This window comes from Bacillus sp. EU63 (assembly GCF_038592915.1).
GTDB classification, from domain to species: Bacteria; Bacillota; Bacilli; order Bacillales; family Bacillaceae; genus Bacillus; species Bacillus velezensis.
In genome coordinates, this window is the sequence record NZ_CP151944.1 from 2,181,539 (window position 1) to 2,238,349 (window position 56,811).

Annotated in this window: 62 protein-coding genes, 1 other RNA gene, 1 pseudogene and 1 riboswitch (2 of these 65 only partly in view); of the genes and pseudogenes, 7 read left to right on the forward strand and 57 right to left on the reverse strand. The window is 46.8% G+C overall.

Translation table 11 applies throughout. The annotated features are described in order from the left end of the window. The 5 genes from pbuX to NYE38_RS10760 form a co-directional block, all read right to left on the reverse strand. On the reverse strand, positions 1–538 hold the 5' portion of the coding sequence (gene pbuX / locus NYE38_RS10740) for a xanthine permease PbuX (RefSeq protein WP_340802583.1). Its footprint begins 767 nt before the window's first position; the window shows 538 of its 1,305 coding nt (coding positions 1–538); its start codon is at positions 536–538; the stop codon falls past the left edge of the window. Next, complete coding sequence (gene xpt, locus NYE38_RS10745) at positions 535–1,119, reverse strand: xanthine phosphoribosyltransferase (RefSeq protein WP_014418223.1); 585 nt, start codon at positions 1,117–1,119, stop codon at positions 535–537. The genes pbuX and xpt overlap by 4 nt, the downstream gene beginning before the upstream one ends. Before the next feature lie 99 nt (positions 1,120–1,218). After that, a riboswitch (purine riboswitch) is annotated at positions 1,219–1,318 on the reverse strand. A gap of 133 nt (positions 1,319–1,451) precedes the next feature. Next, a complete protein-coding gene (locus NYE38_RS10750; RefSeq protein WP_017418012.1) occupies positions 1,452–2,954 on the reverse strand; it encodes a carboxypeptidase M32 in 1,503 nt (500 codons plus the stop codon). A gap of 111 nt (positions 2,955–3,065) precedes the next feature. Then, entirely contained in the window at positions 3,066–4,985 is a 1,920-nt protein-coding gene (locus tag NYE38_RS10755; protein ID WP_017418013.1) for an ATP-dependent DNA helicase, read from the reverse strand. Between the two features lie 103 nt (positions 4,986–5,088). Beyond that, complete coding sequence (locus NYE38_RS10760) at positions 5,089–5,280, reverse strand: hypothetical protein (protein ID WP_003153550.1); 192 nt, start codon at positions 5,278–5,280, stop codon at positions 5,089–5,091. A gap of 166 nt (positions 5,281–5,446) precedes the next feature. Between NYE38_RS10760 and NYE38_RS10765 the strand changes: the two genes are divergently transcribed. Continuing rightward, positions 5,447–5,599: a YpzG family protein gene (locus NYE38_RS10765; protein ID WP_003153548.1), complete on the forward strand. Its 153-nt coding sequence runs from the start codon at positions 5,447–5,449 to the stop codon at positions 5,597–5,599. 40 nt (positions 5,600–5,639) lie between these two features. Here NYE38_RS10765 and NYE38_RS10770 read toward each other — a convergent pair whose 3' ends face one another. The 9 genes and pseudogenes from NYE38_RS10770 to NYE38_RS10810 form a co-directional block, all read right to left on the reverse strand. Beyond that, positions 5,640–6,806: a class I SAM-dependent RNA methyltransferase gene (locus tag NYE38_RS10770; protein WP_022553050.1), complete on the reverse strand. Its 1,167-nt coding sequence runs from the start codon at positions 6,804–6,806 to the stop codon at positions 5,640–5,642. Positions 6,807–6,902: 96 nt separating this feature from the next. Next, positions 6,903–7,284, reverse strand: an RNA gene (gene rnpB / locus NYE38_RS10775) — RNase P RNA component class B. Positions 7,285–7,339: 55 nt separating this feature from the next. Next, positions 7,340–7,639: a cell division regulator GpsB gene (gpsB, locus tag NYE38_RS10780; protein ID WP_003153541.1), complete on the reverse strand. Its 300-nt coding sequence runs from the start codon at positions 7,637–7,639 to the stop codon at positions 7,340–7,342. A gap of 79 nt (positions 7,640–7,718) precedes the next feature. After that, positions 7,719–8,267, reverse strand: a complete 549-nt coding sequence (locus NYE38_RS10785; protein WP_007409499.1) for a DUF1273 domain-containing protein — start codon at positions 8,265–8,267, stop codon at positions 7,719–7,721. An 88-nt stretch (positions 8,268–8,355) separates the two neighbouring features. Next, positions 8,356–8,592 (reverse strand): spore coat protein CotD, encoded by a 237-nt coding sequence (cotD, locus tag NYE38_RS10790; protein WP_003153539.1) that lies wholly within the window; start codon positions 8,590–8,592, stop codon positions 8,356–8,358. A gap of 83 nt (positions 8,593–8,675) precedes the next feature. Then, a pseudogene (locus NYE38_RS10795) lies at positions 8,676–8,783 on the reverse strand (hypothetical protein); the annotation flags it as partial. A gap of 121 nt (positions 8,784–8,904) precedes the next feature. Further along, positions 8,905–10,143 (reverse strand): ribonuclease H-like domain-containing protein, encoded by a 1,239-nt coding sequence (locus NYE38_RS10800; RefSeq protein WP_025649787.1) that lies wholly within the window; start codon positions 10,141–10,143, stop codon positions 8,905–8,907. A 19-nt stretch (positions 10,144–10,162) separates the two neighbouring features. Further along, the gene (locus NYE38_RS10805; protein WP_025649788.1) at positions 10,163–12,409 is read right to left on the reverse strand and encodes a DEAD/DEAH box helicase; all 2,247 of its coding nucleotides are present in this window, start codon (positions 12,407–12,409) and stop codon (positions 10,163–10,165) included. Positions 12,410–12,507: 98 nt separating this feature from the next. Further along, positions 12,508–13,014, reverse strand: a complete 507-nt coding sequence (locus NYE38_RS10810; protein ID WP_012117833.1) for a PTS glucose transporter subunit IIA — start codon at positions 13,012–13,014, stop codon at positions 12,508–12,510. Positions 13,015–13,152: 138 nt separating this feature from the next. On the opposite strand from NYE38_RS10810, the gene NYE38_RS10815 reads away from it, so the two are divergent. Beyond that, positions 13,153–13,566, forward strand: a complete 414-nt coding sequence (locus NYE38_RS10815) for a hypothetical protein (RefSeq protein WP_017418017.1) — start codon at positions 13,153–13,155, stop codon at positions 13,564–13,566. Positions 13,567–13,595: 29 nt separating this feature from the next. Here NYE38_RS10815 and NYE38_RS10820 read toward each other — a convergent pair whose 3' ends face one another. Beyond that, on the reverse strand, positions 13,596–14,063 hold the full coding sequence (locus NYE38_RS10820) for a YppG family protein (RefSeq protein ID WP_017418018.1): 468 nt from the start codon (positions 14,061–14,063) through the stop codon (positions 13,596–13,598). 186 nt (positions 14,064–14,249) lie between these two features. Here NYE38_RS10820 and NYE38_RS10825 point away from each other — a divergent pair, with 186 nt between their 5' ends. Further along, positions 14,250–14,432, forward strand: coding sequence for a YppF family protein (locus NYE38_RS10825; RefSeq protein WP_003153532.1), 183 nt, complete (start codon positions 14,250–14,252; stop codon positions 14,430–14,432). 38 nt (positions 14,433–14,470) lie between these two features. Here NYE38_RS10825 and NYE38_RS10830 read toward each other — a convergent pair whose 3' ends face one another. Continuing rightward, positions 14,471–14,839, reverse strand: coding sequence for a YppE family protein (locus NYE38_RS10830; RefSeq protein ID WP_017418019.1), 369 nt, complete (start codon positions 14,837–14,839; stop codon positions 14,471–14,473). A gap of 45 nt (positions 14,840–14,884) precedes the next feature. Then, positions 14,885–15,130: a DUF5446 family protein gene (locus NYE38_RS10835; protein ID WP_014418233.1), complete on the reverse strand. Its 246-nt coding sequence runs from the start codon at positions 15,128–15,130 to the stop codon at positions 14,885–14,887. Positions 15,131–15,335: 205 nt separating this feature from the next. Between NYE38_RS10835 and sspM the strand changes: the two genes are divergently transcribed. After that, entirely contained in the window at positions 15,336–15,440 is a 105-nt protein-coding gene (sspM, locus tag NYE38_RS10840) for an acid-soluble spore protein SspM (RefSeq protein ID WP_003153525.1), read from the forward strand. 43 nt (positions 15,441–15,483) lie between these two features. Here the strand turns inward: sspM and NYE38_RS10845 are convergent, their stop codons facing one another. Further along, positions 15,484–16,446 carry a DUF2515 domain-containing protein gene (locus NYE38_RS10845; RefSeq protein WP_032864187.1) on the reverse strand — a complete coding sequence of 321 codons (963 nt, stop codon included), beginning with the start codon at positions 16,444–16,446 and terminating at the stop codon, positions 15,484–15,486. A 41-nt stretch (positions 16,447–16,487) separates the two neighbouring features. On the opposite strand from NYE38_RS10845, the gene recU reads away from it, so the two are divergent. Then, entirely contained in the window at positions 16,488–17,096 is a 609-nt protein-coding gene (gene recU / locus NYE38_RS10850) for a Holliday junction resolvase RecU (protein ID WP_003153521.1), read from the forward strand. A 38-nt stretch (positions 17,097–17,134) separates the two neighbouring features. Beyond that, complete coding sequence (locus NYE38_RS10855; protein WP_017418022.1) at positions 17,135–19,912, forward strand: PBP1A family penicillin-binding protein; 2,778 nt, start codon at positions 17,135–17,137, stop codon at positions 19,910–19,912. A gap of 78 nt (positions 19,913–19,990) precedes the next feature. Here NYE38_RS10855 and NYE38_RS10860 read toward each other — a convergent pair whose 3' ends face one another. The 18 genes from NYE38_RS10860 to NYE38_RS10945 all read right to left on the reverse strand — a co-directional run bounded on the left by NYE38_RS10860 (position 19,991) and on the right by NYE38_RS10945 (position 36,206). Continuing rightward, a complete protein-coding gene (locus NYE38_RS10860) occupies positions 19,991–20,482 on the reverse strand; it encodes a YpoC family protein (protein WP_012117839.1) in 492 nt (163 codons plus the stop codon). Then, entirely contained in the window at positions 20,479–21,138 is a 660-nt protein-coding gene (gene nth, locus NYE38_RS10865; protein WP_007612187.1) for an endonuclease III, read from the reverse strand. The genes NYE38_RS10860 and nth overlap by 4 nt, the downstream gene beginning before the upstream one ends. An 18-nt stretch (positions 21,139–21,156) precedes the next feature. Continuing rightward, positions 21,157–21,855, reverse strand: a complete 699-nt coding sequence (gene dnaD / locus NYE38_RS10870) for a DNA replication protein DnaD (RefSeq protein WP_017418023.1) — start codon at positions 21,853–21,855, stop codon at positions 21,157–21,159. A 94-nt stretch (positions 21,856–21,949) separates the two neighbouring features. After that, complete coding sequence (gene asnS, locus NYE38_RS10875) at positions 21,950–23,242, reverse strand: asparagine--tRNA ligase (protein ID WP_003153515.1); 1,293 nt, start codon at positions 23,240–23,242, stop codon at positions 21,950–21,952. Positions 23,243–23,376: 134 nt separating this feature from the next. After that, positions 23,377–24,558 (reverse strand): pyridoxal phosphate-dependent aminotransferase, encoded by a 1,182-nt coding sequence (locus NYE38_RS10880; RefSeq protein ID WP_007612190.1) that lies wholly within the window; start codon positions 24,556–24,558, stop codon positions 23,377–23,379. A gap of 22 nt (positions 24,559–24,580) precedes the next feature. Further along, a complete protein-coding gene (gene tseB / locus NYE38_RS10885) occupies positions 24,581–25,066 on the reverse strand; it encodes a cell wall elongation/penicillin-binding protein regulator TseB (protein ID WP_276788514.1) in 486 nt (161 codons plus the stop codon). Positions 25,067–25,075: 9 nt separating this feature from the next. Then, positions 25,076–25,246, reverse strand: coding sequence for a YpmA family protein (locus tag NYE38_RS10890; RefSeq protein ID WP_003153512.1), 171 nt, complete (start codon positions 25,244–25,246; stop codon positions 25,076–25,078). A gap of 147 nt (positions 25,247–25,393) precedes the next feature. Continuing rightward, complete coding sequence (gene dinG, locus NYE38_RS10895; RefSeq protein WP_017418024.1) at positions 25,394–28,180, reverse strand: ATP-dependent DNA helicase DinG; 2,787 nt, start codon at positions 28,178–28,180, stop codon at positions 25,394–25,396. A 121-nt stretch (positions 28,181–28,301) separates the two neighbouring features. Then, positions 28,302–28,685 carry an aspartate 1-decarboxylase gene (panD, locus tag NYE38_RS10900; protein ID WP_003153510.1) on the reverse strand — a complete coding sequence of 128 codons (384 nt, stop codon included), beginning with the start codon at positions 28,683–28,685 and terminating at the stop codon, positions 28,302–28,304. A gap of 1 nt (position 28,686) precedes the next feature. Further along, positions 28,687–29,547, reverse strand: a complete 861-nt coding sequence (gene panC, locus NYE38_RS10905; RefSeq protein ID WP_058906142.1) for a pantoate--beta-alanine ligase — start codon at positions 29,545–29,547, stop codon at positions 28,687–28,689. Between the two features lie 3 nt (positions 29,548–29,550). After that, entirely contained in the window at positions 29,551–30,384 is an 834-nt protein-coding gene (gene panB, locus NYE38_RS10910) for a 3-methyl-2-oxobutanoate hydroxymethyltransferase (RefSeq protein WP_070082024.1), read from the reverse strand. Positions 30,385–30,628: 244 nt separating this feature from the next. Continuing rightward, positions 30,629–31,606 (reverse strand): biotin--[acetyl-CoA-carboxylase] ligase, encoded by a 978-nt coding sequence (locus NYE38_RS10915; RefSeq protein WP_070082025.1) that lies wholly within the window; start codon positions 31,604–31,606, stop codon positions 30,629–30,631. After that, positions 31,591–32,781 (reverse strand): CCA tRNA nucleotidyltransferase, encoded by a 1,191-nt coding sequence (locus NYE38_RS10920; RefSeq protein ID WP_094247831.1) that lies wholly within the window; start codon positions 32,779–32,781, stop codon positions 31,591–31,593. The genes NYE38_RS10915 and NYE38_RS10920 overlap by 16 nt, the downstream gene beginning before the upstream one ends. A gap of 4 nt (positions 32,782–32,785) precedes the next feature. Continuing rightward, positions 32,786–33,919, reverse strand: coding sequence for an N-acetyl-alpha-D-glucosaminyl L-malate synthase BshA (gene bshA, locus NYE38_RS10925; protein ID WP_020955989.1), 1,134 nt, complete (start codon positions 33,917–33,919; stop codon positions 32,786–32,788). Then, positions 33,916–34,629 (reverse strand): bacillithiol biosynthesis deacetylase BshB1, encoded by a 714-nt coding sequence (bshB1, locus tag NYE38_RS10930; RefSeq protein WP_014418244.1) that lies wholly within the window; start codon positions 34,627–34,629, stop codon positions 33,916–33,918. The genes bshA and bshB1 overlap by 4 nt, the downstream gene beginning before the upstream one ends. After that, entirely contained in the window at positions 34,622–35,035 is a 414-nt protein-coding gene (mgsA, locus tag NYE38_RS10935; protein WP_003153499.1) for a methylglyoxal synthase, read from the reverse strand. The genes bshB1 and mgsA overlap by 8 nt, the downstream gene beginning before the upstream one ends. A 23-nt stretch (positions 35,036–35,058) precedes the next feature. Beyond that, complete coding sequence (gene dapB / locus NYE38_RS10940) at positions 35,059–35,862, reverse strand: 4-hydroxy-tetrahydrodipicolinate reductase (protein WP_257988686.1); 804 nt, start codon at positions 35,860–35,862, stop codon at positions 35,059–35,061. 8 nt (positions 35,863–35,870) lie between these two features. After that, the gene (locus NYE38_RS10945; protein WP_003153495.1) at positions 35,871–36,206 is read right to left on the reverse strand and encodes a nucleotide pyrophosphohydrolase; all 336 of its coding nucleotides are present in this window, start codon (positions 36,204–36,206) and stop codon (positions 35,871–35,873) included. Between the two features lie 142 nt (positions 36,207–36,348). Between NYE38_RS10945 and NYE38_RS10950 the strand changes: the two genes are divergently transcribed. Beyond that, positions 36,349–37,221, forward strand: a complete 873-nt coding sequence (locus NYE38_RS10950; protein WP_003153493.1) for a YitT family protein — start codon at positions 36,349–36,351, stop codon at positions 37,219–37,221. Positions 37,222–37,244: 23 nt separating this feature from the next. Here NYE38_RS10950 and NYE38_RS10955 read toward each other — a convergent pair whose 3' ends face one another. From NYE38_RS10955 to aroC, 21 genes are all read right to left on the reverse strand, one after another. Next, complete coding sequence (locus NYE38_RS10955) at positions 37,245–38,420, reverse strand: oxalate decarboxylase family bicupin (protein ID WP_101562226.1); 1,176 nt, start codon at positions 38,418–38,420, stop codon at positions 37,245–37,247. Between the two features lie 29 nt (positions 38,421–38,449). Continuing rightward, on the reverse strand, positions 38,450–39,232 hold the full coding sequence (gene ypjB, locus NYE38_RS10960; RefSeq protein WP_017418030.1) for a sporulation protein YpjB: 783 nt from the start codon (positions 39,230–39,232) through the stop codon (positions 38,450–38,452). A gap of 67 nt (positions 39,233–39,299) precedes the next feature. Then, positions 39,300–39,893, reverse strand: coding sequence for a DUF1405 domain-containing protein (locus NYE38_RS10965; protein ID WP_017418031.1), 594 nt, complete (start codon positions 39,891–39,893; stop codon positions 39,300–39,302). Positions 39,894–40,000: 107 nt separating this feature from the next. Continuing rightward, positions 40,001–40,768, reverse strand: a complete 768-nt coding sequence (locus NYE38_RS10970; protein ID WP_003153486.1) for a menaquinol-cytochrome c reductase cytochrome b/c subunit — start codon at positions 40,766–40,768, stop codon at positions 40,001–40,003. 31 nt (positions 40,769–40,799) lie between these two features. Further along, on the reverse strand, positions 40,800–41,474 hold the full coding sequence (locus tag NYE38_RS10975; protein WP_003153485.1) for a cytochrome b6: 675 nt from the start codon (positions 41,472–41,474) through the stop codon (positions 40,800–40,802). A 1-nt stretch (position 41,475) separates the two neighbouring features. Next, positions 41,476–41,979, reverse strand: coding sequence for a ubiquinol-cytochrome c reductase iron-sulfur subunit (locus NYE38_RS10980; RefSeq protein WP_003153484.1), 504 nt, complete (start codon positions 41,977–41,979; stop codon positions 41,476–41,478). Positions 41,980–42,116: 137 nt separating this feature from the next. After that, entirely contained in the window at positions 42,117–42,563 is a 447-nt protein-coding gene (locus tag NYE38_RS10985; RefSeq protein WP_003153483.1) for a YpiF family protein, read from the reverse strand. Positions 42,564–42,617: 54 nt separating this feature from the next. Further along, positions 42,618–43,157, reverse strand: a complete 540-nt coding sequence (locus NYE38_RS10990; RefSeq protein WP_003153482.1) for a ReoY family proteolytic degradation factor — start codon at positions 43,155–43,157, stop codon at positions 42,618–42,620. Positions 43,158–43,230: 73 nt separating this feature from the next. Continuing rightward, positions 43,231–44,502, reverse strand: coding sequence for a tetratricopeptide repeat protein (locus NYE38_RS10995; protein WP_025649792.1), 1,272 nt, complete (start codon positions 44,500–44,502; stop codon positions 43,231–43,233). Between the two features lie 317 nt (positions 44,503–44,819). Further along, the gene (gene aroA, locus NYE38_RS11000; RefSeq protein ID WP_065180552.1) at positions 44,820–46,106 is read right to left on the reverse strand and encodes a 3-phosphoshikimate 1-carboxyvinyltransferase; all 1,287 of its coding nucleotides are present in this window, start codon (positions 46,104–46,106) and stop codon (positions 44,820–44,822) included. 11 nt (positions 46,107–46,117) lie between these two features. After that, positions 46,118–47,233 (reverse strand): prephenate dehydrogenase, encoded by a 1,116-nt coding sequence (locus tag NYE38_RS11005; RefSeq protein WP_252052891.1) that lies wholly within the window; start codon positions 47,231–47,233, stop codon positions 46,118–46,120. A 51-nt stretch (positions 47,234–47,284) separates the two neighbouring features. Beyond that, positions 47,285–48,367, reverse strand: a complete 1,083-nt coding sequence (gene hisC, locus NYE38_RS11010) for a histidinol-phosphate transaminase (protein ID WP_077722520.1) — start codon at positions 48,365–48,367, stop codon at positions 47,285–47,287. A gap of 11 nt (positions 48,368–48,378) precedes the next feature. Further along, positions 48,379–49,176 carry a tryptophan synthase subunit alpha gene (gene trpA, locus NYE38_RS11015; protein ID WP_070082032.1) on the reverse strand — a complete coding sequence of 266 codons (798 nt, stop codon included), beginning with the start codon at positions 49,174–49,176 and terminating at the stop codon, positions 48,379–48,381. Further along, the gene (gene trpB / locus NYE38_RS11020; protein ID WP_014418255.1) at positions 49,169–50,371 is read right to left on the reverse strand and encodes a tryptophan synthase subunit beta; all 1,203 of its coding nucleotides are present in this window, start codon (positions 50,369–50,371) and stop codon (positions 49,169–49,171) included. Before trpB ends, trpA begins: the two co-directional genes overlap by 8 nt. Further along, the gene (locus NYE38_RS11025; protein WP_021494238.1) at positions 50,352–51,005 is read right to left on the reverse strand and encodes a phosphoribosylanthranilate isomerase; all 654 of its coding nucleotides are present in this window, start codon (positions 51,003–51,005) and stop codon (positions 50,352–50,354) included. Before NYE38_RS11025 ends, trpB begins: the two co-directional genes overlap by 20 nt. Before the next feature lie 4 nt (positions 51,006–51,009). Next, complete coding sequence (gene trpC / locus NYE38_RS11030; RefSeq protein ID WP_326116926.1) at positions 51,010–51,762, reverse strand: indole-3-glycerol phosphate synthase TrpC; 753 nt, start codon at positions 51,760–51,762, stop codon at positions 51,010–51,012. Further along, positions 51,755–52,771, reverse strand: a complete 1,017-nt coding sequence (gene trpD / locus NYE38_RS11035; protein WP_017418038.1) for an anthranilate phosphoribosyltransferase — start codon at positions 52,769–52,771, stop codon at positions 51,755–51,757. The genes trpC and trpD overlap by 8 nt, the downstream gene beginning before the upstream one ends. After that, positions 52,743–54,290, reverse strand: a complete 1,548-nt coding sequence (gene trpE / locus NYE38_RS11040; protein ID WP_017418039.1) for an anthranilate synthase component I — start codon at positions 54,288–54,290, stop codon at positions 52,743–52,745. Before trpE ends, trpD begins: the two co-directional genes overlap by 29 nt. A gap of 223 nt (positions 54,291–54,513) precedes the next feature. Further along, a complete protein-coding gene (gene aroH, locus NYE38_RS11045) occupies positions 54,514–54,897 on the reverse strand; it encodes a chorismate mutase (protein WP_003153463.1) in 384 nt (127 codons plus the stop codon). Continuing rightward, on the reverse strand, positions 54,894–55,982 hold the full coding sequence (aroB, locus tag NYE38_RS11050) for a 3-dehydroquinate synthase (RefSeq protein WP_017418040.1): 1,089 nt from the start codon (positions 55,980–55,982) through the stop codon (positions 54,894–54,896). The genes aroH and aroB overlap by 4 nt, the downstream gene beginning before the upstream one ends. Then, positions 55,982–56,811, reverse strand: the 3' portion of a protein-coding gene (gene aroC / locus NYE38_RS11055) for a chorismate synthase (RefSeq protein ID WP_029973644.1). The gene runs 343 nt beyond the window's last position; the window shows 830 of its 1,173 coding nt (coding positions 344–1,173); its start codon lies beyond the right edge, outside the window; its stop codon occupies positions 55,982–55,984. Before aroC ends, aroB begins: the two co-directional genes overlap by 1 nt.

The window sequence follows — 56,811 nt, forward strand, 5'->3', positions numbered from 1 at the left end:
ATCCTTTTGTAAACCGATAAAGCAGCACGATGATGACGAGCACCGTAAATCCGAGGGCAAGGTTAGACGGATCACCGAAATCCTCGCTGCCTTCCCCGCCGGCAATATGATTCATCGCGACCGGCATTAAGGTCATCCCGATAATCGTCACGACAGATCCGGTTACGACAGGCGGGAAAAACGATACGAGCTTACCGAAGAAAAACGACAGCAGAATGACAAGCAGACCCGATGCCAAAATGCTTCCGTAAATGGCTGAAATCCCGTACTCCTTACCGATGGAAATAATCGGCGCTACCGCGGTGAACGTACAGCCGAGCACAACGGGCAAGCCGATGCCGAAACATTTATTCCTCCATACTTGAAGCAGCGTAGCCGCCCCGCACATAAAAATATCAATTGATACGAGATATGTCAGCTGTTCTGCGTTCAGTCCCAATGCCGCTCCTACAATTAAAGGAACGACGACGGCGCCGGCATACATGGCAAGCACGTGCTGGATACCGAGGGAAAGTGTTTTGGCATAGCCGTTTTTCATGAGCGGACCTCCTGTACAAATGTCACTTTTCCGTCTTCAAGCGATTGAATTCTCGCCAGCGATTCGACCCGGCATCCTTTTTTCACCAGCTCATCTCTTCCCGGCTGAAATGACTTTTCAATGACGATTCCGATCCCGCAAACCTCTGCGCCTGCTTGTTTTACGATGGATAAAAGCCCTTCTGCCGCCTGTCCGTTCGCTAAAAAGTCGTCAATGATTAACACGCGGTCTTCTTTCGACAGATGATTTCCGGAGATTGCAATCTGACTTTCTGTTTTTTTCGTGAAAGAATAGACGGATGCCGTCAGCAGATCTTCCGTTAATGTGAGAGACTTCCTTTTTCTCGCAAAGATGACGGGAACGCCGAGTTCAAGGCCGGCCATCACCGCAGGGGCAATGCCCGAAGATTCAATTGTGACGATTTTGGTTATCTCGTCTTTTTCAAAACGGCGCGCAAATTCCCGGCCGATCTGCTGCATGAGAACCGGATCAATTTGATGGTTTAAAAAAGAATCCACTTTCAGCACTTGATCAGAAAGAACAATTCCGTCTTCTGCTATTTTTCGTTTTAATGCTTCCACAATGATTACCCCCGCTTATAAAAAATAAAAAAAGCATTGCCCGCTCTCAATAAAAAGAGCAAGCAATGCCGAATGATCTACACGCAACGGCCGAATAAAGCCGTTCCATTGCTCACTCATAGTCGGACATTTACGGTGACCGGTAGAAACTTGCGTGCCATATCCACGCGATTATATGAGTGTTCGTATGATATTAATCAAATTATAACAAGATACACTTCTTTTGCATAGTGAAATTTGAATATTTCCGAACTTTTACAAAGAATTGGTTTTCGATTATTCGTCTTTTTAGAATTTTTAGAAAAACACCCGGTGTATACCAGGTGTTTCGTTTATAAATATAAATTTGAATATTTACCGACGAGATACTCAATGAGATATTGAACGTTCAGCTCTTCTCCCGTTGCATCTTTTATGATGTCAAGCGGCATTTTGCGTCTTCCGTGCTGATGAACCTTTTCTGTCAGCCATTGTTTGATCGGCTCAAAATCGCCCCGTTCTATTAATTGGTCAAATTCAGGCAGATCGTCAAGCATGGTATGCTTCAGCTGTGCCGCATACATATATCCGAGCGCATAGGAAGGGAAATAGCCGAAATCGCCGCCCGCCCAATGTACGTCCTGCAAAATGCCTTTTGCGTCAGATGGCGGTGTAATGCCTAAATAATCATGATATTTTTGATTCCACAATGCAGGCAGTTCTTCCACTGTCACTTCATTACTGAAGATCGCTTTTTCAATTTCATAACGGATAATAATATGAAGCGGATATGTCAGCTCATCGGCTTCAATTCGGATAAAGGTCGGTTTCGCCTCGTTGACAGCGCGTACAAAATCTTCTCTTTTCACATCTTGAAATTGATCAGGCGAAGCCTCAACCATTTTTTCATAATAGGCGGTCCAGAAATGTTGATTTCTGGCGATAAAGTTTTCATAAAATAACGATTGGGATTCATGAATTCCCATGGATGCACCGTCAGATAAGTTCGTTCCGCTCAGCGCTTCGTCAATATTCTGCTCGTAGATCGCATGCCCGCATTCATGAATCGTTCCGAAAATTGCCGTGCGGAAATCGTTTTCGTCATATCTGGTCGTCACCCGCACATCGCCCCGGTTGATTGTCGTCGCAAACGGATGCACCGTCTCGTCCAGGCGGCCGCCGTCAAAATCATACCCGAACTCTTTTAAGAAATACAAGGAGAGGTCTCTTTGTTGTTCTTTCGGAAACGTTTTCGTTATAAAGGAAGTGTCCGGTTTATTGCCGGATTCCGTCACTTTTTTGATAAGCGGAATGATCGCTTCCTTCAATTCAGAAAACAGCTGATCCAGCACCTTTACCGTAACACCCGGTTCGAAAATATCGAGCAATGCGTTGTACGGATGATCTTCATAGCCCCAATACGAAATAAACCGCTTATTAAAATCAATCAGCTTCTCAAGGTACGGAGCAAACATAGAGAAATCAGAGGCAGCCTTTGCATCCTCCCAAGCCGTTTCAGCTTTTGATGTTAAAATGACATATTCTTTATACTCATCTTCAGGAATTTTTTTATTATGATCATAATCTTTTTTCGCAAGTTCCGCCGCTTTCACTGTATCTTCAGAGAGCTCTTCTGCATGCGCGAGAAGGATGTCGATCAGCTCTTTCATCCGGTCGGATGTCTGGATTTGAAAAACGTCAGCCGAAAGCTGTCCGATGCTTTCCGCCCGATCATCAGAGCCTTTTTTCGGGGCTCCCGTTCTTAAGTCCCAATGCATAAGCGCAATGGCTTCGACATAGTGGGATACTCTTTTTAACAGATCAAAAAACTCTTTTTCATATGTATGTAAATCCATATCCGTTCCCCTCCCTTTTCACTATCAATTACAGGCTAATGGAATGCCGTGATAAAGTCAACTTCCCGGATTTAAAAAAGCCGCAGGATAAGAATCCTGCAGCTTTTGTTTTTATACGATTTTCGGTGTAACAGGCAAAACCTTTTTGACTTCGGCCAGGACCCGTTCACTTTCTCCGCCCGCATAAATGGATATGGTTCCGCTGTCCTGATTAGAACGGATAAGGCGGCCGATTCCCTGCCTGACTCTCAAGAGCATGTATGGCAGATCAACTTCCTCAAACGGATCTTTTTTCGCTCCGTTCCGCTTTGCGGTAAACACCGGATCATGAGGCGGATACGGCAATGCCCAAATGGTCACATTCCGGAGCGAGTCACCGGGAATGTCAAGACCTTCCCATAAGTGGACGGAACAAAGCACGGATTCTTCATCCCGCTGGAACTTTTCGACCAGACTGCTGATCTCTTCGTCACCTTCGTAGTATATCGGATACGGCAGCTCCCACGCGGCAGCCTGTTCTTTAAATTCTTTCATGTCTTCAAAGGAAGGGAAAAGAACGAGGGTGCGTCCTTCATTCTCCTTAATGGTTTCAATCGTTTCGGCTGTTTTCTGCTCAGACGTCATGTCACCGTGAAGCGCAACAGACATTTGCTCCTCGTAATCGTACGGAGATTCAACGGTGAATGATAAAGGATCACGGATTCCGAGGCTGTCAGCGATATAATCAAATGAACCGCCCTCAGAAAGAGTGGCCGATGAGAAGATATAAGGAATCTTTTTAGAAAAGACCTTTTCTCCCAGCACTTCGGCTACAGTTCTCGGCATAACGACAAACGTTGAGTCTGTATCCCGCGTTTCAAGCCAGCTGATGGCATCCTTCTGATACAGCGACAGCGAATATGCCATTTGTTCGACGTATTCTTCTACAACTGACAGCTCGTACTTATCGATCGTATACATTTCCGATTCAAATACGAGCGCCTCGCCGATTTTATCGAGCAGACGGCACAGTTCGTCAGCCGCACGCTTAACGCGCTGGTCGTTTTGGATGTCCAATCGGTGAGAGCCGGCGATTTCCTTCGATTCCTCTGACAGCACATAGAAAAACTCATCGTTTGCGGCAAGGGCATCTTCAATCAGTTCGGCGAATTCCTCTCTGATGTCATTTTGAAGCAGACGCTCTAAAAACAGCTCGAGCGTCGACTGCTTCACGCGATAGGTTAACGCTTTTTGCGCGGCGAATTCCAGCAGATGTCCTTCATCAAACACGACGGCGCTGTGATCCGGCAAAAGCGGCAGCTGCCCTTCCCTTTTACGTGATTCTTCCGTCCATACATGCTCCATGTAGAAATCATGGGAGCAAACAATCAGATCCGTTGATTTTCTGTAATGATCTCTTGAAAGTGTTAAACCGCATCTATGTCTCATATCACAAGTTAAACAATCTTGGAAGGAATCATAGCTGACGCCTGCCCACTCTTCATTCGTCAAATCAGCGTACTGTTTGCGGTCGCCGTACGGATAAAAGCGCTGCATCGCTTGTGATTCGTGTACGAATGAAGGCAGCGACTCATAAAGATCCAGCCACTTTTCATCATCAGAACGCTGCATTGTTTTCTCAAGCTTTTTCAGACACAGATACTGCTCATGGGATTTGGACAGCCGTGTATCAATCTGCAGATCCAAATGTTCTGTCAGCTTGGAAATGTCGCCTTCTTTTTTGACAAGCTGTTCAATTAACGTTTCATCGGCGCATGCGATAATGGCCGGTTTACCCGTATATCTGGCATAGCTGATGGCAAACAGCAGATACACCAGCGTTTTCCCCGTACCGACTCCTGCCTCAGCGAACATGACCTTTTTCTCTTTAAATGCCCGTTCAAGCTGAAACGCCATAAATACCTGCTCATCCCGAAGGTCAAAGCCTTTCTCGGGAAGGATATCGTAAAACACGTCACCAATCCAATTGTTCAATTCTTCGTAAAAATTCTTTTCTTTTGTTAAAGCAAAAGGCAAACGTGATGTTGTCACCCAACTCCAACCCCTAACTATTCGGCATTCAGACCATCTATAATATCATTTAACCCTTTTCAATACAACAAAAAAACTTGGCCTCGCCAAGTTTTTGTCATGATCATTTCCGGTTAATGATATGTGTACATAGGAACGGATGGTCTGTTGAATGTGTATGTTTTACCGCATTTTCAAGTTCTTCCTGTGCGTGTGTCATGGCGGAAGGACCGAACTCCGCTCCAGCTTCCTCCAGCCGGAAAGCAGTTGCGTCTAACGCCTTTTGTATTTTACTGAAGTGCTCGCTGTTCAGCATAAAATAAGATCACCTCTCAAATAGAAATAATCATCATTCTATGCCGATGTTTCACTTTCTATACATGCCATTCTGAATGATCCTCACCTGACCTGCACAAACTACAACAGATATTCGATCGAATATCCATCTTCACAAATTTATTCTACCCGGGAGTGATGGTTACATGAGTTATAAAGATCGATTAGATCAGCATTCTGAATTGTTTCATCACAATTGGACGCGGCCGAAACGCTCTAAATCGCAAGTGAACGGCCACACCGAAATGTCCCAGACCAACATTATTTTACGGAGCAACGCAAAAGCGCACCGCTGGTAATGGCAGAATAAAACGTAAAGATGCCGGAGAAGACGCTGTTTCAGGCGTCTTCTCTTTGTTGCGGCTTTTTCCGCTGCGGCCGCACTTTAGCCCAGTACTGATAATAATCCGTTTTGATAAAACCGTTAAAGAGCTTCCGTTTTTTGGTTGCTTTTCTTCCGTAGGCCTCTTCAAATTGTTCATTTGACGTTAACATGTAGACAGACCATGTATCAAGAGATTCAAATGCCCGGCCCATTTCTTTATACATCTGCTCGACTTCTCTTTTTTCGCCGAGACGTTCGCCGTACGGAGGGTTTCCGACGATTACTCCGAATTCGAGTTTTGTCGTAAAATCCTGCACCCGCATTTGCTTGCATTCGATCAGGTCACCAAGTCCCGCTTCTTCTGCGTTTTCTTTGGCGATGTTTACCATCCGGTGATCCACGTCACTGGCAAAAATCTGCAGCGGCTGATCATAGTTCGCCTTTTCCTCCACTTCAAGACGCGCCTTGTCCCACAGTTCTTTTCCGATCCATTCCCAGTCTTCTGAAACAAAATCACGGTTAAAACCGGGAGCAATGTTTTGCCCGATTAAAGCGGCTTCGATGGCAATCGTGCCGGAACCGCAGAACGGATCAACGAACGGACGGTCAGGCGTCCAGTTGGTTAACTGAATTAACGCGGCAGCGAGCGTCTCTTTAATCGGAGCTCCTCCCTGATCAACCCTGTATCCTCTTTTGTGAAGGCCTGTTCCTGATGAATCCAGTGTAAGTACGGCTTTATCTTTTAAAAGGGAAATCTCCACCTTATACTCAGGGCCCGTTTCTTCAATCCATTCATTTTGTTTTCCTGATTGAAGTTTCAGCTTTTCCGCTATCGCCTTTTTGACGATCCGCTGGCAGTCAGGCACACTGGCAAGCACTGATTTCACGGACTTTCCGATAACGGGGAACTTTGCGTTTTCCGGAATGTACGCGCGCCAGTCAATCGCTTTTGTTTTTTCAAACAGCTCATCAAACGTTTTCGCCTGAAACTCGGCGACCTGTACCTTGATGCGGTCAGCCGTCCGCAGCCATAAGTTAGCGCGGCAGATCGCAAGCGCATCTCCTTCAAAGATGACTTTTCCGTTGTCTACTTTGCATTCATAACCTAAATCACGCACTTCTTTGGCGACGATCGCTTCGATTCCCATCGGCGCCGTCGCTATTAGTGTGTACTTCTTCATCGTATCACCCTGTCTCTTTTAAGCTTTCGTTTCATTCAAGATAAAAGCTCCCCTTTAAAGGAGAGCTCTAATTTGTCATATCAATAATGTTTAACGTTCTGTAAGCCATGTTTTGTTCCGTCGTACTGCAATCGGCTCATCACCTCGTACTCAGGCGGCAATCATCTATCTACAGAAAGTATTCTGTCCTTCTATCTGTTCAGTTCCTTCAAGAAGGTTCCCCTACCAAAATTTGGGTTTCTCGCTCGAGGGGTTTACCGCGTTCCACTCTCACCATTTCTGATGAGACTTCGTCACTGTGGCACTTTCAAGGATACTCAGCCATATCCGGAGACGTAGGCTTTTTTCCTGCCGTCAGCCTATCAAGGCTGCCCTAGCTTATTTCTTCGCTAGGCACGAACACTACGGGCATCTCAGCACCGTGCGAGCATGGACTTTCCTCTACAGATTCAAAGATCTGCAGCGATTACCCGAACGTTAAGAACACTTGTTCATTATAAAGCAACTTGTCTCATTTGACAAGTGCATCTGCCTTATTCGTCATAAAGTTTGCTGCCGAATACATGTTTCTCAAGGTTGGACAGCCTTTTCAGAATGTCAAAGTTGGTCGTATTGGACTGCACCGGCTGTTTTTTACTTGCTTCTTCAAGCTGTTTTTTCAGCTGCAGATTTTCCTGCTGCAGTTCTTCAATTTCTTGATGAAAGGTTTCATAATCCTTAATAATCATATCTAAAAATTTGTCAACGTCTTCTTGTCTGTAACCTCTAACGCCTGTTTTAAATTCTTTTTCCAAAATGTCTTTCGCAGAAAGCTTTACTTTATCAGCAAGCATCTTTTTCACCTCATATCGTGAATCATCATGTTATATTTTATTCAGAAACACGTCCCGTTGTCAAATATTCTCTGACGTGTTATGTAAAGAAATCTTCTTCTTCAACGGCGGCACGGAGATCATCCATTGTAATCGAATAAATCGGATATCCGTCTGTTTCACGGCGTTTTTCTGCCTGCTGCAGCATATATTTCGGCGATCCTTCCATTTCAGGATCATATAAAAGCAAAAGCGCATCTGACTTTTCAATAAAGAACGCGTTTTTCTGCCGGAATTGGAGCGGACTTTCGTACGGCCGATGCGTCAGGCTCTCCTCATAATCTGCCTGAGCAAGCACCGCTTCATACATTTCTTTATTCGGCTCCTTCCACTTTTCCTCCTGGCCGTAGAAAGGCGTGATAACGGCAACCTTTAATTCCGGATACTCTTCTCTGAGATCGTACGCCGTTTCTGCCGCCCAAAGCTCAGTCCCCAGCTGTCCGGATATGAGAATCCATTCCAAGCCTTCGTCAATAAAGCTTCTGAGTCTGGTTTCTATCGCCTTTTTTATATAAACAAGCGCCCGGTCATCCTGTTTAAAAATCCCGAGTTCAAACGGCTTGTATCCTGTTACGGCTAATACTTTCAATTGATCACCTGCTTAAAAAATGGGGCTCCCCATCGGGCCCCATTTTGATTTGCTGATATCCTAACCGATCTTGCTTAAGCGTTCAATACTAATGATCGCAGCAAGGGCTTCCGCACTGAAAATGCTGGTGAGTTGTCGGGTCAACATTTGAAAAAGTGTGCGGATAGTAATGAACGTGCTCAAAGTTGTGGTGATTTACGTTAGTTGTATGTTGCGGATGAATATGCGGCACAACTGTGTTAGAAAAACAATGGTGTTCACAGCAATGAGTCGGATGGACAATCGGCGGCATCACGTTTGGTCTGCAACAATGATGATGAAACATGCTAAATCCCCTCTCCATTAACTTTTATTACACTGTTAGGTTATGAAGAAAAGAGGGTGCATGTTCTAATTCAATCACCCAATTTAAAAGTGCGTCAGCAAGCTGTCTTTAAAATTCGAAAATACAAACGCAATCAAAAAAACCACGACAAAGAACAAGTAAAAAACACCTTTATACATACCAACTCTCCCCTATAAATAACTAACGCTATTTTACAAGATGCGGCACCATTCTACAACAAAATCGATGCGGATTCAGAAAAAAATATTTTTGGCGAAACAGCTCGGCTTTTGCGCTTTCCCGGGCAATATTTCAAGAGGAATATTTCCTCTTGAGCCGGGCAATTCTCACATGGAGCTTCTCGGCTTCTTTTTCCGATATTTCCCCGTCTTCTTCCGCCTGCTGCGCGGCCTGCAGAGCTTTTTTGTAATCTTTTGCGTGATGCTCAAAATAGATCGCCAGCTCTACCGCTGATTGGTGTCTGCATATGTGAAGTTCAGAGCCCGTCAGTTTCTCCCAAAGGGGCACGGCGTCTTGCCTGCGGTTTTGTTTTTTATAAAGCATTGCTAAGTCAAAAAGGGCCCGATCTGAATCTTCAAAGGCTTTGCCTTGCAGCGCTTCCAGCTGTGAAACAGCCCGATCGGTTTCTTTATGAGCGATAAACCATTTCGCCATGGCGTATGCTTCCTGACGTTCTGACGTCTGATCAGAAGATGCAAAAATCTTTTTTGACATATGGATGTAAAGAGCGATGAGGGAAAGCACATCTTGTTCATTATGCGAGAGCACTCCCTTTAAAAGAGCCGGGTCCTCCGCCTTTAAAAATTGAAAATACAGCATCGGCGCCAAATAACCAGGGGTGTCTTCGTCCCTTTTAAAAGCAAGCTCTTCATTTTCAACCGCCGAAAGCGATACACGCTCTAATTTATGTTTCCAAAGCCGTCTCGCTCCGTGCAGAAGATCAAAGTGTCCGAAGTCAGGAAGTTTCGGAAGCCTGTCCCGCAGCAATGTATGCCTAGTTTTTACCTGCGGCCAGTCAAAGGCTTTTCCGTTATACGTAACAAGAGACGTAATGTCAACCTCACTTAAAAAGCTTTTGTAAAGAGCCGTCTCGTTTCCCGGTTTAGGAAGCAGATGCTGTTTAACCGCGACACGGTCTTCATACACTCTTGCATGACCGAGCAAAAAGATCATATTGCCGGCCCCGCCGCCGAGGCCGGTCGTTTCAGTATCAAAGAAGAACAGCTGGCTTTTTTCGTATCCTTCTGCTGATAAAGTATGTGTCAAACCGCCTTTATTCCATAATGCCATGACGTCATCAAGTTCACTGAAGCTGTACCGTCCGTGACGGTGCGAAAGCGGATAGACGGTTTCGCGGATAAGACAGTATTCATCCTCAAAAAAGAAAGGCTTCACTCCGAATGCCTCCCATTCTTCTCTAAATGGGACTTGAATATCCGGGACCGAAAGTTGTGAAGCTGCCGGCTTTTTTTCAGCTTCCGGCACATTCAGGTGGTTTTTCATCCGCTTTAATTTATTTTTCAAGGACATCTTTCGTCCCCCTTTTCTTTTACACGTAATTCAAGAGCCGGAGTATCGCTTTCTTTGCATCTATTCCTTCTATTTCGGAGCCGATGCAGGAAGGACATCCGTCTTGACATGGACATTGTCTGATCAGGCGCTCAGCCCCTTCATTGATTTCATCAAATCGCTTATATACTTCATCAGCAAGTCCGATTCCGCCCGGATAATGATCATACAGAAAGATTGTCGGAAGTCCGGTATGTGCGGCTTTGATTTGCGGCACGACATGCACGTCATTTCGGTCGCACATGACGTATACAGGCACGATATGCTGCAGGACGTGGGCAATGCCTAAAAGCAGCTGTTCAAGCGTTTTTTCGCCGATCTCCGAATCCGTCTCTTTCAATTCAAGCCAGGCAGCACTGGTATGCAGTTCTTCTTCTGGAAGATGAATCGGCCCTGATCCTATATTTTCAAATGTCGTCATTTTAATTTTTTTAAATATTGTCGGAAGTGCGTTCACGGTTACATCGCCGAAATGTAAGGCCGTTTTCTTTCTGCTGTCCGTTCTGTCAATGTCCAGCACTTTCAGCTGCACCGCTAAATTGGCATCTGTATAATATTCGACATCGACCTTTCGTACGTACGCTTTTTTATGGTCCCAATCAAGCTTTTCAACCTGGTACTGCACCCCTTCATGAAGATAAATCGCTTCATCATGAAGAAGCGTCATCGCGCTGAAACGGTCCATTTCTCCGATGATTTTTACATCAGCCGTCTCTGACCGGTCAACGATGACCACGTTTTCCTGTGACGCCGAACGGAGACTGATGTTGGAGGCGGGAAAAGATTCGCTCGCCCAGTGATAGCGTTCGCGGTTTTCGTGAAGCACCCCTTCTTCCTCTAAATACTCGAGAATGTCTCTTGCATCATTTTCTCCGAATGTTTCATCGGCTCTGAAAGGCAGCTCATACGCGGCGCATTTCAGGTGATCGACCAGTATAATGAGATTATCGGGATTAATCCTTGCAGATTCAGGCGAGCGTTTAAAGAAATAATCAGGATGGCGCACAATATATTGGTCAATCGGATCAGAGTTCGCCACCATCACGATAAGCGCCTCTCCCTGCCGCCGTCCGGCCCGGCCCGCCTGCTGCCATGCGCTCGCGACACTGCCCGGGTACCCCGTCATCACGCAGACCTGAAGCTGGCCGATATCAACGCCAAGCTCCAGCGCGTTTGTGCTGACAACCCCGAGAATGCTGCCGTCTCTTAACCCCCGCTCTATTTCTCTTCTTTCTTTCGGAAGATATCCGCCGCGATAACCTCTGACAGACTTCGCGCCGATTTCCTTTTTTACGATCTCCTGAATGTGGCTTAAAATAATTTCAACCCGGACACGGCTTCTTGCAAAAACAATCGTCTGGATCTTATTTTTAAAAAAAGTTTTGGCAAGTTCGTTCACTTCCACGGTGGCGCTTTTTCGAATATGCAGCGGTTTATTTATAATCGGAGGGTTGTAAAAAGCAAAGTGCTTTCTTCCGGCCGGGGCACCGTTGTCGTCAATCAGGCGCACTGATTTTCCCGTCAGCTGCTCCGCCAACTCCCTCGGATTGGCGATTGTGGCGGATGTACAGATAAATGACGGCTTGCTTCCGTAAAAAGCGCAGATTCTCATTAAACGGCGGATGACGTTCGCCACATGGCTGCCGAATACGCCGCGGTACGTATGTAATTCATCAATGACGATATATTTCAGGTTTTCAAACAGACTCACCCATTTTGTATGATGGGGAAGAATGGCTGAATGAAGCATATCGGGATTTGTGATCACAATATGCCCGGCTTTTCTGACTTTCTGCCTGATGGCCGGAGACGTATCTCCGTCATAGGTGAAGCTTTTAATGTCCATGCCCATCTCGTCTATGATTTCGTTCAGCTCGCTTTTTTGATCCTGCGCGAGCGCCTTTGTCGGAAATAAATAAAGCGCGCGGCTTGAAGCATCTTCCGCGATAGACTGAAGAACCGGAAGATTATAGCACAGTGTTTTTCCGGAGGCCGTCGGTGTGACAGCCACAATGCTTTCTCCGTTTTGAACCGTCTGAAAAGCGGAGTATTGATGTGTAAAGAGCCGCTCGATCCCCCTCTTTTCGAGAGCCGCCCGAATGTTCGGATCTACTTGCTCCGGCATCGGCATGGTTTTCGCCTCCCGCGGTTCCTCTTCATGCCAATGCACAATATTTTCATGATTTTTTAATTCCTGTATCAGTTCGCTCAGTGATTTTTTCTTCATCGTTCACACCTCTTTATGAGGTACAGTTTACCGAATATTTGTTTGCCTGGCTAGATGAAAATCCTGCACAAGAAAAAAAGCAGGGAATCAGCCCCTGCCTACTTCATTTTTATCGTAAAAAGCTCTGTTTGTCCTTTTTTCGCTTCATTTGCGCCTGCAAATTGCAAAGGTTCTGCGGCATCGCCATTCATAATCACCATAGGGATGACGGTGCTGCTTGCTTTTTCTTTTATTAAATCCAGCCGGCACGTTAAAAGCAGATCGCCTGTTTTCACTTTGTCGCCTTCTTTTACATGCGCTTCAAAGCCTTCACCGTTCATATTGACGGTGTCCAAACCGACATGTATCAAAAGTTCCGCTCCGGAAAGGGTGCGGATGCCGACAGCATGTTTTGTATGGAACAGCTGAATCACTTCTCCCTCAACCGGTGAAACAATGTCTCCGTTTGCAGGCTCGACGGCGATCCCATCCCCCATCATTTTTTGTGAAAATACGGGATCCGGCACTGAAGCCAAATCCATCACCGCTCCGTCAGCCGGAGAAAAAATCACTTCTTCGGCCGGCTTTTTCCGGCTGTCTCCCAATCCAAATAATTTTTTCAGCAATGTGTTGTGCTCCCCTTCCTAAATGTGAATCCGTTACCAGTTTATTCTCCACTATTTAACCATACTTTCTTTTTTCCTTCAATTCTTAACCATACGGCATAACATCGCATAGTCTGTTTGTAAAAAGGCGGTGGTCATATGGATCAATCACAAAACGATAAACTTGATCCGCAAAGAAATGAGGACATCATCAGCCATGCGATGGACCAATTTTTTCACTCAGGTCCCTTCGCAGAATTGATGCAGGGTTTTCAGCACCTTGTCAATTCGGCTTTTACTGAAGCGCAAGTGACGATTGACGTCAGAGAAGAGCCGACGGGCCTCGCGGTTGATATCAGCGTTCCCGAGACATTCCGTGACGGGGATATGCTGGTGGAAACGAAAGGGTGCTACCTTCACGTTACAATCCGCTACGATCATAAACAGGCTCATTCATCCCACGTGTCTTCAAGCATGACAAGAACCGTTGTCCTCCCGTATAAGGTGAGTGAAGAAGATATGGAAACATCCTGGAATGAACAGACGCTTACCCTCTTTTTCCCTAAAAAATAAGCATGAATGATGGATATCATTCATGCTTTTTATTTGAAGATATTGGTGAGGCCTTTCACCAGCGATCCGACCTGATTTACGGCGCTTACCATCTGCCCCGTTGTATCTATCATTTTATTAAAGTCAAACTGTCCGTTCGTTTTTTTAAACTGGGAGAGTATGCCTGAGAATTGGGAAGACTGCTGCTGATTCGGTCTGGGAACGGGGTAAGGATTCACAAACCCCGGCTGCCCCCCGGGCATGGCTGCCTGAGGAGGAGGGGGAGCAAACGGCTGCTGCACATGACCGTATTCCTGATTCGGATAAAATTGCTGCGGGTACTGCCCTTGCTGATGATATGGCGGCGGCTGCAATGGCTGTATCTGCTGCGGACTCGGCTGTTGTAATGGCTGTATCTGCTGGGGACTCGGCTGCTGCAGCGGCTGTATCTGCTGCGGGTAGAAATATCCCGCCGGCTGCTGGTACATATTTTGATAGGGCTGCGCTCTCCATTGCATATGACATTCCCCCTTGTCTCTCACTAAGTTTCTGCTATATATGTATGAATTCCGCCTTGGTTATGTGCTTTCGGAGATTCTGATCTTTGTCAAATGCTGTCGAAAGTCTTAATTTTTTAAAAACAGAAAAAAGTCGAATCGTTATGTTACCATAATCTCAACATACATGAGAGGGGATGCACCATTATGAACGTATCATACTTAAGAAAGCGTTTTGCTGAAGTGAAAAAATATGAAACAGATTGTGCAGATAAACTGATGGACTTTGCAAAATTCCTCTATATTCAAGGCCATCTCACCGCAACCGAATTTCGAAACAGTATGAAGGTTCTCGAAGCAAGTGGAGCAGAAAACCCGGCGTATGAATAACATACCCGACCCCTTTATATAAAAGAAGGCAGCCGTTTTCAGCTGCCTTCTTTTTCAATTTCATCCCTTAATATACGAAGCGTATATAAAACAGATTCAGTTAAATCTCTGTATCTTTTTTTATGAATATGATGAACATATGATTGGAGCATCAGCTCTCCGAAATTTTCTGTAACGGCCTGAATCTGTGCGTGATGAACGTATTTCGGACGGTTTTCCTGAATAAACGCAAGCGCTGCTTTAGTCCAAAGCGCGCAAAGCCGGTCTCTTTTTTCAACATCGGGTTTAATAGTCTCAAAAAAATCATATGAACGGCCTGACTCTTTTCCATCCTGATACCTTTTTTCGGCTTCAAGAACCGCCTTTATCATTTGTTCTGTCAGCTCCAATAACGACTGTGTCTGCAAACGGACTCACCTCAGTACATATGGTACCAAAGTTTTTGCATAAAATCAGCTGATCCGGCAGGCTCTCGGCAAATCCTTTTTACGCCGGTCAGCCAAAAACAGGTCATCAATACAAACATGAAGCTCCCGCGCCTCTTCCTCAAGGCGGGAAAGTTTCTCCTGTCTGATTTCTTCAGCTTCCGCCTGACAGGATCTGACTGCCTGGGTAAGCGTTTTTTCAGCAGCAGAAATCCGGATTTCAATATCAGAAAGCAGACGGAGAATATCAGCCTTGCTCGTGTAAACAGACATTCATGTTCCTCCCTTTTATCACTTGCGTCTCTTTAGAATATAATTCTCGTTTTCATACCGCTCTCCTCTGCACATGACAAAACTAGAAGCAGTTCGGCAAACAAACAGAGATTATCCTAAAAGGCATGCCTTTCGACAAAAAAGTGCCGCAAACTTTGTATGAACCGGCACGTTAATGCAAACGATACAGTTGAGGAGGTGCCGTATGAAAACGAGACCGAAAAATGCAGGTAAACAGCAAAAAACCGAAGCAAAAACGACTGATACGCTTGATAAAAAATTAGGCGGCCCAAACCGCCCTTCCACGTAACACATCAGCAGCCCGAAACCCCAGCGAACGGTTTCGGGCTTTTTCATTTCTTCAGCCACTCTTTAACCGCGAAGAGCGCATGGAGCTCCCGTCTTTTTTGGAAGTACCAGTCCGTCAGTTCAAGCTGTTTCGGCATTTTCTCCTGTAAGAAAGCCCCTTTTCTTAACCTTTTTTGAAACCAATCCGCCCTTTCGCCGTCTAATGGGTGGGCAACAATGGGATAGGTTGTCCTCAGCATCGGTGATGTTCTTTTTTTGATGCCGATCATTTTCTCCATATCAAAGCGTGAACCGGTATGAGGAACGGTATCAAGAAAACGGTAAAAAGAAGCGTGAAGACCAGGGCTGAACAGAAGGCGGGCCAGCTGTTTTCCGAGCGTAATTCTCTCTTCGGTTTTTGAAAACCGTTTGACGGAAATTCCGTATAAATGTCCGTCAAATGAAGGGAATATCACCGTATTAAAGTGAAACCAATCACTTAAATAAAAAGGAATCGTGCCAAAAACATTCTTTTTAAACGAAGGATTTTGTATAATAGGTGCTTGGATAGTGTTTTGTTCATTTATAATAAGAGCATACATGAGCCGTTCCGTATCTCCGTCACGCCAAAAGCGGAACCATTCTTCCTGCATAAAAGCCGAGACGCGGAAATGAGGAAGATGACGGAAAAGAGGTTCGCCGATTTGTTTTGACCACTGGTAGACCAGAAGCTGAGGATAGGCATCAGAAAAAATCAGCCAATTCGCCCTTTCATACGAAAGGAAAAACCAGTTTTTCTGACTGCTGTCAAGGCCCTCCTGATAAAGGACGCCTCTTAAATCAGTCATCGACCAGCCCGCATTGCGGGACACAAAGGATGCCAAAAGCGGCCACTTGATCTCAGGATGGCGGTCATAATATGCTTTATAGGCATTCGTCCGGGAAATATTATCGGCATTTTTTATTTTCGTCTCTTTTTCGATCAGGCGAAGAATGGCGGTTACGGTCTGTCGTTTATGCACGTTCATTCACTTCCGTCACTATTAGTTTGATAAGGAGGATGGAAAAAGTGATTCGGTACCCGAATGGAAAAACTTTTCAGCCGAACAAAACGGTTTCATCCCAAAACAGCCAGAAACGGTCTCATTCATACAGTAATCGCGGCATGACCCTCGAAGACGACCTGAATGAAACGAATAAGTATTATCTGGCTAACCAAATTGCTGTCATTCACAAAAAGCCGACACCCGTCCAGATTGTAAACGTCCACTATCCGAAAAGAAGCGCCGCAGTCATTAAGGAAGCTTATTTTAAACAGTCTTCAACAACTGACTACAACGGCATTTATAAAGGACGCTACATTGATTTCGAGGCAAAAGAAACAAAAAACAAAACGGCATTTCCCCTGCAGAATTTTCATGATCATCAGATTGAGCATATGAAGCAGGTGGTCAGGCAAGACGGCATTTGTTTTGTTATTATATCCGCTTTCGGAAAGGTTTATTTCCTCGAAGCCGACAAGCTGTTTGTCTTTTGGGAGAGAAAGGAGAAGAACGGCAGAAAATCAATTCGCAAAGACGAATTAGAAGATGCTTCCTTTCCGATTTCCCTTGGATACTCACCGAGAATTGATTATATTAGTATTATTGAACAGCTTTATTTTTCGCAGGAACAGTAGACTGAGCGAAAGGTTGATAAACGAAAGGTTGAGATGTTATGTCAGATCAATTTACGAGCCGTGAAGAACGCCGTAAGGCAAGGCAGACGAAAAGCACTAAGCCCTCTTCACCGAAAAAAGGCAAGAAACAGCGTAAAGGCGGTTTATTCAAAAAGATTGTGCTGTCCTTGGTTATTCTGTTTGTCCTTGGCATAGTCGGCGGAGCGGCGGCATTTGCCGTTTTGGTTTCCGGCGCGCCCTCTTTGGACGAAGCCAAGCTGAAAACGCCTTACTCTTCAACGATTTACGATAAAAACGGCAAAGAAATCGCGGAAGTGGGCGGCGAAAAACGAACCTACGTCCCGATTAAGGATATACCCGATGTTGTGAAAGAAGCATTTATCGCAACTGAAGACGCCCGTTTTTATAAGCACCACGGTATAGACCCGATCCGGATCGGAGGCGCCTTGGTCGCCAACTTTACGGATGGATTCGGTTCAGAGGGAGGAAGCACAATCACCCAGCAGGTTGTGAAAAACTCGCTTTTGACCCATCAGAAAACAATTAAAAGGAAAGCACAGGAAGTGTGGCTTTCACTGCAGCTGGAGCGCCATTATTCTAAAGATGAAATCTTAGAAATGTATTTAAACAGAATTTATTTCTCACCGCGCGCCTACGGCGTCGGTAAAGCGGCTGAAGAATTCTTCGGCGTAAAAGATTTGAGCAAGCTTACGGTTGAACAGGCGGCAACGCTTGCCGGAATGCCGCAAAGCCCGACCGGATATAACCCGGTTAAAAATCCGAAGGCTTCCGAAAAACGCCGAAACATCGTTCTCAGCTTAATGGAAAAGCAAGGATTCATTTCAAATTCTGAATACCAAAAAGCAAAGAAAGTGTCCATGAAAGATGAAGGCGTCGTCAGCCAAAAGGAATACGATAAAAAGGACACAAATAAATACAGCGCTTTTGTCGAAGAAGTTATGAAAGAAATTGAGACAAAAGAAAAGAAAGACGTCGATATTTCAACTGACGGACTGAAAATTTATACGACTCTTGATACGAAAGCACAAGATTATCTTGATCAATTGATGAACGGCGACACAGCCGGATTTACCGAAGGCATGCAGGGCGGCGTCACGCTCCTTGATACGACAAACGGAGAAATCCGCGCCATCGGAGCAGGCAGGAACAGAACTACCGGGGGATTCAATTATGCAACACAAGGTAAAACCCAGCCCGGTTCAACGATAAAACCGATTCTTGATTACGGCCCGGTCATTGAAAATAAAAAATGGTCGACGTATGAGCAGATTGACGACTCAGCTTATACGTACTCTGACGGCACTCCGATTCACGACTATGACAATAAATACAGAAATATGATATCAATGCGGGAGGCCCTCTCAGACTCGCGTAATATTCCGGCTCTGAAAGCATATCAAGCAGCCGGTAAAGATAATGCCGTCGACTTCGCAAATGACTTAGGACTGGGATTAAACAAAGAGAGTGTAACCGAATCTTATTCGATCGGAGGATTTGGTCAGGATAACCGCGGTGTATCTACTATGACAATGGCGGGCGCCTACAGCGCTTTCGGAAATAACGGAACGTACAATGAACCGCATGCGGTCACATCGATTGAATTTAATGACGGCACTAAGCTTGATTTAACACCGAAACCGAAAAGTGCTATGAGCGACTACACAGCGTTTATGATTACCGATATGCTCAAAACAGTCGTGCAGTCAGGAACAGGCAGACTGGCTCAAGTACCGAACGTGGAAGTCGCCGGTAAAACGGGTACGACAAACTTTACTAAAGAGGATATTCAAAAATATAACATTGCTCCGGGCGGAGTCCCAGACTCATGGTTTGTCGGATACACCCCTCAATATACAGCGGCGGTTTGGACCGGAGTTGAGTCTGGCAACAAAGCAGGTAAGAAATCACTGTCTGCTGCTGACCAGCAAGTCGCAAAACGGATTTTCCAAAAGCTGATCTCATACGTCGATGACGGTAAAGGAAGCTTCAAGCAGCCTGACAGCGTCGTCAAAGAAACGGTTGAGAAAGGCTCGAATCCTGCCGCTTTAGCCGGACCAAATACACCGGATGATAAAAAAGTGACGGAGTACTTCGTGAAAGGAACGCAGCCAACTGCCGTTTCTAAAACGTACACGAAAGAAAAAGCTGATAAACCGACAGGATTGCAAGTGAAATACGACAAAGATAAAAAATCATTAACCTTAAGCTGGAATTATGACGGTGATGCAACATTCAATGTCAAACAATCCGTTGACGGCGGAAGCTACAGTGACATTCAAAACAGTTCGGCAAAAGAAGCCGTCGTCTCAGATGTCACACCAGGCTCCACATACAGCTTCCAGGTGACAGCGGAAAACGATGACGGAAAAAGCGATACGGCATCAGCATCTTTCAAAGTCCCGAAAGATGAAGAAGACGATGCAGATAAAGATAAAGCGACTGACGATGAACAGAAGTCTGATGAAGATAAAGATAAAGACAAGACGCAAACCGATGATTCAAACAAAGATGACGATCAGACAGATACGTCTGACGGATCGGATCAAACACCAACTGATGACTCAGATAAAAATCAGGATCAATCCGATAAGGATCAAACGGATGACAACAATCAGAATCAGCCCGGTAACGGGACGGATAACAACGGACAGCAAGATAACGGCTCTGATAATGATTCCGGTTCAGACGGCACAAATAAACCTGACAGCGGTCAAACGGACAAAAACCAAGACTCATCTTCAACTATCAACGGGCAGTCCAATTCGTCAACCATCCAGTCAAATTCCGCTCATTAGCGGACGAAATCCTTCACCTCAAACAGGTGAAGGATTTTTTTCATACAAAAAAAACCTCCTTATGAGAAAAGGAGGTTTTTAACATTTGTTCATAGCTTCATATTTATGATATTGTTTCTTCATCTCCGTCATCAATTCATCCAGCTGAATAAACGAGTGAAATTGAGTCGGTTTCGTTAAAATAAACGCCATTCGCTCCGCCCAATTGATCGGTTCGGCGGGAAAATGTTTTGTTTCAAGCACAGTCCAGTCGAGTGATGTAACCCGCTCCCCTGCCGTCCAGTGAAAAGCGGCAATCAGACAGGCAATTCCCTTCAGCATGTCATTTTGATCACATCTCGATTTTCTTGTTTGAAAAACGGGAAGCAGCGTTTCTTTCGTTTCATTCCAAATCTGAAACAGAAACGGGACATATTCGCCCCTTTCCCTCCATGGCTGCACTGTTGGCTGACCGCTGAAATCCATATACAGCGGATGGCGGCGCAGCGCCGTTTTGATCTCGAGGCTTTCCAAGTCCGTAAGGCTGCGCAGGTATGTTTCATAGCCTGCCAGAATGTCAATCGCCGTCACCGTTTCACCAGCCCTTTTTTGTCACGCTTCTGCCCTTCTCTGCATAGCGGAAGCAAAGGACATTCCGCACAGCGGGGAGATTGAGCTTTACAATGATACCTGCCGAAAAATATTAATCTGTGATGCGTAACAGACCAATCCTCTTTCGGCACTTTTTTCATTAATGTTTTCTCTACTTCCAAAACAGAGTCCTTCCAGCGGCAGATACCGAGCCGTTTAGAGACCCGCTCCACATGAGTGTCTACTGCGATCGCAGGTACGCCGAAAGCAACAGACACGACCACATTTGCCGTTTTCCGTCCGACACCCGGCAGATTCACAAGCTCATCCCGGTCTTTCGGCACTTCTCCGCCGTACTCTTCGATGATCATTTTGCTCAGCTTTTGAATATTTTTGGCTTTATTACGGTACAGGCCGATTGATTTAATATCCTGCTGGAGTTCTTCCAGCGATACGGCAAGATAATCTTCGGGCCGTTTATATTTTTGAAATAGCGTTTTTGTCACTCTGTTGACGAGAGCATCCGTACATTGCGCGGATAATGCGACTGCCACAACCAATTCGAAAGGATTTGAATGGACAAGTTCACATTCTGCGTGCGGAAACATATCGCCGATTTTTTCAAGACAATATTCAATCTGCTTTAAATTTAACACGTTTCTCCCCTTCTCATGTTATTGTTCCAGCCAATTGTAAAAAGGCACCTGCCTCGTATACTCTTTTTGCGGATCATTTTGTTTCGTTTGAACACGCCGGAATTTTTGGCTGTGCGCCTTCGCCTGCTCAACCGTTTTGAAGCCGTTCTTTTTCCATTCAAATAAAATCCGGTCAATATAGCGAAAACTGAGTTTCCCCGATAAAACGGCTTCTTTTAAGGCGTGTTTAATCAAAATCGCATCATGCTGATCCTGATCCTGCCATATGGCCAGCGTCTCGCATTCAAGCGGCGACAGCGGTCTTCCGAACTCTTCTTCAAAGATGGTATACAGGCTTTTTTGTTCTCTTTCTGACGTTCTTTCCTGCGTTTCGTTTTGTGAATGCTGCATGTAATCATACAGCTTCGCCCATAACGGCTGCAGAGAATATTTTTCAAACTTTATGCCGTTATGGTCTTCACATTCTTCAATAAACAGAAAACCTTTTTGAATAAACATTCTCAGGCAGCTTGTACATTCTTCAGCAGAGATGGACATGCCTGATTGAAGTTCAAACGGCGTCGGAAAATAAGAGCCCTTTTCCAAATGCATTTTAATCTTCAAAAGCAGGATTAATTCGGTTTCATTCAGCCCAAGCTGCCGGTAATGTGTCAGCAGCAGGTTGGGAATGCTTGAAGTGCCGAGTTCCTGCATATCTATAAATTGCTGTTTTTTCATCCTTACACCTCTTACTGTAAAAGGTTATCTCCGGGAGCTTTCCCCTTTACTTAGAAAAAGTCTCCCTTGCAGGAGACTTCGTTTTTCATAACTATTACGGATACAGACGGTTCAGAAGTCTCGGGAACGGAATCGTTTCACGCACGTGAGGCGCTCCGCTGATCCAAGCCACTGTCCGCTCAAGTCCAAGGCCGAAGCCGGAGTGCGGAACAGAACCGTATTGTCTGAGTTCAGCATACCATTTGTAAGCATCTGAATCCAGACCGTGTTCTTTTAATCTTTCTTCCAATAAATCCATATCATGAACGCGTTCTGAACCGCCGATGATTTCCCCGTAGCCTTCCGGAGCGATTAAGTCGGCACATAACACGACATCGTCACGATCTTTGGCAGGCTGCATATAAAACGGTTTTAATGATGTCGGGTAATGAGTGATAAACACCGGTTTGTCATAGCTTTCTGCGATCGCTGTTTCATGCGGCGCACCGAAGTCATCTCCCCACTCAATATCGTCAAAGCCTTTTTCTTTCAGGAATTCGATCGCTTTATCGTACGTAATGCGCGGGAATGGCGCTTTGATTTGTTCAAGCTTCGATGTGTCTCTTCCTAATGTGTTCAGCTCGATCTTACAATGTTCCAGCACGCTTTGCACGATGTATGCAACATAATTCTCCTGAACTTCAAGGTTTTCTTCAAATTCAACAAATGCCATTTCAGGCTCAATCATCCAGAATTCGATGAGATGGCGTTTCGTTTTCGATTTTTCCGCTCTGAACGTCGGTCCGAAAGAGAATACTTTTCCGAGCGCCATTGCAGCTGCTTCCATATACAGCTGGCCGCTTTGAGACAAGAAGGCGTCTTCATCAAAATATTTCGTCGCGAACAGCTCAGTCGTGCCTTCCGGAGCGCTTCCCGTCAAAATCGGCGGATCAACTTTCACGAAGCCTTCTTTGTTGAAAAATTCATAAGTCGCACGGATGATTTCGTTGCGGATTTTCATAATTGCGTGCTGGCGTTTCGAACGGAGCCATAAATGTCTGTGATCCATTAAGAATTCCGTACCGTGCTCTTTAGGCGTAATCGGATAATCAGTCGCTTCGTGAATGACTTCAATGGATGTAACAGCAAGCTCATAGCCAAGCGGTGAACGCTCGTCCTCTTTCACAATTCCTTTTACATAAAGTGACGTTTCCTGCGTCACTGATTTCGCGATTTGGAAGATGTCTTCTTCTACTTCAGCTTTGACGACAACTCCCTGAATGAAGCCGGTACCGTCTCTCAGCTGTAAAAATGCGATTTTACCGCTTGAGCGTTTATTAGCGACCCAAGCTCCAATCGTTACTTCCTCGCCTGTGTGTTTATACACTTGGTTGATTGTTGTTTTCAAACTCTTTCCCTCCAGAACAAGAAAGACATTCAGGAATCTGCCTGAATCTCTTTTTTCATCACTTTATTATACCCGTTCTACTCTAACGGGGTCAATGCAAGTGAAAAGCGGCTTTAAAAGCCGCTTTTTCAGAATCAGCTGTGTTTTTCCGTGAAGCGGCGGATTCTTTCGACCGCTTCTTCTAAAAGATCAAGTGACGTTGCGTAAGATAAGCGGACGTTGTCCGGTGAACCGAAACCCGAGCCCGGCACGATGGCGACTTTTTCTTCTTCCAGAAGCGCCTTGACGTATTCATCGACATCTTTGAATCCGCAGTTTTCTGCGGCCGCTTTGGCGTTAGGGAACAAGTAAAACGCCCCTTCAGGCTTGACACAGGTGAATCCGGGAATTTCACTGAGCTGAGCGTAAATGGTGTTCAGTCTGTGCTCAAATGCCTGTCTCATCTCTTCCAGCGGCTCAGCCGGACCGTTATAGGCCGCAATGGCGCCGTATTGAGCGATGGACGTCGGATTTGATGTGCTGTGGCTCGCAAGGCTCGTCATCGCTTTAATAATCGTCTCCGAACCCGCCGCATAGCCGATCCTCCAGCCCGTCATGCTGTGAGATTTCGAAACGCCGTTAATGATGATCGTCTGCTCTTTCAATTCATCTGAAAGCTGTGCGATTGAGACGTGTTTTTTTCCTCCGTATGTAAGCTTCTCATAAATCTCGTCGGAAACGATCAGAATGCCATGCTCCAGACACACTTTTCCGAGTTCCGCAAGCTCTTCTTTCGTATACATAACACCTGTCGGGTTGCTCGGTGAATTGATAATGAGCGCTTTTGTTTTCTCGGTGATGGCCTGCTTCAGCTGCTCCGGTGAAATTTTAAACTGATTGGATTCCAGCCCTTCTGCATAGACGGGACGCCCCCCTGCCAGTTTCACCTGCTCAGGATAGCTGACCCAGTAAGGAGTCGGTATAATCACTTCGTCCCCTTCATCGAGAATGACCTGAAATAATGTATACAGGGCGTGTTTCGCTCCGGTGCAGACAATGATTTCTGACGGCTTATATTCAATCCCCTGATCGTTTTTGAATTTTTTTGCGATACTGTCTTTCAGCGCCGGCAGACCGCCTGAAGGCGTATATTTTGTGTGGCCTTCATTCATGGAACGCACCGCGGCATCTATAATGTGCTGAGGCGTATTAAAATCCGGTTCTCCTGCTCCGAGGCCGATGACATCATGGCCTTCTGCTTTCAGCTCTTTCGCTTTTGCAGTAATTGCAAGTGTTGCAGACGGTGTTAATGCGGATACTCTTTTTGCCAATTTCAACTTGAACTCCCCCTAATACGTCTCACGGTGTGATGTTTTTGAGAATCTTGCCGCTTGTAAAGTCCACATAGCTAAAGCTATACTGCCCGCTTTTGTTGATATAGGTCACTTCCCATAACGGAACATTGTTTTCTCTCGCCGGGTGAACGCCATTCAGCTTGGAAACAAGCCCTTCGTCCCGAACGATCTTGGCAGCCTTGCCGCTTGAAATGCCGTCACTGGCATTTTTTGAGAGAATTTTTGCTTTTTTGTCGGCCGGAACCCATACATACATATCTTTTCCATGTTTATCCGTTCCGGTAACAACATAATATTTCTGTTTGCCGACAAAGGTCTCCACTTTCTCAGCATCTGTCAGATCCGTTTTTTCTTTAGCCGCTGCGGCAGCTGTTTCGTGGCCTTCTTCTTTTTGAGCCATTGCAGATTTAAAAATGCCGGCCGAAAATAAAAGAACTGCTAAAAAAATAATACCAAATACGGCTGTAAATATTAATGCTTTTTTTCTCATCTTTTTCACCTATGTACGATAAATGGTGAAGACCGCTTCATTTTGATTTTCTTCGTCGAGCGCAAGGCCGAACATCAGATTGTCCCGTTTCAAAGTCCGGTTTAATGTATCGACGATTTTATATAAATCATCTGAATGCTCCACATTAATCGTTGACAGAATTTCAATTTTGCTTTCCATTTTTATACCCTCCATCGGTCGAACAAATTTTGTTAGTCATAACGGGATGCGCCCGCGGCATAATAAAATCACAAGGCGGCATGAACCCGCTTTTACTATAAAAACAATTCCTCATCCCACACCACGAAAGCCGCGTTTATGCGGCTTTTATTCCGTTTGGCTGACATAAGCCCCGAGTTCGGCATCCGTCAGCTCCAAAAGGGATGAAGTCGGGAGCGCTTCAAGAAACAGCCGTCCGTATCCCGCCGTCTTTACACGCTGATCTAAAAGAACGATTGTTCCCTTGTCTCCCGCCGTACGGAGCAGGCGCCCGATCCCCTGTCTGAACGTTAACACGGCCTCCGGCAGGGAAATCGTCTGAAACGGATTTTTCCCCTGCTTCTTGGCAAATTCGCATTTTGCGGCATGAAGCGGATTGTCAGGCGCCCTGAAAGGAAGCCTTGCGATCATGACGGTTGACAATTCATCCCCCGGAAAATCAACGCCTTCCCAGAAATGATTCGTCCCGAGCAAAATCGCCCGGCTTGCCGTTTTAAAAGTTTTCATTAATTTACCGGGACTCCCGCCCGAAATACCTTGGGCGAGAAGCTGAATGCCTGAGATCTCCATACTGAGTTTCAGTTCCTGATACACTTTTTTCAGCATATCATGAGATGTAAACAGGACAAGGATCTTCGGCTGTTTTCCCTTTGACATGATTTCTGCATACTTGGCAATATGCTCAATGACTTCCCGCTCTCCGTCATATTTAACGGATTTCATCTCTTTCGGAATGATGACGTTCATCTGATCATCGTAAGAAAAAGGAGACGGGATGCTTTTGGTGCGCGGATAAAAATCCGCAAGTCCGAGCCTTTCAATCATAAATTGAAAAGACTGCTCCACCATTAAGGTCGCTGATGTGAGCACAACGCTTTTTTTGCGGGCGAAAAACTGGTCTGCCAGCATTTCACCGGGCTCCAAAGGCTGCGCATAGATGCTGACGGCGTTTTTTGCGCCCTTCGCATCAATTTCAACCCAAACGGCTTCTTTCTCATCATTTTCAAACAGCAGCCTGCTGAACGTATCGCGATATTCTTTCAGCCCCCTGATACACTTTACATATTCAGCCGCTAAAAAAGCTGCTCCGCTTTTCATCTGTTCAAGCTTTTGATGTAACAGTTTCTCCTGTACTGAAAACATGTCAAGCAGCTGATCCAGCATCGCACAAAGCCGCTCCGCTCCGTCCGTTATCATGTGAAACCCTTTATCCTGGCTTTTATGATTGAGACTATAGACGAGACGGTTCAGATCGTCTTTAGGTTTTCTTCGTTTGACAAAAGAATGCACTGAACTGAAAAATGCGTCGCTTTCCGATTGAATATGCTTCATCCACTCATCGGCGTCAAAAAAACTTTCCGCCGGCAGTTCATACGTATAAAACAGTTTTCTCATCCGCTTTAACAGTCCGTGTTCCTTTAAGGTTCCGATTCGGCTGAGCTTTGTGTGCAGTCCGATGTATGAAGCTCTCTTCCCGAGGTGCTCGCTGGCGGCGCGTTCGAAATGATGCGCTTCATCAATGATGACCGTTCCGCTTGCAGGCAGTTTTTTCGTTTCACTGCTTTGATCTGAAAACAGCAAAGCATGGTTTGTGATAATCAGATCTGCGGCCTGCGCTTTTTCTTTAGCCCGTTCATAAAACCCGGCAGCCGAGTCCTTCCCTTTTTTCAAAAAAGAATTCTCATCGTAAGCCATGCGCTCCCACAGCAATCTGCCGCCTGATGGAAGATTCAGCTCAGCGGCATCGCCCGTTTCAGTCTCCGTCAGCCAGACGAGAAGCTGCGCTTTCGTCAAAACCGCATCATAGTTGTCATCTTCCTCATGCAGAATATGTTCAAACTTAGGCAGGCACAGATAATGTGATTTCCCTTTTAAAATAGCGGCTTTGACCGGCCAAGGAAACATACGCTCCAAAAGCGGAAGATCTTTAGACATGATCTGCTGCTGCAAAAGAGTAGAGTACGTGCTGATAATCACGGGAGTTTGTTCCGCTTTGGCAAATAAAACAGCCGGAACGAGATAACCGATCGTTTTTCCGATGCCGGGCGCCGCTTCAATCAGCGCATGCTCCCGATTGCGGAAGGCGCCAAGCACTTCATCCATCATCGAAAGCTGCCCTTTCCGCTTTTCATAGCGGGGGATGATGCCGGATAAGATCTGTTCTTTTTCTTCGTTCCACTTTTCAAGGTCAATGGCCGCATTCACCGGACGGGAAACCGGAATGTGATCGGGCTCTTTGATTGAAAAAGAGGCGTATGGAATGCAGCTCTTTTCTTCCGCCGGCCTGCTTTCATGTATAAAGGAATCCAAAAGCAGCGTCAAATCGCTGATAAAATGCTGTGAAAGCCTTCTAAGCTGCTTTAACGTCGGTAAAGGCAAATGTTTCAGTTTATGTAAAATGTCTAAAAAGACCAGTCCCGTAACCTCCGCATCGCTGTCTGCGCGGTGAGGGCGGTCATGAACAATATTCAGCTCTGCGCACAACTCACCGAGCTTATATCCTTCAAACCCCGGGAAAACAATACGCGAAAGCTCAACCGTATCAAGCACTTCACAATCCGGCAGCTCATAGCCCGCTTCGCTCAGTTCATGCCGGACAAATCCGAGGTCGAAATGAATATTGTGGGCAACAAAATACGCGCCGTCAAGCAGATGAAAAATCTCCTCTGCGACCGCTTCAAACGGCAGTTCATTTTCAACCATTCCGGACGAAATTCCGGTCAGCTGTTCAATAAACGGCGGGATGGCCTGATTCGGATTGATATATTTTGAAAACCGCTCAGTTATTTGTCCATTTTCAATGACAACCGCTGCGATTTGAATGATTTTATCGCCCTTTTTCGGCGAATTTCCTGTTGTTTCGACATCTATGACAACGAACCGTTGTTTGTTCATTAAAATGGACACCTCAATTCTTGCATACGAGAAAAGTGTAACACGTTTTGTTGAGAAATGGAGCGAAAAAACAGCTTTTGCCCCTAAATCTTAAAAGAAAACCCCCATGAAGGGGGCTCTTTTACAAAATCGTGTGTGCCGGTTCCTGGCCCAGCATCTGCTCGATTTTATTCTGATCATCCAGAACGGCCACCTTCGGCTGATGGCTTTTTGCTTCCTGATCAGACATCATTTGATAAGAAATAATAATGACTTTATCTCCTTCTTGGACGAGACGGGCGGCAGCTCCGTTTAAACAGATGACGCCGCTCCCCCGCTTACCGGGAATAATATACGTTTCAAGTCTCGCTCCGTTGTTATTATTCACAATCTGAACTTTTTCATTAGCGAGCATTCCGACGGCATCTAAAAGATCTTCATCAATCGTTATGCTGCCGACATAGTTTAAATTGGCTTCCGTCACGGTAGCGCGGTGCAGTTTTCCGGCCATCATAGTGCGGTACATATTATGATCTCTCCCATTCATCAATATCAATAATGATATTATCAATCAGTCTGGCTTTAGAAAATTGGACGGCGCAGGCCAGAATGACCTTGCCGTTTAATGTTTTAAGCGGAGTCAGCTCCGGATAAGCGTACAGTTCGGCATAATCAATGACGCCGCTTGTGTTTTCGATGATACCGGTGACGGTTTTTATAACGGTTTCCGGATTTCTTTCACCGTCTCTGATCAGTTCGGCACCTTGCTGCAATGCTTTATAGATCATCGGCGCTTCTTTGCGTTCCTGCTCAGTCAGATAGACGTTGCGAGAGCTTTTGGCAAGTCCGTCTTCTTCTCTGACCGTGTCCACTGCAACCAATTCGATATCCATAAAGAAATCCTCAATCAATCCGTCCACAACCGCTGCCTGCTGGGCATCTTTCAGGCCGAAGTAGGCGCGGGTCGGTTTAACGAGATTGAAAAACTTCGTCAGCACAGTGGCCACTCCGTCAAAATGGCCGACGCGGGAGGCGCCGCACAACACGTCAGTTCTCCTTTTCACTTGCACGGCAACATTTTGCTCGCCTTTATACATGTCACTTGGAGACGGCGTAAACAAAACATCTGCCCCCGCCTGTTCTGCAAGCCGGGCATCGCGCTTTAAATCTCGCGGATATGCTTCGTAATCCTCGCCCGGTCCGAATTGAGTCGGATTGACAAAGATGCTCATCACGACAATATCGTTTTCTTTGTTTGCTTTTTCAACCAGCGTCAGGTGTCCTTCATGAAGAAAACCCATTGTCGGGACGAATCCGATCGTCCGGCCTTCTGAGCGGTATTGTGCAATTAATTCTTTCAGCTGTTGAGTTTCTGTCAGTTGTTTCATCGCTTACTTTCCTCCGTATAAGCCTTGCAGCACAGTTTGGTTTATCTGAAAGGAATGCTTTTCTTCCGGGAAAACCCGTTCTTTCACATCACGGACATAATCGCTGAGGGCCGACTCAATCGTGCCGTCGATTTTGGCGTATTGCTTCACGAACTTCGGTGTTCTGTCCACGCCGTGGCCGACGACGTCATGATAGACAAGGACTTGGCCGTCCGCTTTTGAACCGGCTCCGATACCGATGACGGGAATGGATACTTCTTCTATTATTTTAGCAGTCAGTTCAGCAGGCACACATTCAAGCACGAGCATCATCGCTCCCGCCTGCTCGCATTTGATGCTGTCTTCAATGAGCTTTTTCGCGCTTTGCTCATCTTTTCCCTGCACTTTATATCCGCCTAATACGCCGACAGACTGCGGTGTGAGGCCTAAATGGCTGACGACGGGAATTCCGCCGAGAGTCAGCGCGCGGATGGATTCGAAAACGCCGTCTCCGCCTTCCAGCTTTAACGCGTCCGCGCCGCTTTCCTGAATAATGGCCGCGGCGTTTTTCAATGTATCCTCTTTTGAAAGGTGGTAAGACATAAACGGCATGTCAGTTACGATAAACGTATTTTTCGCACCGCGTTTTACCGCTTTTGTATGGTGAATCATGTCACTGACCGTTACGCCGACGGTTGAATCGAGTCCGAGCACGACCATTCCGAGCGAATCCCCGACTAAAATCATGTCGACTCCCGCCTGTTCCGCAAGCTTTGCCTGCGGATAATCGTAAGCGGTCAGCATCACGATCGGCTCTCCGTTTTCCTTCATTTTCATGAAATCCAGTTTTGTTTTCATTCTGTTTCTCCTCCTCTAAACGGTGAGGAGATGAGCCGCCAATTCTTCGCAAGCAAAAAAGCCTTCTGTAAAATAAGAAGGATTCCCACTTGTTTAACGTCCGGCGAATGTCATCCCTCTGTCCCAGTCCTTTTTTGGATCAAGGCAGACTTTTCGTAATCTCTGTTCTGCTGATCAGGTGCAGTTCATTATGATACTGCCCATAGGAAGTATACCAAATTCACGAGGCTTGTACCAACTAAGATTAATTGAGCTCAATATCGGCAGAATAGATCTTCTTTATACCGTCTCTCGTTTCCAAAAGAAGAACTCCCTCATCATCAATGCCGAGCGATTTCCCGTAAAACGTTCCTTGCAGCGTTCTCGCTCTGAGCTCGTTCCCCAGTCCGACCGCATAGCTTTCCCATAGCAGCTTGATCGGTGTAAAGCCGTGGTTCAAGTAATCCTGATAGCGTTTTTCAAAAGTCAGCAGAATCTCTTGTATCAGACCCGCTCTGTCAATTTTTTCGCCGGCTTCCATGCTCAGGCTCGTCGCAATGTCCTGAAGCTCGACGGGAAAATCGGTTTCCTGCTGGTTCACGTTGATGCCGATCCCGAGAATAACCGAACGGACACGGTCTTCTTCCGCCTGCAGCTCAGTTAAAATCCCGACGGCTTTTTTGCCGTGAATCATTAAATCATTCGGCCATTTAATGGCGGCCTGTACACCTGTAAAAGCCTCGATGGCCTGTACGACCGCAACGGCGGATAACAGGGTGAGCTGCGGCGTTTTTTGCAAAGGAACGTCGGGTCTCAGAATGAGGCTCATCCAAATCCCGTTTCCCTCCTGTGAATGCCATACTCTGGCCATTCTTCCTCTGCCTGCCGTTTGTTTATCGGCCACTACGAGCGTCCCTTCCGGCGCGCCGTCATTGGCAAGTTCATGAGCGGTTTTTTGGGTGGACGGCAGGACGTCCCGGTAATGAAGCTGTTTGCCCAAAACCTCTGTTTTCAGCCCGAAACGGATTTCGGATTCACTGAGTTTCCCCGGTTTTTTAATGAGCCTGTACCCTTTTCGTCTGACCGCCTCAACCTCATAGCCCTCTTTGCGGAGCTCCTCTATATGTTTCCAAACGGCGGTTCTCGAGCAGCCGAGCGCGTCACTTATTTTCTGCCCGGAGATAAAGCCGTCACCCGCCTCAGAAAATAAATCAATTAATCGGGTTCTTAATGTAGATCCCATGATGCGAGCCACTCCTTTATGTCATGTTTTCGGTTAGGAAGCTTCCCTGCCAATACCGCTTCTTCAATCCGGCGAAGTTCTTCGGCCACCCATTTACCCGCGCGGCGGTTTCTGAGCTCCATCAGATCAGCGCCTGAAATGTCGAGGTCTCGAAGGCTTTTGATCGGCAGCTGCTCATACAGGCTCTGAACCTCTTTCAGCTTTTGTTCATCAATCGTCTTATGCTGTTTCAGCATCCCGATTTTAACGGCTGAAAACAGCGCCTCTCCTGCCCGGTACATCGCTTCTGCTTCCAGCTGCGCCGGATAAACGCTTATGATCTGCACCGCTTTTTTTATGACTTTTCCCGGCAGTTTCCATTGTTTTAAAAACGCCTCGGCGCTTTTCGGACAAAGACCGAGAAACAATAACAGCGCTGCCCAGCGTTCTTCGCGTGCATCTAAAGAAGAAAACGGAAAGCCGCTTGCTTCAAGCATTTGCTGCTCATAACCGGAAAGGCCGGGCAGCTCTTGTATCAGACCTGTCTGCACCATCGTTTGAATCGCTTCTTGTGAGAAAGCGCCCTGCATCAGCTTTTCAAACTCGACGGTCTTTCGTTCTACTGATACATGTGCCATAAGCTCCCTGTCTTTTATGACGGCCTCTCTTGTATCTTTTTCTAACAGAAAGCCGAGCTGACTCATAAAGCGGACGGCTCTCATCATCCGCAGAGCGTCTTCCCGAAAACGGTCTTCAGGGTTACCCACCGTACGGATCAGCTTTTGTCCGATATCATGTGCGCCTCCGAAATAATCAAGCAGCTCTCCTTCGGCAGACATCGCCATCGCATTAATCGTTAAGTCTCTCCGCTTTAAGTCTTCTGATAAAGAAGTAATGAACCGCACAGCTTCAGGGCGCCGGTAGTCCTTATATTCTGATTCGGCACGAAAAGTGGTGACTTCATAGGTTTCATCTTCCCACAGGACGATGACGGTGCCGTGCTCTTTTCCTACATCGACAGTCCGCTTAAAGAGACGCTCCACCTCATTCGGCAAAGCGCTGGTTGCGATGTCCACATCACCTATTTTTCGTTTCATATAGCTGTCTCTGACGGCTCCCCCGACAAAGTACGCCTGATGGCCCGCCTTCATCAGATGATGAAGGATGGGGAGGGCTTTGACAAATTCCTGTTCCATAAGATCACTCCGGTCCTGCCAATTCGTCATAAATCCGTTCATACTGACTGACGATTCTTTGCGAAGAAAAGGCGGTCTCCACCATTTTCAGCGCATGATCAGTCAATCGTTTGCTGAGCTGTTTATCTTCTAAAACGGCAAGCGCTTTTTCAGATGCCGCCTGAATATCGCCGACTTCCACCAGAAAACCGCTTACTTGATCTTTAATCACTTCCGGGATGCCGCCGATATTTGTTCCGATGCACGGCACGCCGCAGGCCATCGCCTCAAGGAGGACGAGTCCGAAACTTTCTTTTTCAGACAGAAGAAGCTTAAGATCGCTGATGGAATACAGCTCTTCCACCCTGTCCTGATTTCCGAGGAGCAACACTTGATCCTGCAGTCCGTATTTTTCGACAAGCTGCCAAGCGACGCACTTTTCCGGCCCGTCACCGACAAGCAGGAGCTTCGCCTTTGTGTTGGCTGCGATATTACGGAAAACGCGGATGACATCTTTAACACGTTTTACTTTTCTGAAGTTCGAAACATGGATGACGACCTTTTCATCCGGCAAAATGCCATGTTTCTCTTTTATACTCTCTGTATTTTTCTTAAGATAAACACGTTCATCAATAAAGTTGTAGATGGTCTCAATTTTTTTATCCGGCTTAATTAAGTCATATGTTTCTCCGGCAAGCGCGGTTGATACCGCCGTCACTCTGTCGGACGCTTCGATGGCAAAACGGATTAAATCTTTTAATGACGGATCATATCCTAAAACGGTGATGTCCGTACCGTGAAGCGTCGTCACGATGCCGATGTCACGCTTGAGCATCTGCTTGGCGAGATAAGCGCATACCGCATGCGGCAGCGCATAATGCGCGTGAATGATATCAAGATTTTCCCTCGCGGCCACCTCGGCGATTTTGCTCGCCAGCGTAAGGTCATAAGGCGGATATTTAAATACCGCGTATTGGTTGACTTCCACCTCATGAAAATGAATATTCGGATGATATGTATTTAATCTGAACGGGATGCTTGATGTGATGAAATGAACCTGGTGCCCTTTTTCCGCAAGCAGCTTGCCGAGTTCCGTCGCAATAATACCCGAGCCTCCGACACTCGGGTAGCATGTAATCCCTATTTTTAATGGTCTCATTGTCCGCCCCCAAAAACATCATCATTCAAAACGGGAAGCTGTTTTGAAAAGAAACCTTCGGCATACCCCGTCCCGGCTTCTTTGCCATACAGTCTTTCCCTCGCTTCCACCATTTCGATATAACCGTTGGTCAGCGGTGTGTTCACTGACTGCGCCGTAGGAATAAACTGGCTTTGATAGGCGTGCAGGCTTTCTTTTTTCAGATCGATGGTTTCCGTTATGTCGATTACAAAGTCCGGACGGTGAAACCCGTTGATCATATAATAGTATACGCGCTGAGCCTTATGAGCCGGCAGTTCCTGGTGATCTCTGTATTTATGAATTCCCGCCGAGAACACTGCTTCTTCGACCAAAGCCGCCGCATTGCCGTGGTCAGGATGGCGGTCTTTCGGATAAGGCATGAAAACGGTTTTCGGCCGGCAGGCTCTGATGACACTGACAATCCGGCGGATGCCGTCCTCACTTTTCAAAAGCCCGCGGTCGGGAAGCGTAAGCTGGATTCTCTCTTTTACGCCGAGAATTCGGGCCGCCTTTGCCGCTTCTTCTTTTCTTATCCCTACCGTTCCGTTAGATGATAGTTCGGCCTCGGTCAAATCGCATATCACCGCGGTTTTTCCTTGAGCCGTAAATTTTGCGATCGTGCCGCCCATACCGATCTCGACATCATCACTATGGGCGCCGAACGCCAGAATATCAACGTGTTCAGACATTCGGTTCTCCTCCGCGCACAAGATTGCGGAAATCAAATGCCCCGCCATCCAGCGTCCGGACGAGGATTTCCGCTGTTCCCATATTTGTGGCGAGCGGGATCGCGTATACGTCACACAGCCGGATCAGCGCCGAGACATCCGGTTCGTGAGGCTGCGCAGTTAACGGATCGCGCAGAAAAATGACGAGATCCAGGGCATTTGCTGCAATCAATGCGCCGATTTGCTGATCTCCGCCGAGCGGGCCGGATTGAAAACGTTCAACAGACAATCCGGTCGCTTCCTGGATTTTCAGGCCAGTCGTACCTGTCGCGTATAACTCATGATGGCTCAATATATCTTTATATGCGGTCGTAAACTGAACCATATCCTGCTTTTTTTTATCGTGAGCAATCAAAGCAATTTTCATTTGATGTTCTCCCCCTTGCCGATTCAGTCGATAATATTTTCGAGTCCGTATACAAGCTGGTCGATTTTCATCACTTGCTCCACTGACAGCTTCACTCCTGACATAAAGGAAGCCCGGTTATAGGAGTCATGGCGCAGTTTCAGCGTCTGGCCGTCCATGCCGAACATGACTTCCTGGTGGGCGATAAGGCCCGGCAGACGCACGCTGTGAAGGCGGATGCCGTTTAATTCAGCACCGCGGGCGCCCGGCAGAATTTCTTTTTCATCAGGATGGCCCTGCTGCTTTTCTGTACGGACGCTTGAGATCATTTCCGCTGTTTTCAGCGCCGTTCCGCTCGGGGCATCCAGCTTTTGATCATGATGAAGCTCAATGATTTCTACATCTTCAAAATAGTTGGCGGCCATTTGTGAGAACTTCATCATCAGCACCGCGCCCAATGCAAAGTTCGGAGCGATGATGGCGCCGATTCCTTTTTCTCCAGTCAAAGCTTGAAGCTCCTCTAAATCCGCTTCAGAAAATCCGGTCGTTCCCACAACGGGGCGGACGCCGTGTTCAAGAGCGGCTTTCGTATGTTTTTTGCCGATTTCAGGCGTTGTCAAATCGATCAGCACATCCGGTTTTGTTTCTTGGAAACATGCGCGGATATCCGTATAAATAAGAGCGTCTGAATCAGCTGACATCACTTCCCGCAATGTTTGCTGATCGTATGTATGGTCAATGGCGCCGACAAGCTCAAAATGAGGCGTGCGGACGGCAAGTTTTACGGCCTCCTGGCCCATTCTGCCTCTCGGTCCGGCAATGACGACTTTAATGGTTTCATTTGACATGGTTTCTCCTACTTTCCTTCTTCTTTTCTAGTCCAGCGGTCTTTATCACGTGTATTAAATTTATGCATGACGCGGTTATGAGCTTCCTCCAATGAAATATCAAGGGAGTTGGCGAGGCAGATCAGGACGAACAGCACATCGCCCATTTCCTCTTCCATGCTTTTCTCATTTTCCGTCGTTTTCTTCGGCTTTTCCCCATAATAATGGTTGACTTCTCTTGCAAGTTCGCCCAGTTCTTCCGTGAGACGGGCCATCATGGCAAGCGGGCTGAAATAGCCTTCTTTGAATTGGCCGATATATTCATCGACCTCAGCTTGTAAGTCTTTCATCGTTTTGTCACTCACTGTGCGAATACCTCCTGTCATCTCTTCCATGTTAGCTAATTCAAGTACATTTGACAAATGTTAAAAACGGCAGTTTGCTGTTTTCTTTTGTATCCACTATAATATTTACGCAATCTTATGGAAGGAAAAGGGGTTTGATGCAATGCTTGGAGAAATCAGAATCAAAAACATTTGCTTTATTTTAATCGGCGCCGCTGTTTTTTCATTCGGACTGGTTCACTTTAATATGCAGAACAATTTGGCGGAAGGCGGATTTACCGGCATTACGCTGCTTTTATATGCGTTATTCCACATCAGCCCTTCTATTTCCAACCTGGTATTGAACATTCCTATCTTTTTCATCGGCTGGCGTATGCTCGGCCGGACGATGTTTGTCTATACCCTGATCGGCACCGTTTCTCTTTCTGTTTTTCTGAGTGTTTTTCAGCGCTACGAAATTCATATGCCGCTGTCCCATGATTTAGCGCTGGCCGCCTTGTTCGCCGGTGTATTTATCGGCGCGGGTCTCGGCATTATTTTTAAATACGGCGGCACGACGGGCGGGGTCGATATCATCGCCAGGCTGATCAACAAATTTTTCGGAATCCCGATGGGCCGGACGATGTTTGCCTTTGACGCCTGTGTCATTCTGCTTTCTTTGTTTACGTATCTTTCTTACAAGGAAGCGATGTACACGCTTGTAGCCGTTTTTGTCGCTGCGAGATTGATTGATTTTATCCAGGAAGGCGGCTATGCCGCAAAAGGGGCAACGATTATTTCTTCGAAAAACGATTTGATCCAGCAAAAAATCATTGAAGAGATGGAGCGCGGCGTCACCGTTTTAAAAGGACAGGGATCATATACAAAAGAAGACAGGGACGTTCTTTACTGCGTCGTTCCGAAAAACGAAATTGTGCTTTTGAAAAGCGTCATCACTTCCGTTGACCCGCACGCCTTTGTTGCAGTAAGCGACGTCCATGATGTGCTCGGCGAAGGATTTACGCTTGATGAAAATAAAAATCCGATCAGACGATAATAAAAAGGCGGCTTTTGCCGCCTTTACTGTTCGTGTTTCCATTTGACAACCGGTGATTTTTTCTTTTTCAATCGGCGGGCGAATGCCGGACTGACATTGAGCGTCTGCTCGACGAAGCGCTGCGGCGTCAGTGCCAGCCATTGATTTAAGGAGACGTCTTCGAAACGGTCGCTTTTGAAGATTTCCAGAAAGCGAAGCACGGTGTCACCGGTATTCTGAACATAATGTCCCATTGCAAAAGGAACATATCCTACGTCACCCGCTTGATAGTTAAATGTCCGCGCTCTTCCCTCCGCCGCAAACACCGTCATTTTCGCTTCTCCTGAAAGATAATACTGCCACTCGTCCGTATTGGGATGCCAATGCAATTCTCTCATGCCTCCGGGTTCGACCTCCACAAGAGCTGCGGCAATCGTTTTTGACACCTTAAACGTTTTTGAATCGACAATCTTTACTCTTCCCCCGCCGGTAACAAGAGGCTCCTGCCGGGAAAGCTTGTAGCTGAACGGCTCCAAAACGGGGCCTTCCGGGGAAGAAACTGCTGCCCGCTCAATAGGGGGAGGCGGTTCCAGCTGGAACATGTAACGCTCTTTCTTGTGAATGTAAGCCAGCTCATAACCCGGAACACCGAAGTTCGCCTCCAGCACGCTGCGCGGGGTATGGGCAAACCAGTCCGTTACTGAAAAGGTGCTGTTTTCTGAAAAAGAGCCGTCATCAAAGACGAGCAAAAACTCACTTCCCTGCTCTAATCCTTGAATGGAATGAGGAATGCCGGAAGGAAAATACCACAGGTCCCCTTCACTTACGTTATCAATAAAATTCCGCCCATTTTGATCGACCGCAGTTAAACGTACTCCTCCGTTAATCACATATCCCCATTCGGCTTCTTTATGCCAATGAAGCTCCCGCACAGCTCCCGGTTTCAGTCTCATGTTCACCGCCGCGATGTTTTTGGATACCGGCAGTTCCCTGACCGTCACCTCTCTGGACCATCCGCCGTCTTCAAGCCTCATATGCGTATCAGAAAATGAGAATTTCAAGTTTTGAACCGTTCCTGAATCCGTTGAAGGCGGAACGAGCATGTCAGGATTCTGGAAGTCACGCGCGAGGTTTCGCGGTCCTTCGTCAGTCGCCCCTTTTCTGCCTCTGATCGGCTGCGGGAGGTGTTTTGAAGCCAATTGCTGGATGAGTTTTTTCACTGGCTTAGCTCCTTTACAGCAATTTGTGTTTATTTAGACTTAGGATACTCACGCTTTTTCTCTTTCTTTTTTTCCGCTCTGTATTTTCGGTAGCCGACATATGTCAGCGCAGTAATAATGATACCGCCTGTTGTCAGAATGACCCAGAGCAGCGAAGGGTCAGCGTCATCCCGCTCCACCTTGTCAAAAACCCGCTTTAAATCCTGCTGCAGGAGCGTCAGACGCTCAAGCTTTGTTCCTTTTGTCATCTGCTGAAACCCTTCCTGCTCAATCACCTCGATATGTTTCGCCACCGTATCAAGCTGGCCGGCCGACACATCCATTGTCAGGCTGGGATAAATTAAATCATATAATGATATAAATTCATTCCACTTTTCATTGAAATTTTCACTTCCGTTTCCGCTGACATCTTCTTTTAAGGCGCTGAATGTCGCCATAATCGGTCTTTCAAGCGAACCCCACAGCGGATCGGAGTGGTCTTCCATCGCATCCATTACCAACCTGAACTGGGCGGCTGCCCGGATTTTTTCGGTATCTGAGGCGTCTGCCTGTTTCAGGACGCGCACTAAATCATTAAAGCCCAGAGTCACCTGCCTGACTTCGGCGCCGCTCAGTGAGTTTACGTGTGTCATTTTTTTCTTAAAGTAGCCAAGCACTTGCAGAGCCTCATCATACTGCGAATGCCGCGTCATTTGGAAAACGGTATCCGAAAGGTCGTTCAGTTCCTTGAGACCGCCCTCATCTTCAGCTTTGGCAGTTGTGATGAAACACATAAGAGCAAGTAAAAGACAGATCGTCAGCTTTCGTTTCATAGAGGTCCCTCCCACTCCTTCTCTTTACAGAATATGAGGAGCGGGACAAGGTTAGACCAAGATTCTATCAGTGTAAGTCAAGCTTTATCCGTCTTTTGGAAATCACCAAATAGTATGCAAGGCCGAGTGAAAATATGCTCAGCCAGAATGTAGCATACCCGATCTCTTGCATATAGTCATTGAGCATTGAGTAGCGGGGCATCATGCCCAAAAGATAATCAATGACATCATTATGAAGCGTCCAAACAGCGGCAACGGCAAGATGCCATAACCGGAACCGAAAATACGGGCTGTATAAAACGCCTTGAACGGCCATGGCAAAATGTGAAGCAATCAGCATGTACCCTTCCCAAGGCATCTGCCCCATTTTGACCAGCACAAAGACATTCATTCCGACCGCCCACAGCCCGTATTTTACAAGGGTTACAAGAGCCAGCGCTTCAAACAGCGGCGCGTTTCTTCCCATGAGAAATGCCAGAAGCACGAACAGGAAGAAAAACGTCGCCGTCGGGCTGTCAGGCACAAATATCAGAAATCGGAACGGCGTGTCCGCAAGCTGCGGCACATACCAATAATAGCCGTACACCGTACCGATAAAATTAACGGCAAGAACAAGCAGAAGCATGCCGCGCAACCCTAAAAGATAAGAAATCCACCTCATACCATCAACTCTCAGTCCGTAAAAAGTATGTATCATGCAAAAAAAGCTGACATCCGGTCAGCTCTTTTCATAAAAGTATATCCTGCTGTTGTCTACTTCACAATACGTTATTTCGCTGTCGTTTCAGAAATGAACTTCGCCAGCTGATCAAGCTGTTTGTCATTCCCTTTAAAAATACCAGCTGGCATCTGCCCTTTCCCTTTGACGGCGATTTTTTTAATTTCTTCCGGGCTCAGCCCGTTATCGACCAGGGACGGACCGGCGCCTCCCCCTTGAAGATTATCCCCGTGACAGGAAATACAGCCTTGTTCTTTAAATACCTTATAACCGTCTGATTCAGTATCAATGGCGGCTTCTTTTTTAATTTTCCCTTGCTCCTCCGCCTTCGCCCAGTCATGTGTCGCGACTGACTGCCACGTTAAAAAGACCGTAGCGCAAAGCGCCAAAAGCATCATCCCGACGGCAACCGGACGCTTCCACGGCCTTCTTTCAGACCCCCTGTCGAGAAACGGAGCCAAAAGCAGCGACCCGAAGGCAAGCCCCGGTATAATCATCGCTCCGATAACGGTGTAGCTCCCTGCGGCATATTCATATTTTAATAGCTGGTATAAAAACAGAAAATACCAATCCGGCAGCGGAATATACCCTGTATCCGTCGGGTCCGCCACCCGTTCCAAAGGCGGCTCGTGCACAATCGTTAAAACGAGAAATCCGACGAGGAAAACGGCCCCGACCATCCATTCTTTCAGCAGGAAGTTCGGCCAAAACGCCTCTGTCTTTCCAGGATACTCTGAATAGTCTTTCGGTATATTCGGTTTTTTTTCAGCCGGTATCCTTGAATCTCCTACAAACTTCATTCCTTTCCCCCGGTGCATGTCATCCCCTCCCTTTTATATCAGATTAGTATTAAAGCGGTCCTGAAATTCCCTGCTTGCGGATCATGACAAAGTGGGCGCCCATGAGCGCAAACAAAGCGGCAGGGAGAAAAAATACGTGAATCGCAAAAAATCTCGTCAGCGTTTGGGCGCCGACAATATCGTGGTGGCCGGCAAGAAGAGTTTTCACCTGCGCTCCGATCAATGGCGTCGCCTCCGCAATCTGAAGACCTACCTTTGTCGCAAACAGCGCCTTCATATCCCACGGAAGCAGATACCCTGTAAAACCGAGACCGAGCATCACAAAAAAGATCAGAACACCGACGATCCAGTTCAATTCCCGAGGCTTTTTATAAGCTCCCTGAAAGAAAACCCGCAGCGTATGTAAAAACATCATCACAATGACTAAACTTGCGCCCCAATGGTGCATACCCCTTACAATCTGCCCGAAAGCGACTTCATTCTGCAAATAATACACAGATTCCCACGCGTTTTTTATATCCGGCACATAATACATCGTTAAAAACATCCCGGACAGCACTTGGATAACGGTTACAAAAAACGTCAAACCGCCGAAACAATAGACAAAAGCCGAGAAATGGTGAGCGGGATTTACATGTTCCGGCACTTCATGGTCGGCGATATCCCGCCACATCGGCGTAATATCGAGACGTTCATCCACCCAGTCATAAATTTTATTCAGCATGTCACCCTTCCCCCCTAGGCTTTGCTTTTCCAAGATACAAAAAGCCGTCCTTTACTTTTTGCTCATAACGGTCAAGAGGCGCGAGCGGCGGCGTGCCCGGAACGTTCGTGCCGTCTTTTTCATACAGCCCGTAATGGCAGGGACAAAAGAATTTGTTCGGATTTTTAGGATCATTGTTCCAGTTTACGGTGCAGCCCAGATGTTTACAGATCGGAGAAAGCGCTATAATTTCATCCCCGTGCTTGTAAACCCAGGCTGACCTGGATTCTTCCGATTCGTACCAGGCGTCGACTTGATGAATTTTAAAGTCAAACCGCTTCGGCTCCTTCGTCAGCTCATCCACACTGACAACCTGCACCATTTTTTGATCTCCCGTCGGTTTTAATACCGGGTCCAGCGCAAAACGGACCATGGGCATAAGCGCACTGGCGGCCATAAATCCCCCCACGCCGGTGAGCGCATAGTTTAAAAATTGTCTTCTTGATATATCTTGTTTTCCGCCCATCTCTTCCCCCCCTAAAGATTGACCAAAAATTAACTAAAATAGAAAATAATTCAGAGATTTGACACCCTCATAATATATGAATCTTTCAGCAAGGTCAACAGAGGCAAAACGGGTGTTTTGCGGGATGTATGGAGTTTTTAAGAATTGTTCCACTTCTGTAACAAAACGTTCAAAATTTCTCCGCACTTGTCATCCGCTATTTTTCTCTTTAAAGAGTCTTTCATATGTTCAAACGGAACGGCAGGTATGTATATGACATCAGACCCTATTTCAGAATCCTTCCATTTTTCGTCTGCCGTCAGGAACAAGGCGTGCCGGAAGTTGGTCATCACCTCTTCTTTGAGTTTTTGAAGCAGGGCGATTTGTGATTGGTCTATATCAACATATGTATAAGAGGGGAATAAATATACCCGTCCCTTCAATTGGCGCTCAAGCTCTTCAGAAAGCAATTGGGTGCTTTCCCCCTGTTCAACGGCCTCTTTTAAGCCTCCTGAAGATGTTATGGAAATTAACGGAATGACAGCGGTATCAATGTAATCCGCAGATTGTAAATAGGCATCGGCATCAGCGGCCCTCCATCTCATGTCTCGTTCCTCCTCTTTACGCAACAAGCCTTGCATACTCTGCAAGGCTGTCATTTATGTGAGCTGATTCAATTGGCGGGAAAGCTTTTCAAATGTTTCTTTGTCGTGGCGGTCCAGCGCCTCGTCTATATCTTTAAGCAGCTTTTCCCGCTGGAAAGTGGAAATGGCATGTTCTAATATTTTTTCAGCCATCCCCTGATCCTGTTTATTTTCAAACAGGTCTTTCGGCAGATGCGGATTTGATTCAAGAACAGCGGCATATTCCGGTGAGCTGTAGGCCGAACGGAAATTCAGCTGGATAAATAAATCCTGCTGTTTATTTAACCGGATGTCGTGAAAAGATTTTTCCGCGTCCGTAGTCATGACATTTTCTTTGTAAAACCTAAACGGCACCTCATCAACGCAATGAGTGGACATGATAATGCCTCGCGGGCAAAATTCGGCTTGTTCTACAAAATGGACTTTTTCCATTAATGAATCATGACTCATTAAATAATTTAAAATCCAGACGCACTCCCGGCGTTTAAGCTGATAATGATTTAAAAACCAACGGATAAAATCCTTTTTTTCATTGACAGAAACAGGGGTCTGCATGTAATTCCCTCCTCTATCGATCGTATAATCTGACATCACTTATACATTCAGCAAGCATGGTCCAAAATCCTGCTTATCTTAAAAATTCATCCTCTATCCGTAAGATTGTTTCTTCAAGCTCTTCGTTTGTTCCATCCATTGAAAGCACTTGTTTTAAAAGCGGCAGCGCTTCTTTCTGGAGACCCTCTTCCAATAAGAAGTGAGCGTATTCATATAAGAAATCCCGATCATCCTGATAATGGAGATACGCAGCTTCGAAGCTTTTTTTCGCTTCAGCGTATTGCTCAAGGCCTGTATAGGCACCCGCCAAATACCAATTGTATTTCGGATCTTCTTCTCCGTAGCCGCGGACTTCCTGAATCAGATCAATAATCTCTTCAAAGCTTTCTTCTTTATGATAGACGGCTAAAAGCGTATGGAGCGCTTCCACGTAACCCGGATCGAGCGCCAGCGCTTCCTGAAGAAGCTTTTTGCCTTCCTCTTCGTTGCCGAGCTTTAACGCCATTTTCGCCGCATAGAGAAAAAGCTCTTTATTGTATTCATCGTAAGTAATACCTTCTTTAGCGGTTTTTAATGCATCTTCATACATGCCTTCTGCCTCGTAGCTTTTTGCAAGCGGCATATAAAGCGATGAATAGGAAGGGTCAAGCCCTTTTAAATCAGACAGCTGCTTGATGGCTGTTTTGACCATTCCCGCCTGATAGGCTGTGAACCCGTACCCGAAAATCGTATTCGGTTCTGTATGTTCTGCCGCCGCTTTTTCATACCATGAAATCGCTTCCTCAAATTCACCCGCCGCGCTCAATGACTCAGCCAGCCTCTGATGAACATTTACGCCGCCGATTTCGTGCCGTTCTTTTGCCGTCTCTTCATAGTACGGAACGGCTTTTGCGTATGACCCCTGAGTGAAGTATAATTCCCCCAGAGCGAAATCAATAACAGGTTCATCTTGTAACATCGCTTTCGCCTGTAACAGCTTTTGCTCACTTACTTCAAATAAGCCCTGCATCTGATACAGATCAGCCATTAAAAGAAGGCTTTCCGCGTAAGACGGGTCTTCCGGAGAAATCGTCTCCAGCACCTCAAGAGCTTTTTCTTCTTCATCAATATCTATTAACAATTCGGCGTAAAAATTCGTCAGCTCAGACTCATCCGGATAAAGGTCATGCAGATCACTGATCAGCGCTAACGCTTTTTCGGCGTTTCCCCATTCATAGTAGAGCTGGGCTGCAATGGCTTTGTCTTCGTCATGAAGCTCTGTTTCAGCTTTTGAAAGCGCTTTGAGTCCCTTTTCGGTTTCACCTGCTTCAACTAATTTTATGGCTTCTTGAATCAATGTATTCAAATCAGACCGGTCCTTTCTTTTCCTATACCTCATCAACCAATGAAAAGGGTTTTTATTCGGGTTATTCTTATCATAATTCAGACAGGGCCTGCCCGCAAATAAGATGCTTCACCCGGCATTATAGTTTATCAGAAAATGGTTAAGAGGAAAACGGCAAAAAAGGGGACGGCATCTTTATACGCAAACAGCGCAATTTGTTCCGGCTGTTTCTGTAACGAAAACGCATTCCCCCTTTCTTTTATTTTTCTGTTTAAGACAAGCTATGTCAAAGCCCAAGATTTTATGACACATGAAGAAAAAAGCCCGAAGAATCGTCTTCAGGCTTTTTTGGCTAATTGATCTAAATGCTCAAAAAATGTCGGATATGAGACATGGATCGCCTCAGTATCACGGATGTCAATCGGCTCTTCTGTCAGGCATGAAGCGATACCGAGCATCATGCCGATGCGGTGGTCGCCGTGGCTTGACACATCGGCTCCGCCCGCAAGCGTTTTTTTGCCGTGTATTTTCATGCCGTCTTCAGTCGGTTCAATGTCTGCACCGATTTTCCGGAGCTCTGATACGACGGTGTCGATCCGGTTCGTTTCCTTCACCTTCAGCTCCGCAGCGTCTTTAATGACAGTTGTGCCTTCAGCCTGCGTTGCCAAAAGGGCGATAATCGGGATCTCGTCAATTAAACGGGGAATGATTTCTCCGCCGATTTCTGCCGCTTTCAGATCTGAAGTTTCAATAACCAGGTCTCCGTAAGGCTCCGCGCTGTCCGCTTCTGAAGGAATCACTTCAAGTGAAGCCCCCATTTGCTTTAAGACATCAATCATTCCCGTGCGTGTCGGATTCAGGCCGACATTTTTCAGCACAATCCGGCTTCCGGGAACGACAGCGCCCGCGGCGAGGAAAAAGGCCGCTGAAGAAATATCGCCGGGCACGAAAATATCAGCTCCCCGAAGCTTCTGACCGCCCGTTACGGAAGCGCTCGTCTCCGTTTCCGCAAGCTCGGCGCCAAAAGCGTTCAGCATCCGTTCCGTATGGTCTCTTGATTTATGAGGCTCAGTGACGGTCGTCGTCCCTTCAGCCTGCAATCCGGCAAGCAGCACGGCGGATTTGATCTGCGCGCTTGCAACAGGGGAGACGTAATCAATGCCTTTCAATTGTCCGCCTCTTACGGATAAAGGCGTAAATCCTCCGTCCGCTCTTCCGTCAATCGCGGCTCCCATCTGTTTTAAAGGCTCCGTCACCCTCTTCATCGGACGCTTTGCAATACTTTCGTCGCCCGCTACCGTACTGTGAAATGGGCGTCCGGCTAAAATGCCGAGCATCAGGCGGATGGTCGTGCCGGAATTTCCGACATCAAGAAGGCTGTCAGGCTCACAAAGTGCGTCAATGCCCTTCCCGTATATCGTTACATCACTTCCGTTTTGTTCAATGGAGACACCCATTTTTCTGAAGCAGGCAATGGTGCTCAGACAATCGGCTCCGGGCAAAAAGTTTTTTACCGTTGTCGTTCCTTCCGCAAGCGCTCCGAACATAACAGAACGGTGGGAGATGGATTTATCCCCCGGAATATGAATTTCACCGTTTAAAGACGTCACTTTTTCTCTTTTCAATGTTTTCCACCTCAGTCAGCGTAAAATGTGTCATATTTAGCGCGGGATTGAATGCAGGTTTCCGCCCGCTTCCTGTCATCATCAGTCTGGAAACTGATTCTGAGAATTCCGTTAATATCTTCTCTTGTTTCGATAATGCGGATGTTGGTGATACTGATTTTTTCTTCTGCCAATATCGCCGTAATTTCCGAAATGACCCCCGGATGATCGGGAACATCGACATAAAGGTCATAAAAGGACGGGATCGCTCCTTTTTGACGGAGCGGCAGACCGTCGCGATAATCTTTCGCTTTTTTAAAATATCCGAACAGGCTGTCCGCATCTTCATTTTCTACATAAGATTCGATCGTGTCAATCTCCCGTTTCCATTCTTTGAAGCGGTCAAGCAGTTTATCTTTGTTATGAAGAAGTATGTCCCTCCACATCGCCGGACTGCTTGAGGCGATCCTGGTGATGTCCCGAAAACCGCCGGCTGCGAAACGTTTCAAAAACGGATAATCTTCTTCAGCATGATGAGCCTGATGTACGAGGCTTGCAGCAACGATATGAGGGAAATGGCTGATGACGCTCGTTACGCCGTCATGCTCCTCGGGAGTCATCTCCACAAAGTGGGCGTTTGCCGCTTTCAAAAGTTCCTTCAGATGCGTTACTGACTCTTTAGAAGTTGATTTTCCGGGTGTTAAAATGTAAAACGCATTTTCGAATAAAAATTCTTTCGCCGCAGCGGCCCCGGATTTATGAGATCCCGCCATCGGATGGCCGCCGACAAATTGATAGTGAGCCGGAAGCACTTTGTCGGCGTAGCTGACGACTTTCTGTTTCGTGCTGCCCACATCCGTAATCAGGAGTTCATGGGTGATGTCTGATGCGGCCAGCATATCGAGCATTTTCAGCGTTTGGGCGACAGGCGTGGCGATAATGACAACAGACGCTTGCTGCGCCCCTTCCGTCAATGAGCCGGCCCGCTCGTCAATAATTCCGAGCTTCAGCGCGGCAGTGAGCTGTTCTTCCGAAATATCCACACCGATAATCCGTTTATGCGGATGCTCCTTTTTGATGGCCAATGCGATCGATCCGCCGATCAGCCCGATCCCCGCAAGCAATATGGTATCCTTCATTTCACTCATTTCCTTTTTCATCTATTTTAATAGAGCAAAGAGGTGATGCTTGATCACCTCTTATAATATTTCAGCTAAAATTGTGAGAATTTCCTCATTCTGCTCTTTCGTACCGACCGTAATCCTTAACGCTGTCGGAAATCCGAGCGCCTGTCCTGAGCGGACGATATATCCTTTTTCCAACAGGGCTTGGAACAGTTCATCCGCCGGGCGGTTAAAATCAATGAGCACAAAGTTGGTTTGTGAAGGATAACAAGTTAATCCGTGAGTTTCCGCAAAATCATAATACTGCTTAAGGCCGGCTTTATTTTTCTCGACGCATTCCTGGATAAATGTCTGGTCGTCAAGCGCTGCCAGTGCCGAAGCCTGACCGATTCTGCTCGTATTGAACGGCTCTCTCGCCGGTTCAATCTGGCGGATCAGCGCTTCGTCCGCAATGCCGTATCCGACGCGCAGCGCGGCAAGTCCGTACGCTTTAGAGAAGGTGCGGAGGATCATGACATTCGGATATTGCTTTAAAAGCGGAATGCTTTCTGGGTAATCTTCCGCCGTAACATACTCGTAGTACGCTTCATCAAGGACAACGAGTATATGCTCGGGAACTCTGTTTAAAAAGGCAATTAGCTCTTGCTCAGAAGTATATGTCCCCGTCGGATTATTGGGGCTGCATACCCATATGACTTTCGTCTCGCCGTCAATTGCTTCCAGCATCCGGTCCAAATCATGAGCGCCGTCACTGCGGAGCGGCACCTCGCGCACCTCAGCGCCTTCAATCACCGCATTGTGTCTGTATTGCGGGAAAGTCGGGGCGGCGGTAATCGTGTTTGCCTGATCATTTAATAAAGAACGGCAGATAATCTGCACTAGCTCATCAGAGCCGTTGCCGAAAATGATCGAAGATTCACTGACCTGCAGATGCTCACTGAGCCGCGTTCTCAAAGCGGCACTGTAACCGTCGGGATACAGCGCAAGCTGCTCAATCTCCCGATGCAGCGCATCTTTTGCGGCCTGTGAACAGCCGAACGGATTTTCGTTAGAAGCGAGTTTTACTACTTTTTCAAGCCCGTATTCCATTTTCACTTCTTCTATTGGTTTGCCCGGCTGATACGGTTTCAGCTGCCGCAGCTGTTCTTTAATCTGCAAATCCAGTCACCTCATTTTACACTGTACAGTCGTCCGAACGTCTTTGCGTATTCTTCAAATTCAAGAAGCGCATCAGCTCTTGTGCCGGGATTCACAAGCTTTGTTTTAAGCTCTTCAACTTTTTTGACAAGCGCGCTGCCGACAACGACACCGTCAGATATTTCATTCATCCCGTCAACCTGTTTGCGGTTTGAAATGCCAAAACCGACCGCCACCGGAACAGAGCTGAATTCTTTCACCTTACGGATGAAAGAGTATACAGAAGGATCGAATTCGCTGCGTACGCCCGTCACTCCTAAAGAGGATACACAATACACAAAGCCGCGGGCCTGTTCAGTAATTATTTTCAAACGGTCTTCACTTGTCGGCGCAACCAGTGAGATATAAGCGATGTTCTCCTTTTTGCATGTCATTTGCAAAAGGGCGCTTTCCTCTAATGGAAGGTCGGGTACAAGCAGGCCGTCTATGTCGTTTTCCCGCAGTAAAGCGAAAAAGTATTCTTTTTCTAATTGTAACACAGGATTATAATACGTAAAGAGGATAATTGGAATATGAACACCGTTTTTTTTCATTTTGCCGCCAAGTTCAATTGCTTTTACGATATTCATTCCGTTTTCCAGAGCCCGTTTTGAAGCCCGTTGTATGACGGGTCCGTCCGCGAGCGGATCTGTGTAAGGAACGCCGATTTCAAGGGCAGAAGCGCCTGCATTCTGCAATGATATTGCCAGCTCAACAGAAATGTCAGGAAGCGGATCGCCAGCTGTAATAAAAGGGATAAATAATTTTTCAGAATCTCGCAGATTAAACATGTGTCTCCACCCCGTTTTCCAAAACATTCATCAGCGTATGAACGTCTTTATCTCCTCTTCCCGATAAACTGACGAGAATGATTTTATCTTTATCCATGTCTTTTGCCATTTCAAACGCTTTTGCCAGGGCGTGGGCAGATTCAATAGCCGGAAGAATACCCTCTGTTTCAGAAAGCAGACGTAACGCGGCAATCGCTTCATCGTCTGTCACGCTTTCGTACGTTACACGGCCGCTTTTATGCAGATAGGCGTGCTCAGGGCCGATCCCCGGGTAATCAAGGCCTGCTGAAATGGAATACGGTTCGATAATCTGCCCGTATTCATCTTGTATTAAATAGGTCATTGAACCGTGAATCACCCCGAGCGTCCCTTTTGCGATCGTTGCCGCATGCAGCGGCGTATCAATTCCTTTTCCGGCCGCCTCGGCGCCGATCAGCTCAGTATCTTCGTCTAAAAAGGCCTGAAAAATGCCCATCGCATTGCTTCCGCCGCCGACACATGCAACAACCTTATCCGGGAGCGTTCCTTCAACCCGGCGGAGCTGTTCTTTCGCTTCCTCGCCGATGATTTTCTGGAATTCGCGAACGATATACGGATACGGGTGCGGCCCCACTACAGAACCGATAAGGTAGAAATGATCTTCACAATGCTGGACCCAATACCTGATTGCCTCATTCGTCGCATCTTTCAGCGTGCCGTTGCCGCTTGTGACCGGCACCACTTCCGCGCCGAGCAGTTTCATCCGGAATACGTTCAGCGACTGGCGTGCAACGTCTTCTTCACCCATAAAAACCGTACACTTAAAACCGAATTTTGCGGCGGCTGTCGCGGCAGCCACACCGTGCTGTCCCGCACCGGTTTCGGCGATGATTTTCGTTTTGCCCATCTTTTTGGCAAGCAGAATCTGGCCTAGCGCGTTGTTAATTTTATGAGAGCCGGTATGGTTTAAATCTTCTCTTTTCAGATAGATTTTCGCCCCTCCCAAATACTCTGACACCCTGTCTGCGAACGTTAATGCGGTCGGTCTTCCGGAGTAATCAAACAATAGCTTTTTATATTCGGCATGAAAAACGGGATCATTCTTTAATTCTGTGAAAGCCGTTTCGATTTCCTCAAGGGGCCGCATCAATGTTTCAGGGACAAATTTGCCGCCGAATTCGCCGTATCTTCCGATTTCATTTGGATATGGATACATAGTGATTCATCCTTTCTTCTAAAAGCCGGATCAGTGTTTGATCCTTTTGTCCGTTTTTTTCAATTCCGCTGGCAAGATCTATACCGCACGGACGCGATCTCAGTAAGCCTGTAATCGTTTCAGGATTAACGCCGCCCGCGATAAAACAGCGCTTGTTTGCATTTTGAGCCTGCTTTCGGTACAAGGGGACACGGGCCCATGAAAACGCGATTCCCGTGCCGCCTCTCATTCCTTTTACTGAAGAATCAATGACATAGCCGTCGACAGCAGGTGCAAATTGAGCCATCTGACGGAGCGTCCCTTCCCCGTGATGGAGCGCTTTCCATATTTCCGAGCGCACAAGCGAACGGAGGCGGCGGGCATCCTCAGGCGATTCATCACCGTGAAGCTGGATGACGTCAAGTGCCAGATCAGAGGCGATTTGCGCGATGTTTTCTATCGTTTCATTTACAAATACTCCGACATGTTTCTTGTCTGTCCGGACCTGCTCTTTCCATTTCCGGACCTCATCCGGCGTTACTCTCCGTTTGCTTGCGGCAAAAATAAATCCCAGATAATCCGCTTCTGAAGCTGCCGCAAGTTCATAATCACGCTTCGATCGTATTCCGCAGTACTTTAACTCAGGCTTTTTCATATCGTCACTCCCCGAACAGTCCGCGGATCGCCTTTTGCTGCGAATCCTCTCTCATTAAGGATTCTCCGGCCAATACAGCCTGCGCCCCGTGCTTGTTGACAAATTGCAGGTCAGCCAAAGAACCGATGCCGCTTTCGCTGACCAGCAGGCAGCCGTCCGGTACAAGCTGCGCTATTTTTTCCGTTTGCGAAACAGAAGTACGGAACGTTTTTAAGTCCCGGTTGTTTATGCCGAGAATGTCCGGCTGAAACACTTGTAAAATCCGTTCAAGCACAGTTTCACCATGGACTTCAACGAGAACGTCCATGCCCTTCTCGCGGGCTTCCAGATAAAGCTCATAAAGCTCTGAAGGTTCCAGCGCTTCCCCGATCAGCAAAATGGCATCGGCGCCGATCCTGAACGATTCCTCCACCTGAAGGGAATCAATAATAAAATCTTTTCTCAGCACGGGAAGAGACACGGTTTGTTTCACATCTGTCAGAAATTGATTTCTCCCCTGAAAAAAACGGGTATCCGTGAGAACCGAAAGGGCGTCGGCTTTAGCCGCTTCATAATCCGCCGCAATCGTTTCCGGAACAAAATGCTCTTTAATCAATCCTTTAGACGGCGAAGCTTTTTTCACTTCGGCAATCAGCCCGATAAAACGGTTCGGGTTCAGGAGCGCTTCTTTAAAGGATCTCCGTTTAATTTGACAGGTTTCCGGCAGCACGATGGATTTGATTTCTTCTTTTTTCTGCTGAATGATTTGATCAAGCATACATTTCTTCCTCTTTCTGTTTCAGACGTTCGAGCTGCCTTTTGGCATCTCCGTTTTGAATCGCTTCTAAGGCGGTTTTCGTTCCTTCTTTCAGATCGTTTGCAAGACCTGCCGTATAAATGGCCGCGCCCGCATTTAAGGCGGTAATATGCAGAGCGGATGACGGAGCTTTATTTGCAAAAATATTCTGAATGAGGAGCGCGCTTTCTTCCGATGAACTCACTTGAATATCCTTCAATGAACCTTCTGCAAAACCGAATTGTTCAGGTGAAACGGAATATTCCAGACGTTCACCGTTTTTCAGTTCAATGATATCGGTCGGTGCTGAGATGGACAATTCATCTAATCCGTCACGGGCAGAGACAAGCATGACGTGTCTGACATCAAATTGTTCCAAAGCGCTTGCCATCAGGCGCGCTTTATCAAATGAATAGACGCCGATCACCTGCCGCTTCACCTGCAGCGGGTTGCTGAGCGGGCCCAGCAGATTAAATACGGTTCGGAAGCCAAGCTCTTTTCTTGCGGCGGCGACGTGCTTCATTGACGAATGAAACAGCGGCGCAAACAAAAATCCCATTTGTTTCATTTCAATGCTGCGTTTAACGCTTTCTGGAGTGGCTTGAATGGAAACCCCCAGCTTTTCCAGCACATCCGCGCTGCCGCTTTTAGACGAAACGGAGCGATTTCCGTGCTTGGCAACTTTAGCTCCGGCGGCAGAAGCTGTAATCGCCGCTGCCGTGGATATGTTAAACGTAGAAATCCCGTCTCCGCCTGTTCCGCACGTATCAACGACATCCGCCAAGCCACCTGATGTCTGTGCCCGCGCCCGCATCACTTTTACAAATCCGGCAAGCTCCTCCGCCGTTTCACCCCGGTGGGCTAATACCGATAAAATCCCGCCGATCTCAGACTGCGACATGTCCCCGTTCATCATCATCTCCATCAGCTTTTCGGCTTCTCCAATTTTCAGCGTACGGCCATTAACGCACGATTGCAGAAATTTGTTCATCCGTCTTCTCCTCCCCGCCAGAAAAGATGTCTTCTGCGATTTGAATCGTTTTTAAAAGCGCCCCCGCTTTGTTACAGCTTTCTTCATATTCGGCTTCCGGGACGGAATCGGCGACTATTCCTGCGCCCGCCTGCACCGACGCCGTACCGTTTTTGACACTCATGGTGCGGATGGTAATACACGAATCAATTGACCCGTCAAATCCGATATAAGCGATACATCCGCCGTAAGTTTCTCTGGAAGTCGGTTCTAATTCATTTAAAAGCTGCATCGCGCGGATTTTCGGAGCGCCCGTGAGTGTTCCTGCCGGGAATGCCGACATCAGCGCGTCAACGGGATGGACGCCCTGTTTTAAACGGCCGGTTACAACAGAGATGATGTGCATCACATGTGAAAAAGAAACGACCTTTGTGAATTCCGGAACGGCTACGGAACCGTACTCCGCAACTCTGCCGATGTCATTGCGCGCAAGATCGACGAGCATGTAATGTTCAGCTTTTTCTTTTTCGTCATTCATCAGCTCTTTTTTCAGGCGTTCATCTTCTTTTTTTCCGGCGCCCCTTCTTCTCGTTCCGGCAATCGGATGAATTTCCAGGTGCCTGTCATGCACGCGGATCAGACGTTCAGGCGAACTCCCGACAATGTCTCTGTCAGGCAGTTTGATATAGTACATATAGGGTGAAGGATTGATGATGCGAAGCACCCTGTACAGCTCAAATGAATGTCTGGATACCGGAATGTCAAACTTTTGCGAAAGCACCCCTTGAAAAATGTCTCCCGCTTTTATATATTCTTTCAGTTTATTGACGCCGGCCATAAACTCTTCTTTCGTATAATTGGATGTCACATCGGCAAAACTTGGCGTGTCAAACGTTTCTTTAGAAAAAAACGGCTCTTTCATATCTTTCGATTCTGTCAAAATACCGATAAGCTTACGAAGCTCCGCGCAATTTTCTTTAAAAACGGCCCGCTTTTCTTCCTCCGTCTCCCGGCCGTTAAGCTCCGCATATTGAATGAAATGCACTTGTTTCGTTTCGTGGTCGTACGCGATGATTTTCCGGCAGACAAACAGCATGCATTTTTCGAAATCTGTTTCTTTCGCGTGGCTTGGCACGGAAGGCTCAATCAAAGGAATCATGTCATAGCTCAGATAACCGACCGCCCCTCCCGAAAATGGGATATCAAGCTCGGGTGTTTTAATGCGGAAGCTCTCATTCATCCAGTCAAGCACGGCTTTTAATTCTCCGCCTTCAAACAGCGTATGCCCATTTGGATCAGCGGCAGTGAATGTGTCATGACTCTCTTTAATGGTGATAAAAGGATCGAGGCCGATAAAAGAGTATCTCGACCAGCTTGACGACTCATCCTTGCTTTCTAAAAGATACGTAATGTTTCTGTCCAGTTTTTCAACCATCTGAATGGGTGTGATCGTGTCGACCGTAAAAGTCTCTGCGATTGGAATGGTGCGGTGTGTCAGACTGTCCTTTAAAAATAAAGAAACATCCGATTGTAAATTCATGATTCTCCTCCTTACGGTAAGGAGAATGAGATGAAGAGTGAGAGGAGTCTTGCGTATAAGAAATAAACCCAAAAGAAAGGCTTCTTTTGGGCAGAATAAAAACGTGTTTATCTCAGCTCAGCTAAACTCATTCTCTGCTACCCTATTCTAAACTCAACTGTTCAATATCTTACTTACCAGCTCTATACACACTCTTGTGTATTTCTAAGCTTTGTTTATCGTATTACATGTCAGTATTTTTTGTCAATGATAAATCCGGCCTTAACACAACGGCTTTTTCTAAATAGACATGCTTGATTTCATCCTGAGGCGTATCCGTCTGAACCGTCATCAGGACACGGATACACTTTTGCAGAGCGCCGGTGACATCCATTTCCTGCATGCACGTCACCGGGACGTACTGCCACCCGGAAAGGCGGCGGACCGCTTTTGCCGGAAATACGGAATGGATATCAGGCGTGGCGGATAACAGGATCTGCACAACGTCTTCCGGCTTGCATCCATTTTGTTCAATGATTTTTTCAAGCAGCTGCTGTGTTTTTTCTAAAATTTCTTGTTCAGTGTCTTGTTCCACCGTTGTTGCTCCGCGAATGCCGCGTATCATCATGCTGTTTCCTCCATTCGCCATTTGTTCAGCAAATTTTCAAGCTCATCTTTTGAAAGCATGCAGTCCTGCGCTTCGCCTAATTCCTTTAACACGATGAACTGTGTCATGCCTCCGCGCGTTTTTTTATCATTCATCATCCGGGCGGAGAGAACCGGCGTTTCAATATCTTGTCTGATGCTTCCCGGGTAGCCGAGCCCAATCAGCCATTGTGTGAGTTCTTTCCTGTTCATCTTGCAACCCGCAACCTGTTCACTCACGTAAAGGGCAAACTGCATGCCGAGGGCGACCGCATCTCCATGTGTAATCCGGCCGTAGCCGTATTCCGCCTCAACGGCATGGCCGAGCGTATGGCCGAAATTCAGAAAAGCTCTTATCCCCTCTTCCTTTTCGTCCTCACGCACGACGGCCGATTTGATTGAAATTCCTTTATAAATCATTTCATTCAGCTCAGCGCTTGTCAGTCCTTGCAACGTGTCAAACGTGAGAAGTTTTTCTAAAAAAGCATGATCGGCGATAAACGCGTGTTTGATCACTTCAGCCATGCCCGATCTCAGCTCTTGTTCCGGCAGGGTTTTCAGAAGCTCCGTATCGTAAATCACCGCTTTCGGCTGATAAAACGCGCCGATTAAGTTCTTTCCGAGTTTATGGTTGACGGCCACCTTGCCGCCGACCGCGCTGTCATGGGCAAGCAGTGTCGTCGGCATTTGAATGAAATCAATTCCTCGCATAAATGTTGCTGCGCAAAAGCCGGCCAAATCACCCGTCACGCCGCCTCCGAAGGCGATCATACATGAGGAGCGGTCCATATGGAAAGCGATCGCTTCCGTTTGAATCCGTTCATACTCTTTTAGAGACTTCGCTTCTTCTCCGCTTGGAACGATTACTTTTTTCACGGGCCATGTTTCGCTTAAAAGCCGGAACATCTCATCGCCGTAAAGCCGGTCAACTTCAGCATCGATGACGAGAAGGATCTTTGTCAGCGGCCTGTTCAGTGAAGACAAAAGAGCAGCGGCCTGTTTCCTTATGCCTTCACCGATATACACGGGATATGCGGAGGAAGCTGTCCGAACCTCAAGCTCTTTCATCAGAATTCCCTCGATAGTTTTTTCATGTTTTCAACATTTTCTTTAATGCGGTCGATCTGGTCAAGCCCGAATTGCTCTACGACGGCATTTGCGATTTCCCAGGCCACTGCTGCTTCAGCCACTACGCTTGCTGCCGGAACCGCGCAGCTGTCTGAACGTTCAATGCTCGCTGTAAACGGTTCTTTCGTTTCAATGTCGACGCTTTTCAGCGGCTTGTACAAAGTAGGGATCGGTTTCATAACGCCGCGGACGACAATCGGCATTCCCGTCGTCATACCGCCTTCTAATCCTCCGAGCCTGTTTGTGGCGCGTGTATAGCCTTTCTCTTCATCCCATACGATTTCATCATGAACTTCACTGCCGTTTTTGCCGGCCGCTTCAAAACCGATGCCGAACTCTACGCCTTTAAACGCGTTAATCGACAGAACGGCAGCAGCAAGCTTGCTGTCCAGCTTACGGTCATAGTGGACATAGCTTCCGACACCGACCGGCATACCTTCGACGATCACTTCAACGATCCCGCCGATCGAGTCGCCGTTTGCCTTCGCTTCATCAATGGCTGCCATCATTTGACGGCCTGCTTCTTCATCGTAGCATCTGACCGGTGATTCTTCCGTTACCCGTTTGAGATCCTCAATGGATGTGTAATCGGTTTTCTCTGCTTTTACGCTGCCGATTTGCAGGACATGCCCGGCGACTTTAATGCCAAGCTCCGCTAAAATCTTTTTAGCGACGGCTCCGGCAGCCACGCGAACCGTTGTCTCACGCGCGGAAGATCGTTCTAACACATTTCTCATATCGCGGTGATTATACTTAATAGCACCGTTCA

Bases quoted from the DNA above. Each gene is read 5' to 3' on its own strand.
- NYE38_RS10950 (WP_003153493.1), top strand. From the start codon at position 36,349: ATGCTTGGAGAAATCAGAATCAAAAACATTTGCTTTATTTTAATCGGC.
- NYE38_RS10990 (WP_003153482.1), bottom strand. From the start codon at position 43,157: ATGCAGACCCCTGTTTCTGTCAATGAAAAAAAGGATTTTATCCGTTGG.
- trpD (WP_017418038.1), bottom strand. From the start codon at position 52,771: ATGAACAAATTTCTGCAATCGTGCGTTAATGGCCGTACGCTGAAAATT.
- cotD (WP_003153539.1), bottom strand. From the start codon at position 8,592: ATGTTTCATCATCATTGTTGCAGACCAAACGTGATGCCGCCGATTGTC.
- NYE38_RS10750 (WP_017418012.1), bottom strand. From the start codon at position 2,954: ATGGATTTACATACATATGAAAAAGAGTTTTTTGATCTGTTAAAAAGA.
- NYE38_RS10815 (WP_017418017.1), top strand. From the start codon at position 13,153: ATGGATCAATCACAAAACGATAAACTTGATCCGCAAAGAAATGAGGAC.
- NYE38_RS10975 (WP_003153485.1), bottom strand. From the start codon at position 41,474: ATGCTGAATAAAATTTATGACTGGGTGGATGAACGTCTCGATATTACG.
- NYE38_RS10760 (WP_003153550.1), bottom strand. From the start codon at position 5,280: ATGCTGAACAGCGAGCACTTCAGTAAAATACAAAAGGCGTTAGACGCA.
- trpE (WP_017418039.1), bottom strand. From the start codon at position 54,290: ATGAATTTACAATCGGATGTTTCTTTATTTTTAAAGGACAGTCTGACA.
- NYE38_RS10890 (WP_003153512.1), bottom strand. From the start codon at position 25,246: ATGGAAAGCAAAATTGAAATTCTGTCAACGATTAATGTGGAGCATTCA.
- NYE38_RS10845 (WP_032864187.1), bottom strand. From the start codon at position 16,446: ATGAACGTGCATAAACGACAGACCGTAACCGCCATTCTTCGCCTGATC.
- NYE38_RS10820 (WP_017418018.1), bottom strand. From the start codon at position 14,063: ATGCAATGGAGAGCGCAGCCCTATCAAAATATGTACCAGCAGCCGGCG.
- ypjB (WP_017418030.1), bottom strand. From the start codon at position 39,232: ATGAAACGAAAGCTGACGATCTGTCTTTTACTTGCTCTTATGTGTTTC.
- NYE38_RS10920 (WP_094247831.1), bottom strand. From the start codon at position 32,781: ATGGAACAGGAATTTGTCAAAGCCCTCCCCATCCTTCATCATCTGATG.
- bshB1 (WP_014418244.1), bottom strand. From the start codon at position 34,629: ATGTCTGAACACGTTGATATTCTGGCGTTCGGCGCCCATAGTGATGAT.
- aroH (WP_003153463.1), bottom strand. From the start codon at position 54,897: ATGATGATACGCGGCATTCGCGGAGCAACAACGGTGGAACAAGACACT.
- dapB (WP_257988686.1), bottom strand. From the start codon at position 35,862: ATGTCAAATGAAACCATTAAAGTCGTCATTGCCGGACCGAGAGGCAGA.
- NYE38_RS10835 (WP_014418233.1), bottom strand. From the start codon at position 15,130: ATGTCTGTTTACACGAGCAAGGCTGATATTCTCCGTCTGCTTTCTGAT.
- NYE38_RS10965 (WP_017418031.1), bottom strand. From the start codon at position 39,893: ATGAGGTGGATTTCTTATCTTTTAGGGTTGCGCGGCATGCTTCTGCTT.
- NYE38_RS10855 (WP_017418022.1), top strand. From the start codon at position 17,135: ATGTCAGATCAATTTACGAGCCGTGAAGAACGCCGTAAGGCAAGGCAG.
- NYE38_RS11025 (WP_021494238.1), bottom strand. From the start codon at position 51,005: ATGAAAAAGCCTGAGTTAAAGTACTGCGGAATACGATCGAAGCGTGAT.
- bshA (WP_020955989.1), bottom strand. From the start codon at position 33,919: ATGAGACCATTAAAAATAGGGATTACATGCTACCCGAGTGTCGGAGGC.
- dnaD (WP_017418023.1), bottom strand. From the start codon at position 21,855: ATGAAAAAACAGCAATTTATAGATATGCAGGAACTCGGCACTTCAAGC.
- NYE38_RS11005 (WP_252052891.1), bottom strand. From the start codon at position 47,233: ATGAGTGAAATGAAGGATACCATATTGCTTGCGGGGATCGGGCTGATC.
- NYE38_RS10765 (WP_003153548.1), top strand. From the start codon at position 5,447: ATGAGTTATAAAGATCGATTAGATCAGCATTCTGAATTGTTTCATCAC.
- tseB (WP_276788514.1), bottom strand. From the start codon at position 25,066: ATGAGAAAAAAAGCATTAATATTTACAGCCGTATTTGGTATTATTTTT.
- trpA (WP_070082032.1), bottom strand. From the start codon at position 49,176: ATGTTTAATCTGCGAGATTCTGAAAAATTATTTATCCCTTTTATTACA.
- NYE38_RS10985 (WP_003153483.1), bottom strand. From the start codon at position 42,563: ATGAGATGGAGGGCCGCTGATGCCGATGCCTATTTACAATCTGCGGAT.
- trpC (WP_326116926.1), bottom strand. From the start codon at position 51,762: ATGCTTGATCAAATCATTCAGCAGAAAAAAGAAGAAATCAAATCCATC.
- panB (WP_070082024.1), bottom strand. From the start codon at position 30,384: ATGAAAACAAAACTGGATTTCATGAAAATGAAGGAAAACGGAGAGCCG.
- mgsA (WP_003153499.1), bottom strand. From the start codon at position 35,035: ATGAAAATTGCTTTGATTGCTCACGATAAAAAAAAGCAGGATATGGTT.
- panC (WP_058906142.1), bottom strand. From the start codon at position 29,547: ATGAAACAACTGACAGAAACTCAACAGCTGAAAGAATTAATTGCACAA.
- dinG (WP_017418024.1), bottom strand. From the start codon at position 28,180: ATGAACAAACAACGGTTCGTTGTCATAGATGTCGAAACAACAGGAAAT.
- trpB (WP_014418255.1), bottom strand. From the start codon at position 50,371: ATGTATCCATATCCAAATGAAATCGGAAGATACGGCGAATTCGGCGGC.
- panD (WP_003153510.1), bottom strand. From the start codon at position 28,685: ATGTACCGCACTATGATGGCCGGAAAACTGCACCGCGCTACCGTGACG.
- NYE38_RS10915 (WP_070082025.1), bottom strand. From the start codon at position 31,606: ATGGGATCTACATTAAGAACCCGATTAATTGATTTATTTTCTGAGGCG.
- NYE38_RS10770 (WP_022553050.1), bottom strand. From the start codon at position 6,806: ATGAAGAAGTACACACTAATAGCGACGGCGCCGATGGGAATCGAAGCG.
- NYE38_RS10805 (WP_025649788.1), bottom strand. From the start codon at position 12,409: ATGAAGAAAAAATCACTGAGCGAACTGATACAGGAATTAAAAAATCAT.
- NYE38_RS10800 (WP_025649787.1), bottom strand. From the start codon at position 10,143: ATGTCCTTGAAAAATAAATTAAAGCGGATGAAAAACCACCTGAATGTG.
- sspM (WP_003153525.1), top strand. From the start codon at position 15,336: ATGAAAACGAGACCGAAAAATGCAGGTAAACAGCAAAAAACCGAAGCA.
- NYE38_RS10825 (WP_003153532.1), top strand. From the start codon at position 14,250: ATGAACGTATCATACTTAAGAAAGCGTTTTGCTGAAGTGAAAAAATAT.
- NYE38_RS10970 (WP_003153486.1), bottom strand. From the start codon at position 40,768: ATGCACCGGGGGAAAGGAATGAAGTTTGTAGGAGATTCAAGGATACCG.
- NYE38_RS10980 (WP_003153484.1), bottom strand. From the start codon at position 41,979: ATGGGCGGAAAACAAGATATATCAAGAAGACAATTTTTAAACTATGCG.
- aroB (WP_017418040.1), bottom strand. From the start codon at position 55,982: ATGAAAGAGCTTGAGGTTCGGACAGCTTCCTCCGCATATCCCGTGTAT.
- gpsB (WP_003153541.1), bottom strand. From the start codon at position 7,639: ATGCTTGCTGATAAAGTAAAGCTTTCTGCGAAAGACATTTTGGAAAAA.